Annotated in this window: 56 protein-coding genes, 2 tRNA genes and 3 pseudogenes (2 of these 61 running past the window's edge); 32 read left to right on the forward strand and 29 right to left on the reverse strand. The window is 53.0% G+C overall.

What is annotated here, in order from left to right:
* The 4 genes and pseudogenes from MIH19_RS11140 to MIH19_RS11150 form a co-directional block, all read right to left on the reverse strand.
* A protein-coding gene (locus tag MIH19_RS11140; RefSeq protein WP_249008916.1) for an AraC family transcriptional regulator crosses the window boundary here: on the reverse strand, window positions 1-791 show its 5' portion. 13 nt of this gene lie to the left of the window's left edge; the window shows 791 of its 804 coding nt (coding positions 1-791); it begins with the start codon at window positions 789-791; the stop codon falls past the left edge of the window.
* 64 nt (window positions 792-855) lie between these two features.
* A pseudogene (locus MIH19_RS11145) lies at window positions 856-1,485 on the reverse strand (transposase); the annotation flags it as partial.
* 240 nt (window positions 1,486-1,725) lie between these two features.
* Window positions 1,726-2,079 (reverse strand): glutathione S-transferase C-terminal domain-containing protein, encoded by a 354-nt coding sequence (locus MIH19_RS22540; protein WP_349292900.1) that lies wholly within the window; start codon window positions 2,077-2,079, stop codon window positions 1,726-1,728.
* Window positions 2,037-2,375 (reverse strand): glutathione S-transferase N-terminal domain-containing protein, encoded by a 339-nt coding sequence (locus tag MIH19_RS11150; RefSeq protein ID WP_349292901.1) that lies wholly within the window; start codon window positions 2,373-2,375, stop codon window positions 2,037-2,039. Before MIH19_RS11150 ends, MIH19_RS22540 begins: the two co-directional genes overlap by 43 nt.
* Window positions 2,376-2,570: 195 nt before the next feature.
* Here MIH19_RS11150 and MIH19_RS11155 point away from each other — a divergent pair, with 195 nt between their 5' ends.
* Window positions 2,571-2,810, forward strand: coding sequence for a Txe/YoeB family addiction module toxin (locus MIH19_RS11155; protein ID WP_249008989.1), 240 nt, complete (start codon window positions 2,571-2,573; stop codon window positions 2,808-2,810).
* A 1,081-nt stretch (window positions 2,811-3,891) separates the two neighbouring features.
* On the opposite strand, the gene MIH19_RS11160 is transcribed toward MIH19_RS11155, so the two are convergent.
* On the reverse strand, window positions 3,892-5,070 hold the full coding sequence (locus MIH19_RS11160) for an MFS transporter (RefSeq protein ID WP_249008918.1): 1,179 nt from the start codon (window positions 5,068-5,070) through the stop codon (window positions 3,892-3,894).
* Between the two features lie 282 nt (window positions 5,071-5,352).
* On the opposite strand from MIH19_RS11160, the gene MIH19_RS11165 reads away from it, so the two are divergent.
* A complete protein-coding gene (locus MIH19_RS11165; protein ID WP_249008919.1) occupies window positions 5,353-5,622 on the forward strand; it encodes a transcriptional regulator in 270 nt (89 codons plus the stop codon).
* 197 nt (window positions 5,623-5,819) lie between these two features.
* On the opposite strand, the gene MIH19_RS11170 is transcribed toward MIH19_RS11165, so the two are convergent.
* Window positions 5,820-6,227, reverse strand: a complete 408-nt coding sequence (locus tag MIH19_RS11170; RefSeq protein ID WP_249008920.1) for an MAPEG family protein — start codon at window positions 6,225-6,227, stop codon at window positions 5,820-5,822.
* A 252-nt stretch (window positions 6,228-6,479) separates the two neighbouring features.
* Entirely contained in the window at window positions 6,480-6,617 is a 138-nt protein-coding gene (locus MIH19_RS11175; protein WP_249009085.1) for a hypothetical protein, read from the reverse strand.
* A gap of 101 nt (window positions 6,618-6,718) precedes the next feature.
* Between MIH19_RS11175 and MIH19_RS11180 the strand changes: the two genes are divergently transcribed.
* Complete coding sequence (locus MIH19_RS11180; protein ID WP_249008921.1) at window positions 6,719-7,135, forward strand: hypothetical protein; 417 nt, start codon at window positions 6,719-6,721, stop codon at window positions 7,133-7,135.
* 77 nt (window positions 7,136-7,212) lie between these two features.
* Here MIH19_RS11180 and MIH19_RS11185 read toward each other — a convergent pair whose 3' ends face one another.
* Both MIH19_RS11185 and MIH19_RS11190 read right to left on the reverse strand, forming a co-directional pair.
* Window positions 7,213-8,244 carry a low specificity L-threonine aldolase gene (locus tag MIH19_RS11185; RefSeq protein WP_249008922.1) on the reverse strand — a complete coding sequence of 344 codons (1,032 nt, stop codon included), beginning with the start codon at window positions 8,242-8,244 and terminating at the stop codon, window positions 7,213-7,215.
* Between the two features lie 154 nt (window positions 8,245-8,398).
* Window positions 8,399-8,623, reverse strand: a pseudogene (locus MIH19_RS11190) (transposase domain-containing protein); the annotation flags it as partial.
* Between the two features lie 180 nt (window positions 8,624-8,803).
* Between MIH19_RS11190 and MIH19_RS11195 the strand changes: the two are divergent.
* The 3 genes from MIH19_RS11195 to MIH19_RS11205 are packed head-to-tail and all read left to right on the forward strand — an operon-like array spanning window position 8,804 to window position 12,011.
* Complete coding sequence (locus MIH19_RS11195) at window positions 8,804-10,066, forward strand: site-specific integrase (RefSeq protein WP_249005994.1); 1,263 nt, start codon at window positions 8,804-8,806, stop codon at window positions 10,064-10,066.
* Window positions 10,063-11,007 (forward strand): tyrosine-type recombinase/integrase, encoded by a 945-nt coding sequence (locus MIH19_RS11200; protein WP_249005995.1) that lies wholly within the window; start codon window positions 10,063-10,065, stop codon window positions 11,005-11,007. Before MIH19_RS11195 ends, MIH19_RS11200 begins: the two co-directional genes overlap by 4 nt.
* A complete protein-coding gene (locus tag MIH19_RS11205) occupies window positions 11,004-12,011 on the forward strand; it encodes a tyrosine-type recombinase/integrase (protein ID WP_249005996.1) in 1,008 nt (335 codons plus the stop codon). The genes MIH19_RS11200 and MIH19_RS11205 overlap by 4 nt, the downstream gene beginning before the upstream one ends.
* A gap of 150 nt (window positions 12,012-12,161) precedes the next feature.
* On the opposite strand, the pseudogene MIH19_RS11210 reads toward MIH19_RS11205, so the two are convergent.
* The 6 genes and pseudogenes from MIH19_RS11210 to MIH19_RS11235 all read right to left on the reverse strand — a co-directional run.
* A pseudogene (locus MIH19_RS11210) lies at window positions 12,162-13,226 on the reverse strand (IS66 family transposase); the annotation flags it as partial.
* A 126-nt stretch (window positions 13,227-13,352) separates the two neighbouring features.
* Window positions 13,353-14,225, reverse strand: coding sequence for an RES family NAD+ phosphorylase (locus tag MIH19_RS11215; RefSeq protein ID WP_249004965.1), 873 nt, complete (start codon window positions 14,223-14,225; stop codon window positions 13,353-13,355).
* Between the two features lie 149 nt (window positions 14,226-14,374).
* Window positions 14,375-15,319, reverse strand: coding sequence for a sce7725 family protein (locus MIH19_RS11220; RefSeq protein ID WP_249004966.1), 945 nt, complete (start codon window positions 15,317-15,319; stop codon window positions 14,375-14,377).
* A gap of 2 nt (window positions 15,320-15,321) precedes the next feature.
* Entirely contained in the window at window positions 15,322-16,221 is a 900-nt protein-coding gene (locus tag MIH19_RS11225; RefSeq protein ID WP_249004967.1) for a sce7726 family protein, read from the reverse strand.
* Between the two features lie 189 nt (window positions 16,222-16,410).
* A tRNA-Leu gene (locus tag MIH19_RS11230) sits at window positions 16,411-16,497 on the reverse strand.
* A 75-nt stretch (window positions 16,498-16,572) separates the two neighbouring features.
* Entirely contained in the window at window positions 16,573-17,205 is a 633-nt protein-coding gene (locus MIH19_RS11235) for a class I SAM-dependent methyltransferase (RefSeq protein ID WP_249004968.1), read from the reverse strand.
* Window positions 17,206-17,438: 233 nt separating this feature from the next.
* On the opposite strand from MIH19_RS11235, the gene MIH19_RS11240 reads away from it, so the two are divergent.
* From MIH19_RS11240 to MIH19_RS11260, 5 genes are read left to right on the forward strand one after another with little or no spacing between them, the layout of a single operon-like run.
* Complete coding sequence (locus tag MIH19_RS11240) at window positions 17,439-18,866, forward strand: cytochrome ubiquinol oxidase subunit I (RefSeq protein ID WP_249004969.1); 1,428 nt, start codon at window positions 17,439-17,441, stop codon at window positions 18,864-18,866.
* Window positions 18,867-18,868: 2 nt separating this feature from the next.
* Complete coding sequence (cydB, locus tag MIH19_RS11245) at window positions 18,869-19,870, forward strand: cytochrome d ubiquinol oxidase subunit II (RefSeq protein WP_249004970.1); 1,002 nt, start codon at window positions 18,869-18,871, stop codon at window positions 19,868-19,870.
* Window positions 19,871-21,625 carry a thiol reductant ABC exporter subunit CydD gene (gene cydD / locus MIH19_RS11250; protein WP_249004971.1) on the forward strand — a complete coding sequence of 585 codons (1,755 nt, stop codon included), beginning with the start codon at window positions 19,871-19,873 and terminating at the stop codon, window positions 21,623-21,625.
* The gene (cydC, locus tag MIH19_RS11255) at window positions 21,618-23,255 is read left to right on the forward strand and encodes a thiol reductant ABC exporter subunit CydC (protein WP_249004972.1); all 1,638 of its coding nucleotides are present in this window, start codon (window positions 21,618-21,620) and stop codon (window positions 23,253-23,255) included. The genes cydD and cydC overlap by 8 nt, the downstream gene beginning before the upstream one ends.
* A 28-nt stretch (window positions 23,256-23,283) precedes the next feature.
* Window positions 23,284-24,441: an iron-containing alcohol dehydrogenase gene (locus MIH19_RS11260; protein ID WP_249004973.1), complete on the forward strand. Its 1,158-nt coding sequence runs from the start codon at window positions 23,284-23,286 to the stop codon at window positions 24,439-24,441.
* Between the two features lie 32 nt (window positions 24,442-24,473).
* Here MIH19_RS11260 and MIH19_RS11265 read toward each other — a convergent pair whose 3' ends face one another.
* The 3 genes from MIH19_RS11265 to MIH19_RS11275 all read right to left on the reverse strand — a co-directional run bounded on the left by MIH19_RS11265 (window position 24,474) and on the right by MIH19_RS11275 (window position 27,489).
* The gene (locus MIH19_RS11265) at window positions 24,474-25,715 is read right to left on the reverse strand and encodes a saccharopine dehydrogenase NADP-binding domain-containing protein (protein WP_249004974.1); all 1,242 of its coding nucleotides are present in this window, start codon (window positions 25,713-25,715) and stop codon (window positions 24,474-24,476) included.
* Between the two features lie 86 nt (window positions 25,716-25,801).
* Complete coding sequence (locus MIH19_RS11270; RefSeq protein ID WP_249004975.1) at window positions 25,802-26,740, reverse strand: FAD-binding protein; 939 nt, start codon at window positions 26,738-26,740, stop codon at window positions 25,802-25,804.
* A complete protein-coding gene (locus MIH19_RS11275; RefSeq protein ID WP_249004976.1) occupies window positions 26,740-27,489 on the reverse strand; it encodes an electron transfer flavoprotein subunit beta/FixA family protein in 750 nt (249 codons plus the stop codon). The genes MIH19_RS11270 and MIH19_RS11275 overlap by 1 nt, the downstream gene beginning before the upstream one ends.
* A 373-nt stretch (window positions 27,490-27,862) precedes the next feature.
* Between MIH19_RS11275 and MIH19_RS11280 the strand changes: the two genes are divergently transcribed.
* Window positions 27,863-29,515, forward strand: a complete 1,653-nt coding sequence (locus tag MIH19_RS11280) for an electron transfer flavoprotein-ubiquinone oxidoreductase (RefSeq protein WP_249004977.1) — start codon at window positions 27,863-27,865, stop codon at window positions 29,513-29,515.
* 60 nt (window positions 29,516-29,575) lie between these two features.
* On the opposite strand, the gene MIH19_RS11285 is transcribed toward MIH19_RS11280, so the two are convergent.
* The 6 genes from MIH19_RS11285 to MIH19_RS11310 form a co-directional block, all read right to left on the reverse strand.
* Entirely contained in the window at window positions 29,576-30,037 is a 462-nt protein-coding gene (locus MIH19_RS11285) for a peptidylprolyl isomerase (RefSeq protein ID WP_249004978.1), read from the reverse strand.
* 106 nt (window positions 30,038-30,143) lie between these two features.
* Window positions 30,144-30,707, reverse strand: coding sequence for a DUF1285 domain-containing protein (locus tag MIH19_RS11290; RefSeq protein ID WP_249004979.1), 564 nt, complete (start codon window positions 30,705-30,707; stop codon window positions 30,144-30,146).
* Between the two features lie 34 nt (window positions 30,708-30,741).
* Window positions 30,742-31,191 carry a phosphohistidine phosphatase SixA gene (gene sixA, locus MIH19_RS11295; RefSeq protein WP_249004980.1) on the reverse strand — a complete coding sequence of 150 codons (450 nt, stop codon included), beginning with the start codon at window positions 31,189-31,191 and terminating at the stop codon, window positions 30,742-30,744.
* A 74-nt stretch (window positions 31,192-31,265) separates the two neighbouring features.
* Complete coding sequence (locus MIH19_RS11300) at window positions 31,266-32,342, reverse strand: NAD(P)H-dependent glycerol-3-phosphate dehydrogenase (RefSeq protein WP_249004981.1); 1,077 nt, start codon at window positions 32,340-32,342, stop codon at window positions 31,266-31,268.
* A 40-nt stretch (window positions 32,343-32,382) separates the two neighbouring features.
* Window positions 32,383-32,874 carry an STAS domain-containing protein gene (locus MIH19_RS11305; protein ID WP_249004982.1) on the reverse strand — a complete coding sequence of 164 codons (492 nt, stop codon included), beginning with the start codon at window positions 32,872-32,874 and terminating at the stop codon, window positions 32,383-32,385.
* 18 nt (window positions 32,875-32,892) lie between these two features.
* The gene (locus MIH19_RS11310; RefSeq protein WP_249004983.1) at window positions 32,893-34,098 is read right to left on the reverse strand and encodes a SpoIIE family protein phosphatase; all 1,206 of its coding nucleotides are present in this window, start codon (window positions 34,096-34,098) and stop codon (window positions 32,893-32,895) included.
* A gap of 170 nt (window positions 34,099-34,268) precedes the next feature.
* Here MIH19_RS11310 and MIH19_RS11315 point away from each other — a divergent pair, with 170 nt between their 5' ends.
* A complete protein-coding gene (locus MIH19_RS11315; protein ID WP_249004984.1) occupies window positions 34,269-35,741 on the forward strand; it encodes a phosphohydrolase in 1,473 nt (490 codons plus the stop codon).
* On the opposite strand, the gene MIH19_RS11320 is transcribed toward MIH19_RS11315, so the two are convergent.
* Window positions 35,716-36,792, reverse strand: coding sequence for an FAD-dependent oxidoreductase (locus MIH19_RS11320; protein WP_249004985.1), 1,077 nt, complete (start codon window positions 36,790-36,792; stop codon window positions 35,716-35,718). The genes MIH19_RS11315 and MIH19_RS11320 overlap by 26 nt on opposite strands.
* A gap of 40 nt (window positions 36,793-36,832) precedes the next feature.
* Between MIH19_RS11320 and MIH19_RS11325 the strand changes: the two genes are divergently transcribed.
* The 10 genes from MIH19_RS11325 (at window position 36,833) to MIH19_RS11370 (ending at window position 45,415) form a co-directional block, all read left to right on the forward strand.
* A complete protein-coding gene (locus MIH19_RS11325; RefSeq protein ID WP_249004986.1) occupies window positions 36,833-37,789 on the forward strand; it encodes an acyl-CoA desaturase in 957 nt (318 codons plus the stop codon).
* On the forward strand, window positions 37,786-38,253 hold the full coding sequence (locus MIH19_RS11330) for a nuclear transport factor 2 family protein (protein WP_249004987.1): 468 nt from the start codon (window positions 37,786-37,788) through the stop codon (window positions 38,251-38,253). The genes MIH19_RS11325 and MIH19_RS11330 overlap by 4 nt, the downstream gene beginning before the upstream one ends.
* Window positions 38,250-39,044, forward strand: a complete 795-nt coding sequence (locus MIH19_RS11335) for an SDR family NAD(P)-dependent oxidoreductase (protein WP_249004988.1) — start codon at window positions 38,250-38,252, stop codon at window positions 39,042-39,044. Before MIH19_RS11330 ends, MIH19_RS11335 begins: the two co-directional genes overlap by 4 nt.
* Before the next feature lie 33 nt (window positions 39,045-39,077).
* On the forward strand, window positions 39,078-40,343 hold the full coding sequence (locus tag MIH19_RS11340; protein ID WP_249004989.1) for an FAD-dependent oxidoreductase: 1,266 nt from the start codon (window positions 39,078-39,080) through the stop codon (window positions 40,341-40,343).
* A 15-nt stretch (window positions 40,344-40,358) separates the two neighbouring features.
* Entirely contained in the window at window positions 40,359-41,252 is an 894-nt protein-coding gene (locus MIH19_RS11345; RefSeq protein WP_249004990.1) for a DUF1365 domain-containing protein, read from the forward strand.
* Entirely contained in the window at window positions 41,240-42,523 is a 1,284-nt protein-coding gene (locus MIH19_RS11350) for a cyclopropane-fatty-acyl-phospholipid synthase family protein (protein WP_249004991.1), read from the forward strand. Before MIH19_RS11345 ends, MIH19_RS11350 begins: the two co-directional genes overlap by 13 nt.
* Complete coding sequence (locus MIH19_RS11355) at window positions 42,520-43,041, forward strand: DUF2878 domain-containing protein (RefSeq protein WP_249004992.1); 522 nt, start codon at window positions 42,520-42,522, stop codon at window positions 43,039-43,041. Before MIH19_RS11350 ends, MIH19_RS11355 begins: the two co-directional genes overlap by 4 nt.
* Window positions 43,038-43,847 carry a hypothetical protein gene (locus MIH19_RS11360; protein WP_249004993.1) on the forward strand — a complete coding sequence of 270 codons (810 nt, stop codon included), beginning with the start codon at window positions 43,038-43,040 and terminating at the stop codon, window positions 43,845-43,847. Before MIH19_RS11355 ends, MIH19_RS11360 begins: the two co-directional genes overlap by 4 nt.
* An 89-nt stretch (window positions 43,848-43,936) precedes the next feature.
* Window positions 43,937-44,749, forward strand: a complete 813-nt coding sequence (xthA, locus tag MIH19_RS11365; RefSeq protein WP_249004994.1) for an exodeoxyribonuclease III — start codon at window positions 43,937-43,939, stop codon at window positions 44,747-44,749.
* Window positions 44,750-44,785: 36 nt separating this feature from the next.
* Window positions 44,786-45,415: a TetR/AcrR family transcriptional regulator gene (locus tag MIH19_RS11370; protein WP_249004995.1), complete on the forward strand. Its 630-nt coding sequence runs from the start codon at window positions 44,786-44,788 to the stop codon at window positions 45,413-45,415.
* Between the two features lie 44 nt (window positions 45,416-45,459).
* On the opposite strand, the gene MIH19_RS11375 is transcribed toward MIH19_RS11370, so the two are convergent.
* On the reverse strand, window positions 45,460-45,912 hold the full coding sequence (locus MIH19_RS11375; RefSeq protein WP_249004996.1) for a phasin family protein: 453 nt from the start codon (window positions 45,910-45,912) through the stop codon (window positions 45,460-45,462).
* 158 nt (window positions 45,913-46,070) lie between these two features.
* Between MIH19_RS11375 and MIH19_RS11380 the strand changes: the two genes are divergently transcribed.
* The 3 genes from MIH19_RS11380 to MIH19_RS11390 all read left to right on the forward strand — a co-directional run bounded on the left by MIH19_RS11380 (window position 46,071) and on the right by MIH19_RS11390 (window position 48,994).
* Window positions 46,071-46,502 carry a TIGR01244 family sulfur transferase gene (locus MIH19_RS11380; RefSeq protein WP_249004997.1) on the forward strand — a complete coding sequence of 144 codons (432 nt, stop codon included), beginning with the start codon at window positions 46,071-46,073 and terminating at the stop codon, window positions 46,500-46,502.
* A 46-nt stretch (window positions 46,503-46,548) separates the two neighbouring features.
* Window positions 46,549-47,664, forward strand: a complete 1,116-nt coding sequence (hemH, locus tag MIH19_RS11385; protein WP_249004998.1) for a ferrochelatase — start codon at window positions 46,549-46,551, stop codon at window positions 47,662-47,664.
* 127 nt (window positions 47,665-47,791) lie between these two features.
* On the forward strand, window positions 47,792-48,994 hold the full coding sequence (locus tag MIH19_RS11390) for an alpha/beta fold hydrolase (RefSeq protein ID WP_249004999.1): 1,203 nt from the start codon (window positions 47,792-47,794) through the stop codon (window positions 48,992-48,994).
* A 123-nt stretch (window positions 48,995-49,117) separates the two neighbouring features.
* On the opposite strand, the gene MIH19_RS11395 is transcribed toward MIH19_RS11390, so the two are convergent.
* A complete protein-coding gene (locus MIH19_RS11395) occupies window positions 49,118-49,879 on the reverse strand; it encodes an SDR family oxidoreductase (protein ID WP_249005000.1) in 762 nt (253 codons plus the stop codon).
* A 207-nt stretch (window positions 49,880-50,086) separates the two neighbouring features.
* Window positions 50,087-50,177: transfer RNA gene (locus tag MIH19_RS11400), tRNA-Ser, on the reverse strand.
* Window positions 50,178-50,552: 375 nt separating this feature from the next.
* On the opposite strand from MIH19_RS11400, the gene MIH19_RS11405 reads away from it, so the two are divergent.
* The 5 genes from MIH19_RS11405 (at window position 50,553) to MIH19_RS11425 (ending at window position 52,848) form a co-directional block, all read left to right on the forward strand.
* A complete protein-coding gene (locus tag MIH19_RS11405) occupies window positions 50,553-51,272 on the forward strand; it encodes a Bax inhibitor-1/YccA family protein (RefSeq protein ID WP_249005001.1) in 720 nt (239 codons plus the stop codon).
* 73 nt (window positions 51,273-51,345) lie between these two features.
* Window positions 51,346-51,759 carry a sulfurtransferase complex subunit TusD gene (gene tusD / locus MIH19_RS11410; protein WP_249005002.1) on the forward strand — a complete coding sequence of 138 codons (414 nt, stop codon included), beginning with the start codon at window positions 51,346-51,348 and terminating at the stop codon, window positions 51,757-51,759.
* Between the two features lie 2 nt (window positions 51,760-51,761).
* Window positions 51,762-52,112: a DsrE family protein gene (locus MIH19_RS11415; protein ID WP_249005003.1), complete on the forward strand. Its 351-nt coding sequence runs from the start codon at window positions 51,762-51,764 to the stop codon at window positions 52,110-52,112.
* A gap of 75 nt (window positions 52,113-52,187) precedes the next feature.
* A complete protein-coding gene (locus MIH19_RS11420; protein ID WP_249005004.1) occupies window positions 52,188-52,514 on the forward strand; it encodes a DsrH/TusB family sulfur metabolism protein in 327 nt (108 codons plus the stop codon).
* Between the two features lie 13 nt (window positions 52,515-52,527).
* Window positions 52,528-52,848 carry a TusE/DsrC/DsvC family sulfur relay protein gene (locus MIH19_RS11425; protein ID WP_249008990.1) on the forward strand — a complete coding sequence of 107 codons (321 nt, stop codon included), beginning with the start codon at window positions 52,528-52,530 and terminating at the stop codon, window positions 52,846-52,848.
* Window positions 52,849-52,940: 92 nt separating this feature from the next.
* Here MIH19_RS11425 and nfuA read toward each other — a convergent pair whose 3' ends face one another.
* Window positions 52,941-53,528: a Fe-S biogenesis protein NfuA gene (gene nfuA / locus MIH19_RS11430; protein ID WP_249005005.1), complete on the reverse strand. Its 588-nt coding sequence runs from the start codon at window positions 53,526-53,528 to the stop codon at window positions 52,941-52,943.
* A 270-nt stretch (window positions 53,529-53,798) separates the two neighbouring features.
* Here nfuA and metH point away from each other — a divergent pair, with 270 nt between their 5' ends.
* Window positions 53,799-56,717, forward strand: partial view of a methionine synthase gene (gene metH, locus MIH19_RS11435; RefSeq protein WP_249005006.1) — the 5' portion only. The gene runs 780 nt beyond the window's last position; only the first 2,919 of its 3,699 coding nucleotides appear in the window; the start codon lies at window positions 53,799-53,801; the stop codon falls past the right edge of the window.

The raw sequence follows: 56,717 nt of genomic DNA on the forward strand, positions 1-56,717 counted from the left end.
ATGAGATCAGCCCACCGGCCGGGAGGCAATCCGTAAGCTTTCGAAAAATGGTGCGTCATGTGACTTTGATCTGTGAAGCCACAGGCTGCAGCGACGTCAACCAAAGCCATCCCAGTGCTAATCATGCTCTTGGCCTTATCAAGGCGCCGCATGCTCAGATACCGATAGGGGCTTGTTCCAAACAAAGCACGGAAATCCCTCGAGAGACACCATCGATCAGTATCGGAGACTTGTTCAAGGCGATCCATGGTGACCGCTTCGTTGGTGGCGTCGAGTATGAACTGTCTGGCCGACTCGGCGGCTTTGTAATTTAATTTTTTGCGCTGCTCCTTTTTCCCGGATGCGTCATTAAGAGCCTGCGCGATATCATAGATCCCATCATCCTCTTCCAGGCTATCTAACTGAAAGTCAAGATTGGTGAGCATGTTGGAGATGGCGGATACGATTCGTTGATCTGATGAAATGCCTCCCGGAATAAAAGGCAGCGGCTTACCCCCGAGTACTTGCTGAATTACCTCTGGCGGAATGTAGAGGATTTTATAGTGAAAACCCTCTACAGTTCCCGCTTCTCCATCGTGCAACTCATCTGGATGTATAACGACCGCATTTCCCGGCATACTATGTCGCATGGACTTCTGGTAGCTAAAACTATGCACACCGTTGAGGGTAATTCCTAAGGCATATGTATCGTGTCTGTGAGGCGAAAATCCATGACTGGAAAAGAAAGCCTCCATCCTTTCTATTTTTGCAGTTGGGTAAGAAACCTTTGTCCAGTCCTTTGTATACTTCATTTAATCATCCCGATTTTAAATATGGCCCATAGCATTCTTCGTTAGCAGATCAATCTTTAATAGCTTCCTTCATCGACTCATCCAGAGAGAGCACGGTTTTCGCGCGTCGAATATCTCGATCCAATTCCGCTTCTGTTTCAGCCTCATCCCGTTCGTGATGCCCATGCAAATGGTGGCGAATCAACCGTTTCACCTTGTCCCGTTTTTCGTCCAGCTCTTTAAAGGTGCCAGACCATTCCTTCGCGGCGTCCGACGACATTCTGCAGCCGTCGATAGCAAACAGCTCGTTACCCAGAAGGCCCTGTTCATGGCACACCAGCAGTATTTGTTCGAACAGTTCTTCAATCTCATCGGCGTGCTGACCGACAAACTTGGCCAAGGTGGTGAAGTGCGGGACGGTATCGCAGGATAAAGCTTTAAAAATGATGTTGGTCTCGCAGCACCACTGGATCTCGCGGCTGGAGGTGATGCCTTTGGAGTAAGCAAACAGAATGATCTTCAACAGAATGACCGGATCGTAGGCCAGGCGGCCGGTGTCGTCGTTGCGATATTTCGGGTGAAAAACCGTCAGGTCCAGCTTGTGCTCAATCAGGTAGTGAACCGCGTGCTCGAAGGTGCCGGGCTGGAGCTGCTCTCGGTAGTTGATGACCACCATCGTATCCTGATCGTAGTTGTAGTGCTTAAAACGAGGCATTCCGACGGCTCCCTGTCTGTTTTCTCAATACTACCAAAAACCGTTCGGTTTGGGGTTTTTCTACAGCCTCAACGCCGCAATCACGCGCTTGTCGCGTGCATTGCCTTGTTATCTGACTTACTCAATGATGCATGGTGAATATCCGCGATGTGTACCAGAGCACTGTCGATGTATCTGCACGCACGGCTGTGGAACGAAGCCGCAATGCAGTAGCCGTCGCCGTCGCCGTGCCTGTGATTTTTATATTCCTACCTCGGCCACGTCTATGGTTTCAGGCTCAGCGTGAGCTTGCCTAATCCACGCCCCCATTTGTTCATGGTCGAGAATGAAGTGCATGTATTCTGCAGACGCAGTCGAAACATTGATCCCGTAGGTTTTAAATCGCGACGCAACCGGAGCGAACATGCAATCCGCAATAGAGAACTCACCGAACAACCACGGACCAACACTCGAATAGGTTTCTCGGTACTGTGACCAGATTTGATCTATCCGAGCCACCTCCCGTTCAAGAGTTGCATTGAGAGGGACTTTGCGCCCGACCGCGCGGCAATTCATTGGCAATTGGCCTCGAATCTCCGGGAAGCCCGAGTGCATTTCAGCACTGCAGGATCTTGCGTCTGCTCGTGCACGAACAGAGCTCGGCCATCCACCGCCATCCAGATACTGCTCTGAAATGTATTCGCAAATTGCAGCGAATCACATACGGTCAGATCACCGTCCTTAAGCACAGGGACTTTCCCTGCATCAGTGTGCTGGGCAATAGCGGTGTAAGTATCGTCCTGGTCCAGTGGAATCCGCACTTCCTTAAAAGCTAGACCGTGAACCGACAAAAACAGCCATGGCCTTAACGACCATGACGAGTAATTTTTATTCCCTATTACGAGCTCCAAAGTTCACTCGTTGAAATATAACGCCCGGCTCACACGCCGGTCTGAAGCCGCGGAACGGCGTAAAATCGGTCGTTGTGCAGCTGATTGTTAAATCTTTATGTGTACGGTATCCCGTACAATAACAGTATTCCGTACAGGAGCTATCTTATGGATGCAATTAGCTACACAGCTGCAAGAACCAATTTAGCAAAAACCATGGATAAGGTCTGTGAAGACTATCTGTACTGGCAAAAAACCGACAAAAAGGCGCTTAACCGAATCAGCAAGTTGATTAAGGAAACCAAGCGCGAACCGTTCGAAGGTATTGGTAAACCAGAGCCCCTAAAGCATAGTCTGACTGGCTACTGGTCTCGCCGAATCAATAAAGAAGATCACATGGTCTACAAGGTCACGGATGACGCTCTACTTACCGTTCAGTTCCGGTATCATTACTGATTTAACGCCTGCAATAAACGGCGCGAGAAACGAGCGCCCGGCGACCGTAAAGAGTGTACTTAAAAAACTTTTTAGCGTTTTATTTACTCAACTCTACGCTGTTTGAGAATTTTTTATATTTCATTTACTGCATTTTGCTCTTCAATTTGAAGTGCATTCGGCTCAACGGTTGCCTCAAATGATTGGCATGCTAGAAAAGCTGAAACATCGCCCGTTAATATGGTTATCAGATCTGCTTTCCATTGTACATCGCCCAAATCGCAGCAGCGAATGCCAATAAAACAGTTAATGCGTAAAAAGGTTTTAGTCTTTGGCTTTTATTTTTTGTTCGATTTTATAATTTTCAGCCCTAAAGCGACGGCTCCTTTGATTTCTATTGGAGTTCGCTTGAATATTTTATTTTTATCTAAGGCATCTTCTTCAGTGATGCCTTCTTGAATCAAGTAACAAACCACATTTAGCTTAATGGAAACGGCTCCCTGTCGGCTGCCTAACACCTAAGCATTTAATGGCCGTCGCAGCATGACTTTTGAATGTCTGTTGGACTAAGCCCCAGGAACAGAGCCATCGGGCTGCGTATAAGGATAAAGTAATTTTCGGGCAGGAGCCGGAACGGTAGGTCTGGTGCCAGATGCGAATCAATACCGGCCGGTTTTGGTCTCAGTAAATCCGTCACGAGGCGGTTCCTTGTTGTGATTTTCCTCAGACTACCTCTCAGATACTACTTTTTCCAGCCTTCGACCGCAGAGAAGCCCGGTTCACAACGAACTGTCAGTTTTCACCCACCGGATCAAGACGAACGGAATCTCTAGCCCGTCGGCACCGCTGCGCATTTGAACCGTGGGATCTGACGAATCATGCGTACAAGACCATCCTCACAGCGCGGGCATGGCCAGCAACGTTGAGACTCCAGGCCCATCTTGACGTCTTGTGGCTGGGGTGGCTGCGATAGGCAGTGCCGAATGACAGCCCGTTTTGTTGGTCATGTGTGCCTGTCTATTGTCGGTCAAGGTTTCAGGGCGCCGTTGGAAGTCTTTATGGATCTGCTCGAGCGAACCCAGAGCGCCCCGACCGGGGTTCATTAACCGAGTGTTGCACTTGGAGTTGGAGGCTGCCCTCGTTGAAGATTCTTAAAAACAAACACACCTCCCAGCGTCGCGGCGATGGCGAGAGCAGTGGTAAATACAGTGCTGCCCGTTTCAAGGCCAGCGGCATCGATAAAATATCCCGTAGCAACTGGTAGCAAGCCTGCTGGGACATAGCCGCCGATATTGAGTACTGAATTGGCTTCAGCCCGATGGTTATCAGGCACATGGATTGCAATCAGCATCAACCCGCCGAGCTGTCCTAGGCCTTGTCCCGCTCCAGCCAGCAACGCCGCCACGATGAGCAGCACTACTAGCGAGGCGTGAATAGCGATCGTAAGGCTAACCATCGCCAGAATTGTCGAGATCGATCCTAGCAGTAAGATCGTGCGAATGTGCAAACGGCTAACACTGAATTGCACACCCGTTGCAGCCAGGAACATCGCGCAAGCCATACCTCCGGCGATCAACGGGCTACGAACTTCCAACAACTCTGTTAACACTGATGGCCCAAGCGAAAGCACGAACGATGTAGCCGTAATACCCGGGGCAAAAACCACGATGCCCAATATAAGGTGGCGACGGTTTGGCTTTGGCACCGTAGGCAGGTGAAGTTTTGTATGAGGATGACTGCCCCCCCTGACACGTCTAAATCCCTCATGGCCTGGAAGCGTGGTGGCAACTATTAAGGCGCTGACCAGTATAATCAATTCAATGGAGAAGATGGGAATTACGGGCTGCGGAAGAATCTGTGCCATAGCTCCACCCAGCAACGGCCCAAGACCTGCACCGAACACCATGGCGACTGATGCCGCCAGGGTCGCACGCCGCTTGCGCTCAGATCCGCCCGTGTCGACGACTGCCGCCATGCCAGCTGAGACGATGACGCCAACGGCAATACCAGTTAGCAGTCGTGCAATACCCAACATGACGATGGATGAGGCGGTCGCGAAGAGAACGCACGCCACGATGGCTGCAAGCAGGCCAGGAATGAGTATAGGTTTACGGCCCAGCCGGTCGGAAAGTTGCCCTGCGACCAGCAGAGTAACCAACAAACCGGCGATGTAGGCGGCGAAAATCACTGTCAAAGTCCCGGCAGAAAAACCAAGCTGCTGTTGCCAATGCACATACAGCGGGGTGGGAGAATTCGAGAGCATAAAAACGGCTGTCACCATCCAGGCAGCCGCCCACATCCGCCAGGGCGATGGTTGTGATAGCTGGGTATCGCTGCAGGCAGAAGGCGGTAGGACGGTAGCAGGCGACGTGTCGAGGGTAGGCATGGCATTTCCTTATACGAGTTTTATCGTACAGTAGCACAAGTTCGACAAAACTCGTACATGTGCTATTATCCGCCTGTGAATATTCCCCGTACCCCAGCTTGCGACCCCGAGTTGCCATCCGACTTACCGAAGCCGCTACCTGAACCGGCAATCAGTTTACTTCGTCTTGAGAAGGTCATGGGAGCACTCGCAGATCCGTTGCGGTTGACCATCGTCCACAAGCTCATGCTCGAATCGGTGGCCTATGATCATCCCTGCGGGTGGTTCGGTTTAGATCGTCCTAAGTCTTCGCTGACCCATCACTTCAAGGCTTTACGTGAAGCTGGCTTGATCCGCCAGCGACAGTACGGGCTGGAGCGCCGCAGCCGGCTGAGGACAGAAGACCTCAATGCACGCTTCCCCGGCTTACTGGAATTAGTGGCGCATTGGAAATCGTCGCACTTATAAAGAATTTCTATAAATAACTGCTGCTTAAAATGGGAGGATTACCTTGTGTTCGGGGGAAAACTCCCAGGCCCATTCGCTACCGCGAAGCGGTTTAGTTCAATGCCCAATTAACGGGCAAAATAATGTTGGCTGAAATGTTGAACGAAGTGAAAACAGCCAACTTTATTTTGTCCCTGTTTAATTTATTGTTATTTTTTTTAGCTGATAATTATCACCAACTGCACCCACATGACTAGTACAATGCTACTTGATAATAAAAATGCTAAAAACCTATGAATTGGATTGTTATATGTAACATGAATAACTGAGTGAATTATACGAAAGGCAACAAAAGCCCAAGCAAAACCTAGCATTAGTTGGTTGTTAATATCTAAAGTTAGCAGGATAATACCAACCGCATAAAACAAAATTGGAACTTCAAGTAAATTGGAAAAATTACGACCTAGTTTAACTATGTTATCGGGTGGAGTATATCCAGCGAATAACTTAAAATACCTGCGATCCACTAATCCTTTTTTCGCACTAATTAAGCGAGATATTCCCGTACTAAATCCAATAACAAATGTAAGAACTACAAGTGCAAACATTGGGTAAATAATTTCCATTTATTGATAAACTCCTTTAGTTGAATAAAAACATAACGCCAAAATCAACCGGCGCCCCACTTGGGCGTCCGCCAGATCGTTAACGAATTTGGATGGCTGATTACAAAGCAATTGCACCCGTTTACCGCCAACATTCTACCGAAACTGATGCTTGATGACCTCAAAGTGCCGTACATAACGTCCGCCATCATTGATGACAAAGCCGCAGTGACGCGCAGATTTTGTCATCAATGATGGCCTGGTTATGTGAGTTTAGTCGACAACGAACAGCTTGGCTCCCTGCTCCGTCGATGAACGGTGAAGCTCTGCATTGTCTGCGACCTGATAGCTCGAACCAGGGCTGAGTACAAAGCGGCGACCGGGAGCTATAACGCGATGCTGGGCAAGCATTTAGACGACACTTGACGCCATCAGGCGGGGTCTATAAGTTTAGAACTTATCCGCCGGGTGCAACCCAACTCCGCTGGCCTCTATAGAAAAAGGAATACGAAATGGCTACACGCCTCTCTGGCTTATTCGCCGCAGGATGCCTCGGTGGCCTCGCCACCGTACTCACGCTCTGGCTGTTCGGAATGCTGGGAATTTCCGCGGCGTTGGGTGTTGCACTCGCGCCCCCGCTCACACCGTCTATGATCTATTCATTTATGATATGGGGCGGCATCTGGGGGTTTGCGTTCCTGTTGCCCCTCGGTAGCATGAACATGTTCGCGCGCGGGTTGCTGTTGAGTCTTGGGCCCACCATCGTGCAATGTCTGATAGTGTTCCCGATGAAATTGGGCGTCGGTGTTCTGGGTCAGGACCTAGGCACCCTGACACCGTTACTGGTACTGATCTTCAACGCAGTTTGGGGACTCGTGGCGGCCTGGTGGCTGATACGGCAGGAAGCCGGAGTGATGAACACCGTCTAAGGCCTTTCGGGACAGGAGCGTCCCGCGCTTCACATGGAAGGGTGAAAGCACCCTTGCCGGTGAGGAGCGGGGCGGATTTATAACACCAGTGCGCGCAAGTCCGCCAGGAACTTGTCCACCTGGGCCTCGGTGGTGGACCAGGAACACACCAGACGGGAGCAGCCACCAATAAAATTATAGAACCGCCAACCCTTTGCACGGAGCGCAGCCTGGACCAATTCCGGCAACTCCACGAACACACCGTTCACCTGGCGCGGGTAGCGCAACTCAATACCCGGCAACCCCGCGAGCCCATCGGCTAATCTTTTTGCACAGGCATTGGCATGGCGGGCGTTGTCCAGCCAGACATTGCCCTCCAGCAAACCGCACCAGGGCGCAGAGATAAAGCGCATTTTCGACGCCAGCTGTCCGGCTTGCTTGCACCGCCACTCGAAATCTTCCGCCAGTTTCCGATTGAAGAACACAACCGCTTCACCCAGCGCCAGGCCGTTCTTGGTGCCGGAGAAACACAGCACATCGACGCCCACCTTCCAAGTAATCTCCGAAGGATGTATGTCCAGCGCCGCCACCGCGTTGGCAAAGCGGGCGCCATCCATATGAATACTGAGCTTATGGCGGTCGGCCACTGCCCGGATGGCACGCAGTTCTTCGGGCGTGTAAACGGTACCCAGCTCCGTCGCCTGGGTGAGGCTCAGGGCTTTGGGTTTGGGAAAGTGGATGTCGCTGCGCTTGGTCACCAGCTGCTCGATGCTTGCTGGCGTCAGCTTGCCGTCGGGCCCATGCCCTAGCAACAGCTTGGCACCATTGGACGCATACTCCGGCCCACCGCACTCGTCGGTCTCGATGTGCGCCATCTCATGGCAGATCACACTGTGGAACGACTGGCCGATAGAGGCCAGCGCCAGCGAATTGGCGGCGGTGCCGTTGAAGACGAAGAAGACATCGCAGTCGGTATCGAAAAGCTCGCGCAGGCCATCAGAAGCCCGCTGGGTCCAGACGTCCTCACCATAGGCTGGCTCGTCCGACCGGTTGGCCTCGGCCATGGCGGCCCAGGCCTGCGGGCAAATACCACTGTAATTGTCGCTGGCAAACTGCTCAGACTGAGACACAAATGCGCTCCTGGAATCGTGGTCCGGTTAGCGGACAGCCCTTTACGTTACACGATTCTGGCCATTACGCCAGTAACGCCAACGCCTGAAGCGCTAACCAAGCAATCTAATGATGTGCTACACAGTAAGCGCCAATAAATCGACCCACTTGCCTTCAGTCGATCTGCGGCACTTTTTTTGAAGTCCGCTCCAGATCTACACCCCACGGCAGCAATGCTTCCAGCTTTTCCAGCGTGTCTGCTTCGGCAATGCGGTCCAGCACATATTGGATATACGCCGAGGGCTCCAGACGGTTTGCCTTAGCGGTCTCGACCAGGGAATAGCAGGTTGCACTGGCACGGGCGCCCCGTGAAGTATCTGCGAACAGCCAAGCCTTTCGGTTATGGTCACGTTTCCATAATCGCAATTATCCGTGGTTCTCGATTATGGAAGGTTGCCTAAGACAAATCCCACCAAGTCGCTATTTTTCAGCGCTATAAACGGCTCACTGCGCTGACTTGCCATACATAATTCTCGGTGCTTTCTTTGTAGCTCTCTACCATCACGAAGGAGAGTTGCCATGCTTGATTCTGCATATTCGAAGCATGTACAGAGAACGAGTGAGTGGTTCGCCGGTACAGTACTTGGTTCCAGTGAGGATCCTTACGTTAAATACCTTGCCGAGCGCGGTTATGCTTCTGGCACCATCGAGGGATATTCCAGAAGTGTCGCGCATTTTGCTCACTGGTCCAGAGGACAAGATGTCCATCTCTCAGACATGGGCGAAGCGTTAGTTAAACGCTTCATTGACGAACACCTGCTGGTGTGTCGATGCGCAACTCGGTGCCGACGTGCGCGTAAGGAAGTCCGCGCCGCACTCGGGCATTTACTTAAGATGCTCAGAAGCAATGGTCAATGCAGACCAAAAATATCTGTAGTTCCTGCTCCTATCGCAGCGCAACTAGAGGATTTCGAACAGCATCTTGCCGATGTGAGAGGTCTGGCTCCGACCACCCGTTTGGCCCGGGCACGCCATCTGCGCGATTTTCTCATCGATAGTTTTGGCGCTGGGCCAGTGCAACTGAGCTTACTTGGGCCGGCGGATGTGATCCGCTTCTTCGCCCACTACACAGCAGCATGGGCACCCGCGTCGATTAGTACAGCCACTTCGTCGCTAAAAACTTACTTTGCCTTCAGAGCAAGTCAAGGAGAGCAGACGGCAGCGTTGATTGCCAGCCTTCCTCAAGTCGCACAATGGCGTCTTTCTGGATTACCGCAGGTACTCTCCACCAAGGAGGTGGAGCAATTTCTCAATGCCTTTGATCGCCGCCATGCAACGGGCAAGCGCGATTATGCGATAGCCCGTTGCCTTCTCGATCTGGGCTTGCGTCGAACGGAAGTGGCTCGCCTGCAGCTTGACGATGTGGATTGGCGAGCAGGAACGCTTTATATCCACGGTAAAGGTAGGCGCATCGATATCCTCCCGCTACCAGACGCAACCGGCCGAGCGATCGCACAATATTTGCAGGATGGTCGGCCACAAACGACTCGCCGTGAGCTGTTTGTTCGACATCGCCCACCACTCAACGCCCCGGCCGATCCGGATATCATACGCAATGCCATACGTAATGCAGCGCAACGCTGCGGTCTTGGACACCGCATTCGAGGCACGCACATCTTGCGGCACACACTGGCCGGTCGACTGGTGCACAGCGGCGCCAGATTCAAAGAAATCGCCGACCTGTTGCGCCATCGCAGCCTCGACACCACGACAATCTACGCCAAAGTCGATATTCAGGCGCTAGCACAGGTGGCCCTGCCGTGGCCTGGGAGGAAGTCATGAACACGCCAGAAACATTTGCCCCCACGGTAGAGGCATACCTGAATTACCGGCGGCAGGCAGGGTTTTTACTGAAGATTGAGGGTGAGCAGCTAGAGCGTTTCGCGCGCTTTTCCGAACGCATCGGCCATCAGGGTCCACTGACAATTAAGCTGTCTGAGCAGTGGGCCTGCGCTTCACGCCAGCACAAACGGATCACTGCCGCCCGGCGTATCGAAGTGTTGCGTCCCTTTGCTCGATACTGCCTACAGTTTAATCCTGCGACCGAGATTCCACCCCGTGGGCTCTTCGGGCGTGCTCATCGTCGGCTGACACCGCATATTTATACGGACGCCGAAATCTGCGCGTTGTTGGAAGCCTGCGCCTCTCTGCCCCCGTCGGGTGGTTTACGGGGTGCCAGTTGCGCCACGATCTTCGGACTTATCGCCTCAACAGGTTTGCGGATCTCTGAAGCTACCGGGTTACAGCGCCCGGATGTAGATCTCGAGCACGGATTGCTGCATATCCGGAATGCCAAGTTCGGTAAGTCACGCTGGGTGCCATTGCATTCCACCACGACAAACGCGTTGCAAGATTACGAACGTCTGCGCGATAACCATCCTCTCGCCGCCAATACCAAGGCGTTCTTTGTATTTGATTATGGCCGGTCCGCGTCGATCTCTAGTGTGGAATATGCCTTCAAGTTATTACGACAACAATTGAAGTGGCGTTCTCGTGGTGATCATCCTGCGCCACGCATCCATGACCTTCGGCACTCGTTTGTCTGCCATAACCTTGAGCGCTGGTATGCGCAAAACATCGATATCGAACACCACATTCTAGCGTTATCTACCTACCTCGGACACGCTAAGATCACCGATACCTACTGGTACCTGACGGCGACACCCGAGTTGCTGGCCAAGGCGGCCTTGCGTCCCGAACTTTACCAGGGAGAGCTATTATGAGCGCGCCAGCACCGTTAAGTTTTCCATGTCTATTACAGCGGTTTTTCGTACAGCGGCTGATGCAGCAACAGCAGGCAAGCCCGTGTACCGTTGCGGCCTATCGTGACAGCTTCCGATTACTACTTGAATTCGCCCATCGGCGGCTAGGGAAACAACCCAGCGACCTGGTGCTTGATGATTTGAACGCGGGTCTTATTTTGGATTTTCTCCAGTACCTCGAGGTGGAGCGCCATAACTGTGTTCGTAGCCGTAACGCACGCTTCGCCGCGATCCGGTCCTTCATGGCGTACGTTGCTTACCAAGAACCTTCAGCTCTTGCCATTGCGCAATCAGTGCTGGCAATCCCGATGAAGCGCTTCGAGCACCCGTTGGTCGGATTCCTCTCACGCGAGCATATGCAAGCCATTATCGCGGCACCGGATCAAAACACCTGGACGGGACAACGTGATCGAGTAATGTTCGCCACGCTCTACAATACCGGAGCCCGTGTATCCGAGCTGACTGGGATGCTGGTGGGTGATCTGGTTCTTGACCCCAGTGCTTCCTCCATTCACATCCGCGGCAAGGGACGCAAAGAGCGCGCGGTGCCATTGTGGCCAAATACGGCCGCACAGCTCAAACGCTGGCTGCGAGAATCCCCACGCTCCTTCGAGCAACCGCTTTTTCCGAATAGATCCGGCGGCCATTTGACACGCATTGGCTTGACCGAGCGATTGAAACTAGCGGTTAAATGCGCCGCCAGACAATATCCTGAACTAGCAAAGCGACGGGTATTTCCGCACCTGATTCGGCATTCCATCGCCATGCATATGTTGCAGGCTGGGGTTGATATAACCGTCATTGCGCTGTGGCTCGGTCATGAAAATCTATCCACCACTCATCAGTACATCGAAGCTGATCTTGCGATGAAAGAACGAGCGTTAAAGAGCCTGCAAGCGCTTCCCCTCGCCCCATTACGATACCGGCCATCGGATAGCGTCCTGCGGTTCTTACAGAGCTTGTGATTATGCATGGTTAACAGGGACATTAAACCGTAAGGAGATATAGGATAGATGTTGTTTTGTTTGGTTATTATCGAACAAAACAGCATCCATTCTGGCATATCGTCCATGTCTCTAGGCGCAACCTTCCATAATCGAGAACCACGGATAATTTCGACCTAGAGCGAACGGACGGATAGCGTTTTCGGCCAGCACGTTGCTGATCTGTAGGTCGCCTCGTTCGCAGTAACCGATCAGGGTAGGCCATTGGTTCAGCGTATAATCCATGGCCTTGCGAGTCATAGTGCCTTTTGCGACCTTGCCAGCATTAGCCTCCAGCCAGATCTTAAGGGCTTCCAGCCTGGGAACGCTCAGCTCCTGACGAATGCGGTAACGCTCATTGTCACTCAGCTCTTTGATCTGGCGCTCGATGGCGTAGAGTTTGTTGATGTGGCTTAGAGCCACGTCGGCCTTGGAGACCTTTGTGGGTTTGCCTTTACCTTGAGGTTTGGACCCTTTGATAGCTTCCACGAACTTACGTCTCGCGTGGTCCCAGCAACCAATTCGAGTGATGTTGTTGTCTCGGCACACTTTGCCATAGCCAGAGTAACCGTCGGCTTGCAGAATACCCTTAAAGTCGTCGAGCAGACGCACCGGCACTTTGCCCGCCCGTGATGGGTCGTATTCAAACAGAACCGACGGTTGCCCTGGCGGGCCACCGCGGGTGACCCACATCCACTTATCAGACTGCGCCGTTTTGCCGTCTTCTTTCAGAACGTACATTCGGGATTCATCGGCTTGCAGGTAGTCACTGCTGTTTTGCACTTCGCGCATCAGATTGATGAGCGGTTTGAACACGTCATCCAGGCGGATAACCCAGTGTGCCATGCTGGTGCGGCTGATCTCATGGCCCAGGCGTTTGAGCATGTGCTCCAGACGATACAGAGGCAGGCCATCGGCGTATTTTGAGGTAATGATGTAAGCCAGCAAAGACGTGGTGGCCGTGCACTTGCCCAGCGGATGAACCGGACGGGTGGCTGCCAGGATACGCTCTTCACCATCTTGCTCGAACACGGCTTTTTCCTGCCAGTATTCCAGAACTTTGAGTTGGGCCGGGATGAACTGAAGCTCTTCTTTAACCTTGGTGAAGAAGGTCTTGCTGGCGCCGACCTTCTCTTCGTCGCTGAGGGTCAGTTCGATGCGCTCACGCAGCAGTGTATCCGAGAAGCCACGCTGGCGACGTTTACGGGAGGCCGGTGGTGCACTTATTCTATGAAACCAGGGTAAAAAACGTTTATCGAAGCGGCGGAAAAAGCCGACCGCCTTGAAGTTCTGTCAATAACTGTTCGGACAGCTAATTGGAGCTCACTGAGGCTCCGCCTCCACAGAAACTTTCGAAACGTTGTATTCGCAAACCTGTCGACACGACGTCATCATGGGGTTGAAAAGAGCTATATTCATACCATCACTAACAGAGCTGCGATAAACAACGCCGTCAAAACCACATTTCTTAGCGAATTCACAGAGAAATTGGCTAGGGATGTAATCGATTGCCGCTGCCTTAGGGAGTACAGGGCGGGTCAACTCCTCACCGAGACGCTCAAGGAACATTACATCACCTCTTAAGGTCGCCACATCACTTTCGTCGTCAAGAATGAATGGCGAGACTGTCTTTTTGGGCTCTCTCAGATCTACAAGCTTCAATCCCTCAGGGATAAGAAACTCACCTACTGAAATTTTTTCCCCTGTGTGTGGCCTAATCTCAGATATCGCAGTTAGGACTGTTGAAGCAAGGTACAGATAAGGTATGCCCGCGGGATTAGCGCGGCCATGAGTGGACGAAATCTCTGGAGGGGCACCCATCTCGCTTTTCTCATAAGGTCTAGCTGACTGAATTCTAGCTCTGTAAAACAGCTTGTCAGATGTGAGTTCATCGAATATTAAGTGGGGGAAAAGCTCTCTGAGGCGCTCAAGATCCAAACCCATTTCAGGAAAAAATCGATTTCTGTGTTTGAGCTCTTCTCTCAAACCATCCCACTCCTCTAGGCTATTGGTATGGCAACTCCTTAGAGGCGAGAATGGTTTTCTAACAATGTCGCCATCATCCAATATTTCGGAAAGTAAATCCTTAGCGTGTGCTTTTTCCATTTGAGGTAGGTCAAAAATTGCCCAGTCCTCTTTAAGCCACTCAACAAGGAGCTTTCCCTCCGGATCTGGTGAATAAATACTGAGAAGCAACTCAAAGCGCTCCCGCAGAGCGACCGGTTTAACGAGCTGAACATGATGTGCCTTGCAAAATGAGCAAGTACCTTCGTTTTCTGATATCGAGGGTATTACTTCACGCTTGATATACCGATCACCTATGCAGTTCCCACAACAGAAACGCATTATTGCTCCCGTTTTGCGAAGATTGCCATCGTTTCAAGATGATGTTTCATGGAGAGTTTTTTTGCAGTGCCTAGACCAGGAAAATGTTTTTTTTCATGTAAGCGGATAAACTCTTTAACCGCATCAGTCTTCCAGATTTTTGTATTTGGCTCGTTTACTGCATCAATTAACTTATTGAGAGCTTCTAAGAATTTTCCAGCAGGGTCTGTCGGCGAATCTTGCCTTATTGACTTAAAATGATGGACGTACATGATACTGTCTTCATCTTCATCAATATACGTTAAGTGTATGGCGACCGCATAGGCTGGGCCACCGCCCTCCGAATAGTCATCCCCAACTATAAGAAAATCGCCAAAACCATCCACTCCCTCTTCCGTATAGGTAAGGTGTAGGTCTGAGAACTCTTCCACTTCGGGGTGCTTGCTGTTTGTGCGTTTTTTAAAGCCATCTCGAATCAGTACACGATCATATTTTTTGAAATTTCGACGATAGATCTTTCCGCAATTATTTTCGATGAAAATCTGCCGAGCATCCAACTCATTTTCTGACAACCACGCTGAGAGGTCCTTTGGTCTTTTAAAACCGCTATGTATAAAGGAAATCCTCTTTGCCGAGAAAAGCTTGTAAAGGCGGGCAACTTCTTCAATTGAGGTGGTCTCAAGCAAAAGAATCCCAATCGTAATGTAAGGGGAGTCATTAACATCTTCTGCAATAAAATCCTGCAAATTATCATGCTGATGGGCATGATCACCGTACCGGGGGTTCGCTATCAGAATGCACTCGGCTTTTGCCTCATCTAATGAAGCCAAGCACCTATTCAAACTGCTGAGCGATTCTTTAACAGGTTCGATAATGGGAATAAAGCCAGACCCCACCAGCACATCAGTGGTTTCTCTGATAGTGAGCAGGTCATACTGTTTGCCTCGGAAAAAAGGAAAATACATGCTTAAATCCATTTTTTAGCAGTTTCAATTGGCAGGCCTAAAGTCTCCAGCACCCTTGACCTATCCTTTATTCTCAGGGGCGTAGTAAGCGCATTAACCTTCAAAGAGCTGGGAAGCCCTGAAATAAAATCCTTCAAGTAGCTTTGTGAACGTGAGATTTTCAGTACCTTAACAGATGCCTCATGTACAATTTTACCAGGCAAACTATCAAAAATTTTCGCCAGTTCTGTATATAGCTGGGTATTGGGAACACTTGGAGTTCTGATGCCAAGCTCAATTAAAACTTCAGATGCTTCTCTCAGTGAAAGCGAATTAAAGAGAGCAGATGACAGTATGTTATTTGAGTTATCTTGCCCTTCGCGTACTACGGAAATTTGATTACGCTTGGTTAAACAATGAATGCCAACTATTTCAGGTAAAAGGTTCTCGGCGTCTGCAATGTGCTTTGCAGCAAGAACAACATTCACTCTACCGAAAACTTGTAAATAATCAGAAATTTGACCCGATAACCTACAAAGTTTATCCCGCTCAGACTTAACCTCATATACCGTCGTAGTACCATTAACTACTACGATATCAGCTTTTGAAGATCCTGCTCTATACTCGGAAAGTAGAGCTGCAGTATTCAGATTGTGAATACCAAGAATCGTCTTTTTCGCCAAAGCAGCCTTGTATACATACTCGGATCTGTTTCCCTGCTTCAGCCTTAAAAAGGCATATTCAAACAAATCGCCGATACTGCCGCACCCAACCTGATCAAATAAAGTGCACTGACGAGCCAGTCTAGAAAGGGCTGGCGACCTTCCCTTGGCTGCCAGCTCTTTATAGATTGACGGAGAGAAGATTCTCGCTAATGCGACATCTCTAACCGCTTGGCGTTGTGTCGTTTTTACTTGGTTCATAAAGGCTCAAGTTAATTTGTTCTTGGACCGAGTATAGTTAAAAATCAATGAAAACCAATAGCTACTTAAGACGAGAGAAATTACCAAGTCATGTAGATGGTCGATGCCAGGCGCTTGAAGTCAACTGTCTACATGAAGAAAAAGAACTTGCTTTGCTAACAGGAATATACAGTAACCTATTGAAAAATATGGTGCTCCGAGCCGGAATCGAACCGGCACGACCGTGAGGTCGAGAGATTTTAAGTCTCTTGTGTCTACCTATTCCACCATCGGAGCATTTCGAGGGGATGTTTTTGAGCGAGGAATTGTATAAGGCCACGTTCGCTAACGCAATTCGGATTGGCTTCTAATTTAAAAGATCTGTTTTGAGTGCACCGCAACACCCCGATAAATGTAGCCGGCAATGCGCGGCGCATTTGCTAGATAGAAGGTGTCTAGCTCAACGATTTCAAAGTCTGCGCTGCGGATCAGGTCGGCAATGGGTCGGTTCAGGTGGCAGCCGCCGCCAATGCGCTTCCAGGCCGGCGTTATTCGGTGTTGCCAGCGCTGAACCTTGGCATCCGGTGATTCGCCGTGCTCAAGAAACAGCAGCTTGCCATCGGCTCGCAGTACTCTTTTCATCTGGATCAGTGCTTTTTCCCAGCCGGCGATGCTGCACAGAGTAAACGTCAGCACCACTGTGTCTATGCTGGCGTCTGCAAGCGGAATTTCCTCGCCCGGCAAATCCAGCCACTCTAGGGGCACTGGTGACCGGTTGGCATTTTCGATGGCTTTGTGACGCATACCCGCCGACGGCTCCAGCCCGTATACTTGTGTAACGTCGCCGGGCTTATAAAGCGCCAGGTTGATGCCCGAACCCATTCCCACTTCCAGCACAACACCTTTGGCCCTGGGCACCAGGCTCTGGCGCAACGCCATCAGGTCGTTACTGGCGCACACTTTGGCAACCAGGTGCGGCAGTATTTTTTCTTGGTAAAATCCCATTCGTAACACGCTCGTAAGTTGTTAATTTATCTCGCTAAGCTATAGTTTTTGTAAGTCGCAACCTCAGGCTCTTAATGTATGTCAAGAGTGCGACAATCTGTCCGAGGCGCGCGGCTGTATAAGATAGTAGGATGCAATCTTCTGCTGGTAATAACAACACGAAAGATACCAAAGGCAGCCGCCGCCAAGAGCATAAGCTTCTTGGTTCTGTGTGAGAAGTTACCGGAGGTTCTATGGAACTCGATCCCGTCTTGTTGTCGCGAATACAGTTCGCGTTCGTGGTGTCATTCCACGCTATTTTCCCAGTATTCACTGTGGGTCTTGCTTCTTATATTGCTGTGCTGGAAGGCCTGGCCTTTAAAACTGGCAATCAATCATGGGTTCGCCTGTCCTCGTTCTGGACCAAAGTTTTTGCCGTGGTTTTTGGCATGGGCGTGGTCTCCGGGATCGTTATGTCGTTTCAGTTTGGTACAAACTGGAGCAACTTTTCCCAAGCGACTGCCAATTTTCTAGGACCAATGCTGAGTTATGAAGTCATAACAGCGTTCTTCCTGGAAGCTGCATTTTTGGGCATTTTGCTGTTTGGCCGTAACAAGGTCCCGCGCGGTGTGCATTTGTTTGCGGCCATTATGGTGGCAACCGGAACGTTCATATCGACCTTCTGGATTCTGTCGGCCAACAGCTGGATGCACACACCGGCAGGCGCGGAACTTCGTGACGGCGTTTTTTACGTCACGTCGTGGAGCGAAGCGATTTTCAACCCGTCTTTCCCCTATCGCTTTGCCCACATGGTGTTGGCATCGTTCCTGACCGGCGGATTTGTTGTGGCCGGCGTGAGCGCCTGGTATCTGCTTAACGGCCGCGAAGTGGAAGCCAACCGGAAAGCACTGTCTATGTGCCTTTGGCTGCTGTTGATAGTGGCGCCGACTCAGGCGGTGGTTGGTGATTTTCACGGTTTGAATACGCTTGAACACCAGCCCATGAAAGTGGCCGCTATGGAAGGCCACTGGGAAACCGGGACCAACGTTCCTCTGTTGCTGTTTGCTATGCCAGATCAGGAAAACCAGACCAACCATTTTGAAATTGGTATCCCTGGCCTGGCGTCCTTAGTGCTCACTCACGACTGGAATGGCGAAATCCTGGGCTTGAACGAAGTTGCTGTCGAAGAACAGCCACCGGTTGCGATTGTGTTCTGGTCTTTCCGCGTTATGGTGGCCCTTGGTTTGCTGATGATTCTGTTTGCCCTGACAGGTTTAGTCCTGCGCCGTGGCGACAAATTTTGGCGCACCAAGTGGTTCCTGCAGGGTCTGCGCGTCATGAGTATTACGCCGTTTATTGCGGTATTGGCAGGTTGGTTTGTGACCGAAATTGGGCGTTCACCGTGGCTGGTCTATGGCATGCTCGATTACTCGGCGGCCATTACACCGTCACTCACCGGCGGCATGGCGCTGTTCACCCTGATTGGTTATGTGGTGGTGTATTCGATGGTGTTCTCGGCCGGTGTTTACTATCTGATGAGGGTTTTGTTTGAGGGTCTTGAGGCGGACTATGAAGAGCCTGAGTCACAAACCGAACGGCCGAAGCGTCCCTTGTCTGCGGCACACACTAAATTTGAAATTGGTAAAACCAATGGGCAACCAGCTGGCCAGGGAGGACATTAATTATGGGAATGATTGATCTAGCATTAGTCTGGGCGTTCATTATTGGTTTCGGCATAATTATGTATGTGATGATGGACGGCTTCGATCTGGGCGTGGGGATTCTGTTCCCCTTCGCGCCCTCGGAGCAAGATCGCGACACCATGATGAATTCGGTGGCTCCGGTTTGGGACGGTAATGAAACCTGGCTAGTGCTTGGCGGCGCCGGGCTGCTTGCCGCATTCCCTCTGGTTTACTCCATATTGCTGCCCGCTCTGTACATCGGGGTGTTCCTGATGCTGGCGGGGCTTATTTTTCGCGGCATTGCGTTCGAGTTCCGTTTTAAGGCGCGCACCTCGCGCTATTTGTGGAACTGGGCGTTCGCCGGCGGCTCAACCGTGGCAGCGTTTGCACAGGGTGTGGTGGTTGGCAGTTACATTCAGGGCTATGAAACCGCCAATCGGGTTTACGTTGGTGGCGCGCTGGATTGGTTAACTCCGTTTACCGTAATGACGGGCCTTGGCTTAATTGCCGGCTATGCGCTTTTGGGCTCCACCTGGCTAATCATGAAAACCGAAGGCCGGCTGCAGGAATGGGCGTATAAGATCAGCCTGCCTCTGCTTACAGCGGTTTTAGTGGTGTTCGGCATTATTGGTGTGTGGACGCCCTTCGTTGACGACATGGTACGTGACCGCTGGTTCGACAACCTGAGCATAATCTGGGTGTTGCCGGTTCTGACCTTGCTGTTTGCCTTTCAGATTTTCCGTTCCGTGCGCAACCGGCTCGAGGGCATGCCGTTCGTCGCGACCATCGGACTTTTCATCACGACGTATTTTGGGCTGATTGTTAGCCGCTGGCCCTACGTGATACCGCCCAACTACACCCTGTGGGACGCAGCATCGGCGTACAATTCACAACTGTTCCTGTTAATAGGTCTGCTGATTGTGATTCCCTTTGTACTGGTGTACACCGCTTGGACCTACTGGGTATTCCGCGGCAAAGTGCGCGCCGGCGAGGGATACCACTAGGTGGCTGAGCCCGAAGCGCGAAACGCCAAGGCCATGAATAACGGTGGTACCGGCGATTTATCGGCGGTACCACCGGGTTCAGAGGTAAAGCAATGGTTAAAAGGCTTAGCCAAAGCACACAACAAAGGCGTTAACGGCACGGCGGTGGCAGGTTTGCTTGCAGGCCTTGCCACCATCGTACAGATGACCTTGTTGGCCACGATTATTCACCAGGGTTTGGTGGAAAAAGTCGACTTGGCTGCACTAACACCCTATTTTTTGGGCTTGTTGGCCACGTTAGGGATTCGGGCGCTGGCCCAAGGTTGGCAAACCACTCTGGCGTCACGTTGCAGCCAACAGGTGCGCCATCAGGTGCGTCAGCAACTTAACGATTGCTGGGAAGCTTCCGGTCCGGTGAACCTGAACCAGTCCTCTGCTGGCACGCACAGCCGCGAATGGCTTGACCACGTGGATGCCCTGCACGGCTACTTCGCACGTTTTCTTCCGCAAATGCTGATTGCCACCCTGCTACCGCTAATGATTCTGGCGTTTGTCTTCTGGCTAGATTGGCTGGCGGGACTTTTCTTACTGTTTGCAGCGCCACTGATTCCGTTGTTCATGGCTTTGGTGGGTATGGGCGCTGAATCATTGAACCAACAGCACTTTCAAACCGTCAGTCGCCTGTCTGGCCAGTTTCTGGATAAGGTACGCGGGCTGACCACTTTGCAACTGTTTCAGCAAACCGGCCCTGCGGCCGAGGTTCTGCAACAGCGCTCGGACCAATACCGGTTTATTACCATGAAAACCCTGCGGTTGGCGTTTTTGTCGTCAGCCGTGCTGGAGTTCTTTTCGTCTGTGGCCATCGCCGTTGTGGCCATGTATGTGGGCTTCGGCCTGCTGGGCTCCATCGCCTTTGGCCCGGCACCGGATTTAACGCTGTTTTCCGGTTTGCTGGTGTTACTGCTGGCTCCAGAGTTTTTTCAACCCTTACGCACGCTGTCACAGCACTATCACGATCGTGCATCCGCCCTGGGTGCCGGCGCTGAAATCCTTAGTCGGCTTAACTCGTCCGGCACGATTGGCTCGCGGGTTCGCCCTACCCCCTCGCAGGACAGCATCGGGATAATGGTTCACGATGTCAGCTTTGGCTTTGGCAAAAACAAGCTGTTGTTTGACCGGGTGTCGTTCAGCGTCGGCCGCGGGCAAGCACTTGCGCTAACGGGGCCCTCTGGAGGGGGTAAAAGCACCTTACTGAATATGATAGCGGGATTTATTGCCCCACAAAGCGGTGCCATTACCATTTTTGACAAGGCCCCCGGCCAGCAAGCGTTTGGCTGGTTAGGGCAAAAAGGCTTTTTGGTTGACGGCACCTGGGCCGACAACCTGCGTTTAACCGCACCACAGGCCAGCGATAGCGATGTAGCAGCAGCGCTGGAACAGGTTGGCCTGGGGCCCTTGCTTGCCCTGCGTTCGGATGGCATTCACAGCAAAGTAATGGAGGATGGCCAGGGCCTGTCGGGTGGGCAGTCACGGCGCCTGAGCCTGGCGCGCATTCTGGTGGCAGATTATGACCTAATCTTACTGGATGAGCCCACCGCAGCGCTGGATGCCGACAGCGAACAACACATTGTGCAAACGCTGTCCAAATTGAAGCAGCAAGGCAAAACTCTGGTATTTTCCAGCCATCACACGGCGTTGCTCACACTGGCTGATCGGGTGCTGCAGGTGGTGGATGGCAGGTTACAGGCCGCGCCTGAAGGAGGTCACGATGATTAATGCCCTGCGCCCTTGGTTGCGGCTGATTTTTCACCGTCGTAACCGCTTGCTGATCGGTGCTTTGCTGATTTTGCTAACGCTGCTTGCAGGTATTGCTTTGTTGGCGGTGTCTGGCTGGTTTATTACCAAAACCGCTTTGGTTGGCCTGTTGATCGCCATGGGAGTTCAGGCCACGATTGAGCTGTATATGCCCGGCTCGGCCATTCGCCTGTTTGCGGTTTCGCGTACGGTATTCCGCTACCTGGAACGAATTTACAATCACGAAACCGTGCTACGACTGTTGGCCGACATTCGGGTAACCCTGTTTAAACGCCTGGCACTCGTGCCCCGCAGCCAGCGCTCCCCAATGACAGGCGCACAATGGCTGTCACGCTTGCTCACCGATGTGGACGCGCTGGATACTCTTTATCTGCGCCTACTTGCCCCTGCGGCCCTAGCGGCCCTGGTAAGTGTTGGGGTTATTATCTTGTCCGCCGCGATTTTTAGTGTGCAAACCGGCGCGTTGGTAGCTGCCTGCCTGGGCCTTTCCTTTGTGCTGGCAACGGGCGCTGTCTACATGCGCACCCATAGCTTGGCTCAGGCCCAAAGTGAGCGCCAGGACACGCTACGAAGCCAGCTGGTTCAGCACATTGAAGGTTACGCAGAGCTTACCGCCGCTGGCCGTGCCCGTAACCACAGCGCCTTGCTGATGCAGCAGGCCGAGCAGTTAACCAGCGAGCAATGCATTATCGAAACTCGGGCTGGCTGGCACCTTGCCGGCTCAAGCCTGTTGATAAACCTGGCAGTAGTGGTGGCTCTGTGGATGGGTTTTAGCCTGTACCAGCAGCAAATGCTGTCTGGCCCGGTGCTGGTCTTACTGCCCATCGCTTTATTAGGATTGGGCGAGGTGTATGGTATGTTGCCCGACGCATTTTCCCGCCTTGGCGGCACTGTGGCATCTGCCCGGCGCCTGAACCGCGATACAGCAGAAAGCGCCGAGCACCGCAATGTCACCTTGGCGAAGACGACTGGCTTGGAAGCGCTTGAAAACGGCGATTTTGCGGTCGCGGTTTATGATCTGCAGCTGCGCCACGGCAACAGTCAGCCTTTGCTGGCCAGCTCTCTCAGCTTCAAACTCAAGCCCGGGGAGTGGCTAGGCTTTACCGGCCGGTCAGGTAGCGGAAAATCGTCCCTGGCAGACGCTCTGAGCGGGCTGATAAAGCCATCAGGCGGCAGCGTTAGCAGCCTTCCGGTTGCTTACCTGACTCAGCAAACCTATCTGTTTGACGACACCTTGAGAATGAACCTGCAAATGGCCAACCCGCAGGCCAGCGATGCCGATCTATGGCAAGTGCTGGATCTCGTCGAGATGGGAGACCGCTTTGCCGATGAGCCAGCCCAGCTGGATACTTGGCTGGGCAGTGGCGGCAATGTGCTGTCTGGCGGCGAAGCCCGTCGCATCGCATTAGCGCGAGTGCTGCTAAGTCCTGCGACCGTGTTCGTGTTGGACGAACCATTCACCGGTGTCGACAACGCCCTGCGTGACCGCATACGCTGTCGCTTAGCACAACGATTGGTGGGCCGTACGGTGATCAGCCTGGCTCACAGTACGGATGCACTGGCCGGTGGCGCTGCTACAATTGCGCTTTAATATAAATACAAAAATTTCGGGAATTACTATGTCCTCGCAAATAATACTTCCACGCATCCTGCAGGTTGGCGCCGGCGCTAGCGAAGAATTACCCAATGTACTTGCCAGCCTGAATTGCAGCCGACCGCTGATTATTACCGATAAGATGATGGTCGAACTGGGCTATGCAGACTCGCTCAAGGCGCGCCTTCTGAAGCATTCGATCGGTGCTGACGTGTTCAGCGATACCGTCCCGGAACCCACAGTGGGCTCTATTCAGGCAGGCGTTGAGCAGGTTCGCAACGGCGATTACGATTGTATTGTCGCTCTTGGCGGTGGCAGCCCGATTGACAGTGCCAAAGCGATTTCGATATTGGCCCGCTTCGGTGGGGTGATGAGCGATTACAAATTTCCGCGCATCGTCAATGAAAGCGGAATTCCGGTGATTGCGGTGCCAACCACCGCCGGTACAGGTTCGGAAGCCACCCGCTTTACCATCATCACGGATGAAACCAGTGATGAAAAAATGCTCTGTGTGGGCATTGGCTTTATGCCGGTCGCGGCGCTGGTGGACTACAACCTGACCCTCACCGTACCTGCCCGAACCACCGCAGATACCGGCATAGACGCCCTGACTCACGCGATGGAGGCTTACGTCAGTCAGAAAGCGAATCCGTACAGCGACTCCCAGGCGCTGGCCGCCATGCGCTTGCTGGGGCCAAACTTGCGTACCAGCTATAAAGACGGAGCCAACAAGCCAGCCCGTGAGGCCATGATGCTGGGTTCAACCCTGGCGGGTATCGCATTTTCCGCTGCGTCCGTGGCGTTGGTGCATGGCATGAGCCGCCCTATTGGCGCTGCGTTTCATGTGCCGCACGGTTTGTCGAACGCCATGCTGTTGCCGGCCGTTACCGAGTTCTCCATCCCCTCAGCGCCCGAACGCTACGCGGACTGCGCTCGGGCAATGGGCGTTGCTGACGAGGCCGACAACACCAACAGCGCCAATCAGAAACTGCTGAAAGAACTCTATGCGCTGAATGAAGAGCTTCAGGTACCCACCCCTGGCGGCTTTGGTATTGATCGCGCCAAATTCTTTGAGTTAATACCAACAATGGCTCAACAGGCTCTTGCGTCAGGGTCCCCCGGCAACAATCCGCGAGTGCCAACGGCACAGCAGATTGCCGAGCTTTACGAGAAACTCTGGTAAGCCGGCAACATGCCGTTGACTGGAGCCCCGTTTTAGCGGGTTTCCAGCACGTCAAAGCTCAAACCGGCACGGCTGGTCAAGCGCTCCAGCAACGGCTGGCCTAGCAACGATGCAGGGGTCCAGAAACCACCGTCCCGGTTTTTCGGAATATCGAATGCCAGGCAGCTTGCTGCTTCGCCAAGCATGCGACTAGTAGCACCGTAACCCGGGTCGCGATCACCTTTAACCCGGGCAATGATCGTGCGCCCGTCAGCCGTTTTTCCGACAAATCGGATGTCAAAAAAACCCGCTTTCTGGGCATCCGGGCTGGGACCCTCGCCTGGCTGCGGCACGAATTTTTCAATAGCCCAGCGCGTGGGTTTCACCGCAGAACCCATAAAAAACCCTGCCAATGCTGCAGTGATACCGTAGGCAACCAACCGGCCCTTCACACCGCGGCCGGTCATAACCGCTTCGTCGTAAGTAAATTCCTGGCCGTAGCGGGTATCTTGCAGAGCGTTGGAACGGTGAATGACACGGGTGTTGATAGCGCCCATCACAAACGGTGCCAGCCAGCTGTTCAGGGTTTTATCAAACTGCGGGCCTTTCAGCGAAGGCTGGCGGGTTTTTGAACGGTGGCCCGCTGGGCTGATGGAGAACGGATTCGCCATAGAGCGACGCAGCTCAGGATCGGCGGCCATTTCTTTGGCGATATTAATCATTGATGCGACTGTGCCGCCGGAGAGTGTTCCCTTGGCCGCTTTCACTCGCATACGGACATCCTGGCACACGCTGCCAAAAGCGCTCTGTGCCTGTTGCTGAAGGAACCAGACACCCATATCTGAAGGTATAGAGTCGAAACCGCAGCAATGAACGATGCGTGCGCCGGATTCTTTCGCTCCCGCTTCATAGCGCGACACCATTTTACCAATCCATTGTACCTCGCCGGTAAGGTCACAGTAGTCTGTACCGGTTTCAACGCAGGCTTTGATCAATGCTTCGCCGTAAAGTGCGTAAGGGCCAACCGTAGAAATAATAACCCGGGTGCGCATGCACAGTGCCTGCAGTGCCGGCTCGTCGGTGGCATCGGCGACCAATAGAGGCAAATCGGCAGCGCCTGACCCTAGCTTGCTTCTGAGTGCTTCAAGCTTTGACTGGGAGCGGCCGGCTATGGCCCAGGAAACATCGCCGCCCACGCCATGGGTGTCGTACAAATACTGGGTCAGAATCTGACCGACAAAACTGGTGGCGCCGAACACCAACAGATCGTAAGGGGGCTTTTTGCTTGCACTCATCACTTTTCCTGCCTGCGTTTTCAATGGTATTTTTCATAAAAAAAGGCACCAGAGAAGGTGCCTTTTTCAATAGAACCAGAAGCTTATTACGCCTTCTTAAGTTCTTCTTCAAGTTGCGGTATCGCTTCAAACAGATCCGCAACCAAGCCGTAGTCGGCTACCTGGAAGATAGGCGCTTCTTCGTCCTTGTTGATCGCGACGATCACTTTGGAGTCAGACATACCCGCCAGATGCTGAATAGCACCGGAGATACCAACGGCAATGTACAACTGGGGTGCAACGATTTTGCCGGTTTGACCGACCTGCATGTCGTTGGGCACGAAGCCGGCGTCAACAGCGGCTCGGGATGCACCAACAGCGGCACCCATCAAGTCGGCGATCTGCTCCAGCATTTTGAAGTTTTCGCCGTTCTGCATGCCGCGGCCACCAGAGACGACAATCCCGGCGCTGGCAAGATCAGGGCGGTCCGATTTCGCTTTTTGCTCACTGACAAACGTGGACAAACCTGCATCTTTTACCACGTCCAGCTGTTCCACCGATGCGGAGCCACCTTCTGCTGCTACCGGGTCGAAGCCGGTTGGGCGCACGGTGATTACCTTAACGCTATCGCTGGATTTTATAGTGGCGATGGCGTTACCCGCATAAATCGGGCGAACAAAGGTGTCTGGGGCTTCAACTCGAATGATGTCAGAAATCTGGGCCACATCCAGCAATGCCGCTACGCGGGGCATGGTGTCTTTGCCCGTGCTGCCGGCCGCTGCCAGGATGTGGGTGTAACCCTCGGCCAGCTCAACAATCAACTGGCTCAGGTTTTCACCCAAAAAATGGCCATAAACCGCGTTATCAGCAACCATCACCTTATTAACGCCGTCAGCTTTTGCTGCGGCTTCCGCAATGGCGCCCACGTTTTCACCAGCGACCAACACATCGATGTTGCCACCGATAACCTTGGCGGCTGCAATAACACTCAGGGTCGCCTGCTTCAGGCTGCTGTTGTCATGTTCAGCAATTACAAGGATGCTCATCAGATCACCTTCGCTTCATTCTTCAATTTGTTAACCAGCTCTGCCACGTCTGCCACTTTGATACCTGCCTGGCGTGAAGCCGGGGCTTCCACGTTGACAGTTGTCAGGCGCGGAGTGACATCAACACCCAGATCGGCCGGGCTGATGGACTCTAGAGGCTTTTTCTTCGCTTTCATAATGTTAGGCAACGACGCGTAACGCGGTTCGTTCAAACGCAAGTCCGTGGTAACAACCGCGGGCAACGTCAGTGAAACGGTCATCATGCCGCCATCTACTTCACGAGTTACGTTTACTTTGTCACCGTCGATCACAACTTCAGACGCGAATGTGCCTAGGCTCATACCTGCCAGCGCGGCCAACATCTGGCCAGTTTGGTTGTTGTCTGAGTCGATAGCCTGCTTGCCCAGAATAACCAGATTGGGTTGCTCTTTATCGACCACAGCTTTCAACAGCTTGGCAACCTGCAAAGACTGAATCTCTGCGTCTGTTTCAATGTGAATGCCACGGTCTGCGCCCAATGCCAGAGCGGTGCGAATCTGTTCCTGACAGGCCTTGGGGCCAATAGAAACCACCACAATTTCGCTCACAACGCCCTTTTCTTTCAGCCGAACCGCTTCTTCAACAGCGATTTCGCAGAATGGGTTCATTGCCATTTTTACGTTAGCGAGATCAACGCCGGAGTTGTCCGGCTTTACGCGCACTTTTACGTTGTAGTCAACTACTCGTTTTACAGCGACCAGAACCTTCATAGATTCCTCGTTCTTCTACGATGTGTTTAAAGACGTATCAGCAAATTCAATCGGAGTATCTGCTGCGGGAGTGCACCAATACTGCCGATAAAGCGAAAGCGGGTCAATACAAATGGCGCCGTTTAGGTCATGCCGGTACAGCCGTAGCGGCTTGAGAACAGGGAGAAAATCCCCACACATCAATTAAAACAAACGTTTGTTTGGCATGTCAGGAAGAAGCAAGAAGAGTTACTATGGTTACAAAGCTAGCTTAACTTTAGCCGTAGACAGTCGTCTGCAGCGTTTTTTACACGTATAATTGCGCACAGATTTTGACGGGTCCGGTTCAGCCGTGGCTGTCCAACATTTAAAAAATATGGTTGAGGAGACTAACGTGGAACGCGAATCGATGGAGTTTGATGTTCTGATCGTCGGTGGTGGTCCTGCCGGCCTTTCAGCAGCCTGTCGCATGATGCAGCTTGCCCGGGATGCAAGCCAGGAACTAACGGTTTGTGTGGTGGAAAAAGGCTCCGAAATTGGCGCCCATATCTTGGCCGGTACCGTTTTTGAGCCAACCGCTTTGAACGAGCTGTTTCCAAATTGGAAAGAGCTGGGCGCACCGTTGAATACTCCGGTCACCCGTGATGATATTTTCCTGCTGAAAGATCAGGAAAAGGCGACCAAAATACCCAATGCTTTTGTGCCAAAGAACATGCACAACCACGGCAACTACATTATCAGCCTGGGTAATTTCTGCCGCTGGCTGGGTGAGCGTGCCGAAGAGCTCGGTGTCGAGGTCTATCCCGGTTTCGCAGCGTCGGAAACGATTGTGGAAGACGGCCAGGTCAAAGGCATTATTACCGGCGATATGGGCGTAGCCCGTGATGGCAGCCATAAAGATAGCTACATGCCCGGCATGGAACTGCGCGCCAAATACACTCTGTTCACAGAAGGTAGCCGCGGCCACCTGGGCAAGCGCCTGATCAACGAATTCAAGCTGGACGCGGGTAAAGACCCTCAGCATTACGGCCTGGGTATTAAAGAGTTGTGGGACGTTGACCCAGCCAAACACGAACCGGGTCTGGTTGTGCACACCACGGGCTGGCCGCTGAGCGAAAGTAACTCGACCGGTGGCTCGTTCCTGTATCACCTTGAAGGTGGACAGGTATATGTAGGCCTGATTACCGATTTGAGCTATAGCAATCCACACCTAAGCCCGTTTGATGAAATGCAACGGCTCAAGCACCATCCGGAAATCAAAAAACATCTGGAAGGCGGCAAACGCGTGTCTTACGGCGCCCGTGCCATTACCAAGGGTGGCTTTAACTGCTTGCCGAAAATGAGTTTCCCGGGCGGACTGCTGCTGGGCTGTAACGCCGGCACTCTGACCTTCTCCAAGATTAAGGGCACCCACACTGCCATGAAATCTGGAATGATGGGTGCAGAAGCAGTATTTGAAGCGCTGAATGCGGGTAAAACTGGCGAAGAGATCACCAGCTTTGAAGACCGTTTCAAAGACAGCTGGTTATACAGAGAACTGTACAAAGACCGCAACTTTGGGCCCAGCATTCACAAGTTTGGCCCAATCATTGGTGGTGGTCTGGCTTATTTGGAACAGAATATTCTGGGCCGCAGCCTGCCTTTCACGTTGCACGACACTGTGGCCGATCACAATACGATGAAACCGGCTGCTGACTGCAAGTCGATCAGCTATCCGAAACCGGACAATCGACTAACCTTCGACAAACTGACGTCGGTGTTTATCTCTAACACCAACCATGAAGAAGACCAGCCGGTTCACCTGCAGCTGAAAGATCCAAGCATTCCGATAGAGCACAACCTGCCGATGTACAACGAAGCGGCTCAGCGGTACTGCCCCGCCGGTGTATATGAGGTGGTTGAAGCGGAAGATGGCAGCGGCAAACGCTTCCAGATTAACGCGCAGAACTGCGTGCACTGCAAAACTTGCGACATTAAAGACCCTTCCCAGAATATTACCTGGGTAACGCCAGAAGGCGGCGGCGGTCCAAACTACCCCAACATGTAATAGTAACAGGCAAAAAAAAGGCTCCCGAGGGAGCCTTTTTTACGAGCAGTCCACAGTCATTTAATGAGCGTGCCCGTGTTCCTGTTCTTCGTCTGTTGCGTCGCGAACTTCAACAACTTCAACATCAAAGTGCAGGGTCTCGCCAGCCAGAGGATGGTTCGCGTCAATAGTAACGGTCTCGTCACCTACTTCAATAACGCGCACCACTTGGGGGCCGTTCGGCGTCTCCGCCTGGAACTGCATACCCGGTTCGATGGACTCTACGCCTTCGAACGCGCTGAGAGGAACCGGCTGAACCAGCTCGTCGTTCTTTTCGCCATACGCTTCAGCAGGAGCCACTGAAACTTTCATGGCTTCACCGGCGACTTTTTCATTCAGTGCGCTTTCCAGCCCAACGACGATGTTCTGTGCGCCTTCCAGGTAAGACAGCGGCTCCCGACCTTCTACGCGGGAGGAATCCAGTTCTTCTCCCTGGTCATTGGTGAGCGTGTAATGGATGGATACAACGCGGGGTTGTGCCATGTGATCTCCTTGCGTGTCTAAAATGACTGTATTGAATTCGTGTATACCCAGCTTAACAACGACTAAACCGCGATATTCATTATTTTTTGGGGCGCAGACAGAGTTTTCAACCGTTGCCGGTCAATTTATAGAAATTTCCTTCGCTGAGCACGCCAACCACGGTTTCGCCGCCTATTAAACGCTCAACGGCCAAATCCGCCAATTCGTAGTAAGCTGCCGTTACCAATCGTGCCTGCACACCATGGCGTACCGTTATTAGTGGCCGGGGTTCACCAGTACCAGGGTAAGTGTCCATCTGCAGCGGGTGGTCGGCGCCAATATTGAGATTTTCTCCCACATTGGTGGTTAGCGTTATCACCTGTTGTTCGCCCTGCCCGCTTACCGTTAGTGAGTGCGCCAGTAGCGGTGTGTCTTCCACTTGAATTCGCCATTTCTCAACCGGTGAAACCAGGTAGTACTCGCCGTCATCTTCTAGCCGCAATATGGTGGAAAACAGCTTCACCAGCGCCTCGCGCCCAATAATATTGCCTTTAAACCACCAATCGCCGGCGCGATCTATGCGCATCTCCATATCGCCAGAGAGCGGCGGATGCCAGTCTTGCAGTGGCGGTAAACCTTTGGCAGGAACAGACTTTGCAAGCTGCTCCAGGTCTGTCGACTGTTTGCTCATAGACGCCTCCCTTAATGGATAGCTACGGTGAAGGTCAGGGAAAAAACTGGTTTTTCAAGTCAGCGCAGCCGGGGCCGACGATGGGCATGCTCAGCAGCACGGCTTGGGCCGTCATGAACGCCGCGCCGCGCCGGTGGCCGTCTGTCAGCAGGCTGGTAAGCACGCCGACCAGTGGCATGTGCGATACCAGCAACAAAGGTGAGGCCGTACTGGCCAATAACGCGTCCAGACAGCGGGCCGGATCGTCGTCTGGCGTAATGAACAGTTTTTCTTTAACCGGACAGTTCAATCTTTCGGCCACTATCGCAGCGGTTTGACGGGCACGAACCAGGGGGCTGCACCAGATAAGCTCAGGGCGGCTATCACTTTCCGCCAGCTGGGCGGCCACTCGGGCAACCTGTTGCCGACCCACGTCGGTAAGCTCGCGCTGATCATCTTGTGCGTGCCGGCCTGCTTCGCCGTGGCGCATTATAAAAAGCTTCATCAATAACCTCTAAGCGTATGATTAACTTGAAAAACAAGTCGCGATAGAATCGCTATGCAACCGCTATGAAATCGTTATTGAACAATGGTACGCGGCAGAATGAACTCCACGTCGGAGTTCTGCGCGGCTGTCATCAAACCGTTGATAACCGCTTTTACAGACGCATTGCCGTATAAAATGTCGTGTAAGCCCCGCACCAGCGGCATTTGAATACCCATGGCCTCGGATTTGTCGCGCACCAGTTTCAAGGTGTAAATACCCTCTGCAACCTGCCCCAGCTCTGCCGCAGCTTCATCAAGCAGCTTACCTTTGCCAATCGCGTAACCAATACGGAAATTCCGGCTTTTGGCCGATGTACAAGTAACAATCAAATCACCAACGCCGGCCAACCCCAAGAAGGTCATAGGATTCGCCCCCAAACTGACCGCAAAGCGGCTCATTTCCGCCATGCCCCGTGTAATCAGCATGGCTTTGGCATTTTCGCCCATCCCCAGAGCCGAGCCCAACCCTGCAACGATGGCATAAATGTTTTTCAATGCACCCGCCAGTTCCACGCCGTACATATCCACGTTGGCGTAAACCCGAAAATACTCACAGCCCAGCAAGTTTTGAACGCTGGTGCGCACCTCCGGGTCTTCTGACGCAATGACGGTGGCGGTCAGATCGCGATTTACAATCTCCGCTGCCAAATTGGGGCCGCTGAGCACACCAATACGGCATTGAGGAATTTCCTCCTGCAGTATCTCGCTCATTAGCTTGAAACCTTGCGTTTCAATACCTTTGGTCAGGCTAACGACTATCTGGCCGTCGCGAAAACAGTTTGCGTGCTGGTGAATTACGTCACGGAAGGCTTTTGATGGAATGGCAACAAAGACAATTTCAGCGTTGGCAACGGCGCCAGGCAAATCTGTGGTGGGCTCTATATCACCGGCCAGCATAATGCCGGGCATGTAGCGCTCATTCTGACCGGTTTCACGGATGCTGTCGGCTTGAGCTTGGCCACGCATCCAAAAGTGCACGCGATGACCATTTTCAGCCAGCACCTTGACCATAGCCGTGCCAAAACTGCCGCCGCCGAGCACGGCCACATCATGGCGGGCGGGTACATTGGAAGCGTTACCTTGCGCGGGCGCTGCTGTATTTTCGGGCATAGTGTCTTCACTTTTCAGGAATAGTCATTCCGTTTTTCGCTCAGCCGGTTTCTTCGCATTCCAGGGCGTGAACCAGATTTTTGAATTCTTCCCGATTCCGGCTGTTCATACCCATCAGTATTTTGTGGGCTTCCAGCACTTTGTCGCGAACCTGTTGCTCACTGGCTTTCAGCTCCGGAATTTCTTCCAGGCGCTCCATGCTGGAGACCGGCTCGCTGACAATAATAAAAATACTGTCGAAACCCATCGAACCGATGATGCGTGTGATATCCGGGTGGGTAGAAATCAGGCTGGGCGTGCAGCCGCTCTGTTTTTTGGCCGCCAGTGCTATTTTTGCCAAGAGCCCCAGGGTGGTGCTATCAATGACTTCAGTTTCAGACAGGTCGATAACCACGGTTCTGAAATTGGGATCCTGAGTGATGGATTCAACCAGGTTGTCCAGCGTCGAGCACAGATTCAGGCGTATTTCACCAACAAACTTTAAGACATAAATGCCTTTTTCTTCCGCTTGCAGAATTTTATAACCAACCATTTTCCATACTGCCACTGTTTAGGACGACGGGCTTTCTGAATCGTGTAAGGCGTCAGTGACCGACACCATAGCGATATCGTCGGGCAATTCCGTCATCTCATCGAGATTCAAGGCCTCGCTCAAAGAGGCGATAGTGTGACTACCTCCTGATACGAGTTCAAGTAGTGTTCGCTCCTTTTCATCCAGCTTTTTAGCCGGTATGACCTCCAGAATGCCGTCTGAAAACATCAGCAACCGGAACGGCGCCGTCAACGGCAACTGAAACACTTGCCATTCCGGCTCTTCAAACAACCCGACTGGTGGCCCGCTGCCTTTCAAAAACTCTGCAGGCTGATCGTCAAACGCGATAATAGGCATTGGCAAATGAGCGCCTACCGTGTAGCTCAAGATTCGTTTTTTCACGTCAATGATGCCCATGAAAATAGTAACGTGCTTGCCCAAACCGGTGTCTAGGAGTTCTGAATTTATACGTTGTAAAAAGAGTTCAGGATGCATGATTTCATCATTAAACCCCCGCCTTAAGTCACGCCGCAGCCTGCTGGTCAGATTTTTCAGTAATACCGTAACAAACGCAGAGCTGGCGCCGTGGCCAGACACATCCGCGATGTACACCATGACTTTGTCATCGTTTAACTTGAAATAGTCCAGAAAATCGCCGCTCAGAAACAATGATGGCTTGATCAGGTGATCAATAACCACGCCGTTCACCTTCATGTTGTGCTCTGGCAGCATTTTCATCTGCACTTTACGGCCGGCCCGGTGATCCGCGCTAAGCTCAGACATGCCCGATCGCAGTTCCCGGTTGGCGTCTTCCAGTTCTTGACGGTATAGCTGATTCAAGCGGTTGATCCGCGCTCGCTCAAGCAGCTTTGAAATCACATCGTCCAGAGCATTACGGTCTAAAATGCAGGGTTTTAGCAGAAAATCTGAGGCACCGGCTCGCATGAGCGCTACAACGTCAGCACCTGTGGCCTGTTCTGCACAAGCCACAATCGGTATAAAATGTTCGCTGTCGTCAAGCCGGTTTGCCACTTTCTGAATGGCGTCTGGCGGCAAATCCGCAAATATAATGTCTGGTGCTTGCCCCTCGTAAAGCGCACTGGCCGCTGACGGGTCTGCATACCCCAGCGCGTAAAAGCCGCGAACTTCCAGGTAACGGGACAGTTCAGCACGCGCATTTGCGTCGGAATCAATGATCAGAATGCGCTGAGTACGCGAAATCATAGCAGCTGCCCTAAACGACTGACGAGAAGCGGAAAACAGAGAGGACAAGGCTTATTCTGGCACTCCTCTGTGATATAACAACCAGTATAAAACCGGTACGAGATCATTACAAAACCATTACGAAACTATTACGTAACCAAGAGTATCATCAATTTTAGGGAAAGCCGATCATGAGGCGCGCCGTAAACGACTTGCTCGGAGCCTACGACAAACTGATTATGGACCCGGTTCACGGGGCCATCCCCCTGTACCGCCATGAAATACAGGTTATAGACCACCCGCTGTTCCAGCGCCTGCGCAATATCTGCCAGAACGACATTCTCAGCTTGGTGTTTCCCGGCGCCACCCACTCGCGATTTTTGCACAGCATCGGCGTGATGCACGTGGGCACACGCATGTTTCGTGCGATGATCGACGCCTATCTGCGCGAGCGCCAACTCAGTGAACAAAACGACCTGACCCTAAGCCAACTTGACGCTATCGACTTCCTGGCCAAGACCATTCGCTTGGGCTGCCTACTTCACGACAGCGGCCACTCCAGTTTTTCTCACCAGTTCACCCAGGCCCGGCACATTCGCGAACTGATGTCGCGGCCCGGAAGATTTGAGGATTTGTGGGCCGATGTGGACTTTACCCAGTACCACCCGCAGCCACCGGAGGAACTGGAGCACGAGCATTATTCTGTGCGCGTGGCCCACGATGTGCTGTGGGCTACAGATCTGGCCGCCGCCGGGCTGAACGCGGCCGACGTTATCGGCATTATGGAAACCACAGAGGTAAAGCCAAGCCCCACTTTCTGCAAGCACGCAGTGACTTTCTGGGAATTTATCGCCGGGGCCGATGCTCACGGCGGCGCGATTGTGGAAGACGATATTCCGGGGATGGTCATGAACCTGCTGTCGTCTATCGTATCCGGCGAAATCGATGCTGACAGGGCCGATTACATGCTGCGAGACGGTTTTCACTCGTCTGTCACCATCGGCGGCTTCAATCTGGACCATCTGTTGAGCAACCTGCGCTTTGGCTGGAACCCTCACGAGCCCTGGCTGGGACTGGCCATCACCCAGAAAGGCCTGGGCGCGCTGGAGGATTTCGTTTACAGCCGTTATCAGATGTACCGCAAGGTGTATGCCCACAAAACAGCGCTGGGTTTTGACTGGCTGCTGCGCGAGGCCATCAACGAAGTATTGGATGACGAAGAAAGTTTCCACTGGATTGATACGTGCCTGAGCAATATGCAGTGGTTTGCAGAGCTAACGGACAACTTCTTTTGGGAAGCGTTTCGTAAAGTGGCGCGGCGCCAGCCGGAAAGCTTTTCATTCTGCATCGTGAACCGGGTAAAGCTGCAACATCTGGATACCCGGGAAGATTTGAACCCAGACGCCATCGCCCAGCACAGTCACTGGCTGGCCGGGCAGTTGGCGCTAAACCCGGCCAATGTGGTGACCTGTTCGATGTATGCACGTTTTTCCAACATTCAGGACAATTTCAACGGCATAAAAGTGCTTATGCGCAACCCCGTCAACCGACGCCGGTCACTGCAGAAAATCACCGACGTAAGCGCTTTTTTCAGTAAGTTTGGCGATGGCATCATCACCCATTTTTACACACGGCCGTTTACGCCTGCTCCGATCCACCAATAGCGTTCACAAGGCCTACGGCGCTGTTATAGGCGCCTTCAATACGCCCCCCTGACAGCCAATCGCCGGCCAACCCCAATTGCTCGCTGGCGAACCAGAGGTGGCCTGGCTGAGGTTCACCACCGGCATCCGAACGGGCATACAGCCAGCGGTGGGTTAAGGTTTCAAGCGCCGGCTCAGCGTTGCCACTCAGCTCGGTAAAGGCCGCCATTAACGCGTCTACCACTTGTTGGGGGGCGTCATCCACGTGGGCATTTGTCCATTCAGGCGTTGCGTGCAGCACCCACCAATGGCCCGCAGCAGGTTCATCAGATACGTTCTCGCGACCCGGCTTGCTGGTGTTATCCGCTACCCAGAACAGGGGTGAATTAGCGACCCGGGCACCCTGGAAGCGCGGCCAGGGATTAGTGCTGAACTTCACGGCTACCGCCCAACACGGCAAAACCTGTGATACCGCCGTGTTCAGTTCCGGGGCAAGTTGCGCCGCGCTGCTGTCCGCCAGCAGCTCACGGGCCTGGGCCGGCGGAGCGGTGATGATAACTTGGTCAAATGCACCGAGATTCTGGCCATCAACGTCCTGCAAATGCCATTTCTTAACCCGTGAGTCACGGTTTAGCCGTGCTACCCGGGTGTGCGCCTTAACATTCAAGCCTTTGGATAAACCCCGGCTAATGGCGGTCATTCTGGGCGCCCCAACGTAACGCGGCTCGGCGGGAAATTCTGACCAGTCACCGTTATCCTGCTGATAGCCAAGCTGCCCTTGCCAGGGAACAACGGTTTGCTCGCCGGCATGCTGGCGTAGAAACGGCAGAAAATTCGGATTCCGCACTGTAAAATACTGGCCGCCCATGTCCACAGATGTTCCGGCAACCCGTTTTGCAGATAGTCGGCCACCGGGGCCTCGGCTTTTCTCGAACAGGGTCACATTGTGACCTTGAGCCTGTAGCAAAACGCCTGCGGTCAACCCCGCCACGCCTGAACCAACAATGGCAACAGAGCGTATAGTGTCGTTAACAGCGCTTACGGTTCCGTCAGAAGAGTTGTTCTGGTACATAGTGTTGCAGCTTCCATCAGTAATTAAAGGCTTAAAGGGTATGACCCCAGTTCGACATTGGTTCTTAAATATCGTTCGATGGTTTGATTCCGACGCAGGCGCGGACAACCTCGACAGTGATTCACGGGCGTTCAACCTGATTCGGGTTATACCATTTATTGCCCTGCATCTGGCATGCCTGCTGGTATATTTTACCGGCACCAGCACGTTTGCTGTGATGTTCGCGCTGGCATTTTTCTGGCTGCGAATGTTTGCGATTACCGGGTTTTATCACCGCTACTTCGCCCACAAAACGTTCAAAACAAGTAGAAAAGCCCAATTTGTTTTTGGGGTACTGGGTGCCAGTTCGGCACAGCGTGGGCCCCTTTGGTGGGCGGCACATCACCGCCATCATCACCAGCATTCAGACCAGGAGAAAGACTTGCACTCGCCCCACCAAGGCGGTTTTTGGTGGGCCCATGCGGGGTGGTTTACGTGTGACGCCGGTTTTGCGATGAACGAACGCAAAGTACGGGATTGGTTGAAATTCCCCGAGTTGCTTTTTATCAATCGGTTTGACGCTCTGGTGCCGGCTATCGCAGCGCTGATTATTTACGGCATTGGTGAAGGTTTGGCAGCTTGGGCGCCCGGGCTGGGAACGAATGGCCTTCAGTTGTTGGTTTGGGGCTTCTTCATTTCTACGATGGTGTTGTTTCACGCCACGGTATCTATCAACTCACTCTCTCATGTGTGGGGCAAGCGGCGTTTTGAAACCGGCGACGACAGCCGCAACAACTTTTGGCTGGCCTTGCTTACTTTAGGTGAGGGTTGGCACAACAACCACCATCGCTGGCCGCAGTCTGTACGCCAGGGTTTTCGCTGGTACGAAATTGACATTACCTGGTATGGCCTGTGGTTAATGGCCCGATTGGGCATTATCTGGGATTTGAACCCAATTCCGAAAAACGTTCAGGAAGAAACCCGCAAGTTAGATTCCATCAAGAGGATGCAGTCATGACCATCGCGTCAACAGTCGAGGTCGGCTCACAACATGCGGCCACGCCTCACGTTATTAATCGCTTTCGAGAGCTGTTTAACACATTAGACAAAGGCAACCTGAATAAGCTCGCCGGAGTTTATGGTGAACATATCCACTTCAAAGATCCTCTGGGCGAAGTCAATGGCCTGGATGAGCTGACTCGCTATTTTGCGGGCTCGTACCAGAACGTCATCGCCTGTCACTTTGCATTTGACCAAGAAGCCGTTGACGAAGGCACCGTTACCCTGCCCTGGACTATGTACCTGCGCCACAAGCGCATCAATGGGGGCAAAGAAATTCAAGTAGAAGGCATTAGCCACTTGCACATTGAGGGTGGCAAAGTGAATTATCATCGCGATTACTTTGATGCCGGCCAGATGCTCTATGAAAATTTGCCACTGCTGGGCGGTATTATTCGCAAAATCAAGGAGCACGCCGGATGAAAAACGTGCTTCAAAAAAGCAGTAATATCTGGCTGACAGGCGCAAGCTCCGGCATTGGTGAGGCGCTCACCCGTGCGCTTGTGGCTGACGGCCACAAGCTGGTGCTTACCGGCCGCCGCCCGGAGCCACTGCAAAGCCTGCAACAATTGGCTTCAGACCGCATCAGCGTTGCCGCCGCCGACACCACCAGTAGCGATGATCTGGTTACAATTGCGCCGATTTTAGAAAGCCACGGTCCGCTAAACATGGCTATTTTGAACGCAGGTACCTGTGACTACGTCGACATTGCCAACTACAGCAGCGACGTTATTGGTAACAACATCATAACGAACGTGATGGGAACCGCCCGCAGCCTGGACATCGCATTGCCTGCGCTGCGCCGGGCTCGAGCCAAAGGCGAGTCGGCAACTCTGGTCATCGTGAGTTCGTCAGCCTGGTGGCTGCCGTTCACGCGGGCAGAAGGCTATGGTGCTTCTAAGGCGGCCCTCAGCTATTTGGGCCATTGCCTGCGAGCCGATTTGGCACCAGAAGGCATTGATGTCGTCGTCGTATCGCCCGGCTTTGTGAAAACGCCCCTGACCGACCTCAACGATTTCCCCATGCCCTTTATTGTGACCGCCGAACAAGCCGCAGAGCGCATTGTCAGCGGTTTGAAGAAAGGCCATCGCGATATTGCCTTCCCCAAACGGTTCACTTGGGCAATGAAGGTTTTGGGCGCAATGCCACAACCGGTTATTGACCGAATGGCGGCCGCCATGGCGCGGCAATCAGCCGCTAAAGCGTCCAAATAATCTGACATAATCTTGGCATAAGGCGAATATTTAATGAGTTTTCAGCGTCAGCGAATTGCTGTCATTGGTGCCGGTGTGTCCGGCCTCACAGCAGCCTGGCTGCTGGCAGAACACCACGACATCGAAGTTTTCGAGGCAGCGGATTACGCCGGAGGTCACACCAATACCGAGCGAGTCTCCTTGGGAGGTCGTTTCTGGCCGGTAAACACCGGATTTATTGTATACAACGACTGGACCTACCCGAACTTCATCAAACTGATGGATCGGTTAGGCGTTGCGTCAGAAGTTAGCAACATGAGTTTCAGTGTCGACAGCCGCCGCACGGGCCTGCAATACAACGGCACGAACCTCAACACCCTGTTTGCCCAGCGCCGCAACCTGCTAAACCCTCGATTCCTCAAAATGATTCGCGAAATCTTGCGCTTCAACAAGGAAACCCAGCAGCAGTTGGCCGATCAAAGCATCGACGACAGCGAAACCCTGGGTAGCTACCTGGACCGTAACGGCTACTCGGCATACTTCCGACATTTCTACATCGTGCCTATGGGGTCCGCCATTTGGTCGGCGCCCGAAGTGGTACTTGAGCAGTTCCCGATACGTTTCTTTCTGCAATTTTTCAGTAATCACGGCATGTTGTCGGTTGATGACAGGCCAACCTGGCGAGTGATAACCGGCGGTTCTGCGCAATACGTGGGCAAAATGATGGAACGCCTGGACGGCCGCCTGCGATTGAGTACCCCGGTGCAACGAGTGGAACGTGACGCAGACGGGGTTACCGTGGTGTGTACGGGCGACGAGCAACGTTTTGACCAGGTTGTATTTGCTTGCCACAGCGACCAGGCGTTGGCCATGCTGGCACAGCCCACCGAATCTGAACAACAGATCCTTGGCGCCATCGCGTACCAGAATAACGATGTGGTGTTGCACACTGACGCCAGTGTGCTGCCGTCAAATCGCCGGGCGTGGGCGGCGTGGAATTACCTGATTCCTGCAAGCAGTCACGAGCCGGTTTCGGTAACCTACAACATGAATGTTCTACAGAATTTCCACAGCGCGGAAGAGACTTTTTGCGTCACCTTGAACCGTAGCCACGACATAGCGCCCGACAAGGTTATCAAAAAGTTCGAATACGCCCACCCGGTGTTCACTCTGGAGGCTGTTGCGGCGCAAAAACGCTACAATGATATTGGCAATCAAAACCGTAGCCACTTTTGCGGCGCCTACTGGTTTAATGGCTTCCACGAAGACGGCGTAAACAGCGCGTTGCGGGTAACCCGTGCCTTTGGTGTGGAGCTCTGACCATGAGTAATCGCCATGAGCAGTGATTGGCTGGAAGGCAGCATACGCCACCGGCGCCAACGCCCAGTGCAACACGAATTCAGCTACCACACCGGTATGCTGGCTCTGGATGTTGACAACTGGCAGTTGGCCACCACGGTTAGCCCGTTGTTTTCGGTGGAACGGTTTAACTGGCTGTCGTTGTATCGGAAAGACTACTTCAAGCCAGACCACGGCCGTTTAGGCCAGGCACTGCGGGACTATGTTTGTGAGGCGACAGGCTGGACCCCCGATGGCAAAATCGAGCTAATCACCCACCCGCGCTACTTTGGTTACGTGTTCAATCCGGTCAGCTTCTATTTCTGTTACACCAAGGGTGATAACCCCGCCACCGGTGCAGTGCCAAGGGTAATCATCGCGCAGATTACCAACACCCCCTGGCATGACCGCCACGCATACTGCCTGGAAACCGTTGGACACGCGGCCAACAAAGCCGGCTGGCGCAGCGAGCAATTCGAGTTCGAAAAACGCTTCCACGTGTCACCGTTCAACGGTATGCATCAGAGTTACCGCTGGACCTTCAGCTTTCGTGGGCCGCAATTGCGCGTTCACATGAGCGTGATGGAAGAGAATACCCGTCAATTTGATGCCACCCTAGTGGTCCAACGGAAGCCGCTCAGTCGTAAGATACTGCATACCAGCTTGCGCCAGTTTCCGCTGGAAGCATTAAAAGTCAGCGCCAGAATATATTGGCATGCGCTGAAACTGAAACTGAAAGGTGCACCGTTTTACAGTCATCCGGACAAGTTGGAACCCAACGACCCGGCGTTCAGGCTGGGGCAAGAGGATTGCGGTTTGGATCTTGTACTAGAGCAATCCAATGATCAATCTCAAGGAACAAGTGGAAAGGTAAGCTCATGGAGAATATGAATACGTCCTCAGCGGTTTCGGCGAAAATAACAGCCGCGCGGCAGCCTTCTTCAATGGCGAGCCGGGTGGCGCGTTCACTGGTAATGCAGCAGCTGACCCGCCTGCAACAAGGCACACTGGTTATTCGTGAAGCCGGCGCCAGCGATGTCACCGTAGGAGACGGCAACAGCGCTTACCCTGTTGCCGAGTTGGTCATCCACAATCACAGCACCTGGCGCGATCTACTCACCGGCGGCAGCATAGGGGCAGCTGAAGCCTATGTAGCCGGCGACTGGAACTCCCCGAACCTGGTGTACCTGCTGCGTTTTTTCAGCCGCAACATTGATTTGATGAATCGATTTGAAGACCGTTTCAGCTGGGTAACGAAGCCCACCCTGAAAGGCCTGCATTGGCTTAATCGCAATACGCCAGAAGGGTCGCGTAAAAATATCAGTGCCCATTACGATCTCGGCAATGACCTGTTCGAGCTGTTTCTAGACCCTTCCCTGATGTATTCGTCGGCCATCTATCAGGCGCCGGAAAGTACTCTGGACGAAGCGTCAGCCTATAAACTCAATGTTATCTGCCGCAAGCTGGAACTCAAACCTAGCGACCAAGTCCTTGAAATCGGTACTGGTTGGGGCGGTTTCGCTATCCACGCTGCCAAGCATTACGGCTGCCACGTGACCACCACCACCATTTCGGCTGAACAACTGGCGCTGGCAAAACAAAGGGTTGAAGCAGAAGGCCTGCAAGACCGCATTACATTGCTATTTGATGACTACCGCGACCTAAGCGGCCAGTACGACAAACTGGTGTCTATTGAAATGATTGAAGCCGTTGGCCCACAGTTTCTGCCTAGTTACTTCGGCCAAATCAGCCAGTTGTTAAAACCTGAAGGCCTTGCGCTTATACAAGCCATCAACATGCCTGAACAGCGTTATCAGCGAGCCTTAAAAAACGTTGATTTCATCCAGCGCTACATCTTCCCCGGCAGCTTTATTCCATCGTTCGGAGCCATGGTGGGCGCCGTGCGCGAGCAAACGGACCTGGTGCTTGCCCACGTTGAAGACTTAGGGTTTCACTACGCCCGCACTCTTAATGACTGGTGTCAGCGCTTCCAGGCTCACAGCCAAAATCTTCACCAACGGGGCTATGACGACGCATTTCAGCGCCTTTGGCACTTCTATTTTGCGTATTGCGAAGCCGGGTTCAGTGAACGGGCCATTGGCGTAGCACAAATTGTGATGGCGAAACCCGGCCACAAACATGCACCCATTCATAGCGTATGATTGCCTCACAAACCTATCGTAACATTCTGAATTTCATCATGTTCGAGCTTGGTTGGCTGGCTTGCGTTATGCTGTCGCAAGCCTGGGCGCTAGCCATTGTGGCGATATTCTTGATGCTGCATTTTGTTCTGGTCAGCCAGTATAAAATGGACGAACTGAAATTTATTGTTATAGGTACTCTGGCAGGTTCTTTACTGGATGGCCTGTGGCTGCGCACCGGCATTCTTGCCGACACCAGTGGCGCTGTTGTCATAACGCCGCCCTGGCTGATTGCGCTTTGGGCAATTTTTATGACCTCGCTTAATCATTCCCTGAAGTGGCTAGGCCGCAACCGGCTACTGATGTTCCTGATAGTGCCCATTGCCGGGCCTTTTGCTTACTGGTCCGCCAGCGCACTAGGAGCCGTGACCCTACCCAATTTGCTGCCGTCTTTACTGGCGCTGGCCGTGGGATGGCTGGTGCTGTTTCCGGCGCTGCTGGCTCTGCGCGACTTTCTATACCCAAGGCTTGCGCCATGAACGCCCGCCAAGCTAAGTCAAAACTTGGGTTGTGTGCGACGGCTGCCCTTGCTGCAACGTTGGTCTGGGCGCCTGCTATGGCCGACGCCAGCGCTGAGTTCCGCTTCACCGGCAGCGCTCGCCCCCTGGGCAGCACAAACGCTGGCAGCGAGCTTTACCGCGAACAACATACAATACAGGGCGTCTGCCTCGGTAATCAGTTCAAACCGCAGAGCCACAGCGTTGAATATTTTGACGCCAGCTCTGATACCCCGTTCGCTTCCAAGCAGCTTCGCTATGACCGCGGCGACCCGCCCAGTCTGTTGCGCCCTGAAATGGAGTTCGTTCAACCCCGATTCAACGAGCGCCTGACAGTCCGCTATGATTCAGGGAGTGTTGCTATCGAATGGCAAGCACCCGCCCAAGAAATTGAACAGTTTCGCCTAGACAGTAGTAACAGCCTGGTGGTGGATGCTGGCTTTGACAATCTGGTCCGACAAAACTGGCAGACCGTGGTTGAGGGCGGCTCTGTAAACTTCGAGTTTCTGGCGCCAACCCGCGGCAGTTACTATGGTTTTGTAATGGAGCCGACCAATAATAAGAGCGATAGCGACCGCATTCGCGCCGATCATCTGATTCAGATTCGCCCGACCAGCCTGTTTCTACGATTGTTAGTGGAACCCATTTTGCTTGGCTATAACCAGCAAGGTGCCCTAACCCACTATTCCGGCCTGACCAATATCCGTCGCAACCAGCAAGAAAATATTCAAGCGGATATCGTCTACAGCGTAACGGAATACCCCCCCTGTCCGCTGCTGGCATCGTAGGCCATTCCCCAAGCGAAAACCAAGCGCCATTCCCTCGCGGTTTCAATGTGTTAAACTTCCATTAAACTTGTGCCGGAGAACTGTCCCCCATGATGTTTGTGTCATTCAACGTCAACAGCATTCGTACACGCCTGCATCAACTTGCCGCGGTTATTGAGCAGCTGGAGCCGGATTTTATTGGCTTGCAGGAAACAAAAGTCAGCGATGAAGATTTTCCGCTGGCAGACATTGAAGCGCTGGGTTACCACGTGCATTTTCACGGCCAAAAAACCCATTACGGCGTGGCGCTTATGTCAAAAATGGAGCCCGACGCGGTATACAAAGGCTTTCCTGACGACCTGGACAACGCCCAGCGCCGACTGATTACCGCAGACTTCACTGTGAATGGTGAAACCTTGACCATTATCAACGGCTACTTTCCCCAAGGCGAAAGTCGCGATCACCCGGTGAAGTTTCCAGCAAAGCAGAAGTTCTATGCAGATCTGATGAGCTACCTGGATGAATTGAAGCTGCGCAACACCAAAGTGGTGGTGATGGGCGATGTGAACATCTCCCCGACTGACAAAGATATCGGCATCGGCGCAGATAACGCCAAGCGCTGGCTGCGTAGCGGTAAGTGCAGTTTTCTGCCAGAGGAACGCCAGTGGCTGGGTGAAGTTGAAAGCCGTGGCTATACCGATGTGTTCCGCCACCTTCACCCCCACGAAGCGGATACGTTCAGCTGGTTTGACTACCGCAGCAAAGGTTTCGATCGCGAGCCGAAACGCGGGCTGCGCATTGATTTGATCATGGCCAGTGACAACTTGTTGCCCCAGGCGAAAAGCGCCGGCGTCAGCTATGATGTTCGGGCGATGGATCGCCCTTCTGATCACGCTCCGGTATGGGCTAGATTCACGCTCTGATTCTTTCTTCGCCAACCAGGGAGGTGGTCGCGCGTTATGGCAAAGATCAAAACTCGCGATCGCATTCTCGATACCAGCCTGGCGTTATTCAACGCGTTGGGTGAGCCGAATGTAACCACGCTGCTGATATCCGATGAACTGGACATCAGCCCGGGCAACCTTTACTACCACTTCAACAACAAAAGCGACATTGTCAGTGAACTGTTTGAAGGCTTCGAGCTTCAGATGCACGACCTGCTGGCCGTGCCTGTAGACGTCAGCATAAGCCTGGACCAGCAAAATTTCTTTTTGCACCTGTTGTTCGAAGCGGTCGCCCGCTACCGTTTTCTGTATCAGGATCTTGTCAATGTGCTGTCGCGCCATCCCCGGTTACAGCCAAAATTTCGCAAAATATTGAAGCTGAAAAACACCGCGTTCCACACCATTTGCACCAGTTTCAGCGCCCAGGGGTTTATGATCATCGGCACCGAAGAGTTAGCGACTTTATGTGACCAGTTAACGCTAACTACTTGTTATTGGAGCAGTTTTGATACGCTTTCACATCTTGATGATCGTAATGCGGTGGACCCCGGTCGCGGCGTATACCAGACCATGTGCCTGATGTTGCCTTACCTGGCCGAAGAAGAAAAAGAGCAGGCTTTGCTGATCAGCAGAAGCTATCTATAAAACAGTGGGGCTCTCTATAAAACAGTGGCGCTCTGGTGAGAGTGTCACTCTTCCTCATTATAGCCCGGCGTTAATTTCTTCAGGCGATCGAGTTCTGCTTCCAGACGCTCAACCCGCTTTTCCAACGTCATGACGTCTTCCTGCCGATACATCCCCAGGCGACGCAGAGCGCCAGATACCCGCTGATCGAACAAATGCTCGAGCTTATCCCAGGTGCCTGTGGCGCGCTCACGTACGCCCTCTACCCGGTCTTCCACCGACTTCAATTGTTTCTCGACCACACCGCGGGTGCGGTTTTCCATCTGTTCGCCTTCCTGCACCAGGCGTTCGAAAAAACGACCTGTATCTTCTTCGGCCTTGTTGAAGGCGCCTAACCCTGCCAACCAGATCTGTCGTGCCGAATCCTTTATTCTGCCCGGCAGTTGGGCATCGGAATCCTTTATTTTGTCCGGCAGTTGGGCGTCCGCGTCCGTATCTTTGTCGTGTTCATCGGTCATGGCAAAACCTCCAGGCAGGCGCCGAAGCGCGAGTTACAGCAAGGCTCCCATTGTATTACAGCCGGCGCCCGATTGCAGTGGAGGCTTTCTTTTGCATGTTCGCCGCGGTATGCGATTATGTGGGCTTGTTTCCAAACTCGATTCCGGGAGATAAAGCGATGGACCTCAGAAAAATTAATGACCGTATTTCGGTAGCACCTCAGATTCAGATAGCCGACTTACCCGCCATAGCTGGCCTGGGTTTCAAAACCCTGGTCGCCAATCGCCCGGATGGCGAAGAACCTGGCCAGCCGCTTATGGCGGACATCGAAAAAGCCGCGAGTGAACATGGCCTAAAGTGGGTATACATGCCGGTAGCCTCTGGCGACATCAGCGATGATGACGTGGAACGCTTTGGCGAAATGATCCACACAGCCGACGCCCCCGTACTGGCTTTCTGCCGTTCCGGAACTCGCTGTACTGTTCTGTGGGCGCTCAGTTCGGCTGGTGAGACCCCGGCAAAGGAAATATTCGAAAAGGCCCGAAGCGCTGGTTACGACATCAGCGGAATTGCGCCGCGGCTGGCTCAGCAGGCTCAGAAAAAGAGCTAATAAGCCGACACCCCCAATCGCACAGGCAATCAGTCAGGATTCATTCATGCAATTTAAAGGTTCCGAAAACTTCCGCCACAACCAGCCGGAACGACTGGGCGTGCTGGTTACCAATTTGGGAACACCCGATGCCCCAACCCCCTCGGCGCTGCGGCGCTATCTGGGGGAATTTCTGTGGGACCCTCGCGTAGTGGAAGTGCCCCGTCCTTTATGGTGGCTGATTTTGCACGGCGTTATCCTGCGCATTCGCCCGTCACGCAGTGCCAAAGCCTACGCCGGCGTGTGGCAGCCAGAAGGCTCGCCGTTAATGATACACACGGCCAACCAGGCCAGCGCCATTAGCGAAGAGCTCAAGGCCCGTTATGGCGACAATGTGGTGGTGGAGTTTGCCATGCGCTATGGCAACCCATCCGTGGCCAGCGCACTGGACGAAATGCAACGGCAAGGCGTGCGCAAAATGCTGGTACTGCCCCTGTACCCGCAATACTCCGCGTCGACGTCAGCCTCCACCTTTGACGCCATCGCCCAAGATTTTGCCAAGCGCCGCTGGCTGCCAGATTTTCGTTTTATCTCTCACTACCACGATTTTCCGCCGTACATTGAAGCCATGGCCGAGCTTATCGAAGCCCATTGGGCAGAGCACGGGCGCAAACAGAAGCTGATGCTGTCTTACCACGGCGTGCCGAAGAAATACCTGACCAAAGGCGACCCTTACCACTGCGAATGCCACAAAACATCGCGCCTGCTGGCCGAGCGTCTGGGCCTGGCAAAAGAGGAATACATGACCACATTCCAGTCAAGATTTGGCCGTGAAGAATGGTTGAAGCCCTACACCGACGAAACTCTGAAGTCGCTTCCCGGCCAAGGCGTCAAATCCGTGGATGTATTCTGCCCGGGCTTTTCTTCAGATTGTCTGGAAACGGTAGAAGAAATCGACGAAGAAAACCGCGAATACTTTATGGAATCCGGCGGAGAAGCGTTTAATTACGTTACGGCATTGAACGCAACGCAGGGACACATTGATGCGTTGGTCGCCCTGATCGAGCAGAATATTCAAGGCTGGCAAATACCGCAGAACAACCCGGAACAGCTGGCTCAGCGCCAGGCCCTGGCCGATGCGCAGCAGGCAGCTGTGTACCCCCACGAAACGACAAAACTGTAGAGTTTGTAGCGCTAGGCTTCCGTTATACCCGGGGACAGATTTCAAATCTGTCCCCTTATTCCTATTCAACTGTTCCCGTCATTTTACCTGTGGCAGAATCTTCAGCATATGCTAAGAGAACTACACCATGGTATCCGTCAAATCGCTACACGGTTCAGCCCAACTGCTTCTGGATGTGGCTGGTGGCGTTACCCGCATAGCCGAGCGGACACATCGCACCATTGTCCGCGAGATAAACCCGTTAAACCGGTTGCGTGACGTTGCAGGCGTGCCCTCTAAGGAACGGGAGGGCCATACATATCAGTTTATCCAGTCAACCATGTCTTCATTGCAACAAGGCTTGCATCGATCCCTTGACGGGTTCTCAGCGGATGACGAACTCCCACACTCGGCACAAAGCGAGAAAGTCGCAGCTGCGTTGAATGGTGTCTGCGGTGATCACCTGGAAGCCAGTAACAATCCCCTGGCGATTACCATGCATTTCAGAGATAGCCAGGGCACAAAACTGAGGCCTGACTCAGACAGCGTGGGCGCCCTGCTTCCCGACGCCAGTCCGCGCATCTTGGTACTGGTTCACGGCTTATGCCTGTCACACGAGTACTGGAAGGGCCACGACAAAGTGGATTTGGGTATCGAACTGCAGCGAGCCCATGGCTTCACGCCGCTGTATCTCAACTACAACACGGGCCGGCATATTTCCAGTAACGGCAGGGAATTAAGCGAACATCTTCAGGTATTAATAGATGCCTGGCCGGTCGAAGTTGAAGAGCTGGTTCTGATTGGCCACAGCATGGGCGGGCTGGTTATCCGCAGCGCCTGCTGGTATGGCAGCGAGCTGACATTACCCTGGACCAATCTGGTCAAAAAAGCGCTTTACCTCGGCTCACCCCATCACGGCGCCGCTCTGGCCAAAGCCGGGCATTTACTCACCTTCATCATGCATAAGTTCCGCTACGCCAGCCCCTTTGCGCTTGCGCAACATACCAGCGCCGGCATCAAAGACCTGCGCTATGGAAATTTGCTTGACGATGACTGGGAAGGTATCGATCAGGATGAGTTTCACCCAGACATCCGCAAGCCAGTTCCGCTTCTAAAGGGCGCCCGGCACTATTTCCTGGCCGCCACCATTGGCGATCACCCAACAGACTTTTCCAGCATCATGGTGGGAGACCTTCTGGTGCGGCTGGATAGCGCAAAGGGGCATCATTCTGATGATTTGAAGAAGTTGCGAATACACCCCGAAGACTGCCGGGTGTTTGAAAAATTGAATCATCTGGCGTTGCTCGACAACAAAGTCGTGCATGACCAGATATTGGAATGGCTGGCCTGATGAAACGGGGATAGATTCAGGAAAACATCGACACCGGGGACGGATTTCAAATCCGTCCTCTTTCTTTAAATTTGGGGACAGATTTTAAATCTGTCCCCTTTCTTTAAATCTGTCCCCTCACCCCTACTCTTCGTAAATCATCTTGCGCACCATGCCGCCATCCACCACGATATTTTGCCCAGTGATGAACCCGGCTTGAGGGGAAATCAGATAATGCACCATCGCCGCGATATCGTCGGGTTTACCGACTCTGCCTGCGGGATGCTGGGCGTGGTCCCGTGCGCTTAGGGGCTCGGGTTCCTTGCCTGCCTCTGGCTCGCGGGTATCTATCCACCCCGGGCTGATGCAGTTGACTCGTATTTCCGGCCCCAGGCTGACAGCAAGAGCGTGGGTAAGGGCCACCAATCCGCCCTTGGTGGCAGCGTAAGCTTCGGTATTGGCTTCAGACTGCACAGCCCTAGTAGAGGCAATGTTGATGATAGCTCCCCGGGTAAGGCGCAGGTGCGGCACTGAGTGTTTCGCCATTAGAAAGGGACCGGTCAGGTTTACATCCAGTCGTTTCTGCCATTCCGCCAACGACAGATCTTCCACCGCGCCGGTCACAGGGTCGGCCAGGCCGGCGTTATTCACCAGCGCATCCAGCCGACTTCCCCAGCTTATAAGCTGACGCAACGCCAACTTGACGTCGCCCTCATCTGCCACATTGCAGCGCACGTAAAGCAGATTAGTGGGATCCCCAAACGCTGCGGAAATATCATTCGCGGCAGTGTCATCCAGATCGAAAAAAGCGACGCGCCAATTCTGTTTCAGCAGATACGCCACTATGCCCCGGCCAATGCCATGAGCTCCACCGGTCACCAAGGCAACATTTCGATTATCGGACATCGGCCAGACTCCTTCGGAAACATAAGCGGAATACCCTGGCAGGGGCTAATAGATCTGTCCAGTTCACGTCCAGTGTATAACCGCATCGCTGTAAGACAGCCGAAAAAATAAGAAAACCAGGGCAGAAATTCAAACGTATTTACAGGATAGGTCGCAATTATAGACCAAAGGAATCTTTTTTCGGGGAATATAGGCTTGGGAAGAAAGTGGCGGTGGGTCAGGGATTCGAACCCCGGGAAGGCTATTAACCTTCGGCGGTTTTCAAGACCGCTGCATTAAACCACTCTGCCAACCCACCATATTCTTCCACTGCTGCCTAACGACAGCCGGGGGAATGATACCGGAATTCTTATCTCTGTCAACGCTCTGCACAAAATTCAGCGCTAGAAACTGAAAAAATCAGCTCCAAAGTTAGACCAAAGCTACGACAGACTTAAACCAGATTTACGAAATTAGTTAAACAAGCGTTACGTCAACTTAATGAAATTTTTCAAGCTTGCGATTGTCACAGTAGTTACCGAAAAACCCGACAAAATTAACCGCTTAATGATTGAAAGTTGTGAAATCGACATTATTATAGACTACAGTATGCAATCTTTTGACATAGCACTTAACCATTTTGAATAACACAGTTGGTTTGGAAAGCACCCAGTCGCTTTAAACGGAGATGACAATGGAAAACAGACAGTACAACGTTAAGCAGAGCACTGGCGACAAGATTGCCCGTGGGTCCGCGACCGCACCTATCAGTGCTTCAGCGACCAAGGTTCTGCGCAACACTTACACGCTGCTGGCAATGACGCTGGCGTTCAGTGCGGTGATGGCAGCCGTTGCAATGTCGATCGGTCTGGGTCGGGGCGCAAGCCTTATGTGTAGCCTTGGCGCGCTGGGGCTGATTTGGTTTGTGTTACCACGCACCGCTAACAGCTCTGCGGGTATTGCGGTCGTATTCGCTTTCACCGGGTTGCTTGGCCTCTCACTCGGCCCAACTTTGCTGTACTACCTCCAGTTCTCTAATGGCGGGCAGATTGTTACCCAGGCTCTTGGCGGAACCGCGCTGGTGTTCTTCGCTCTTTCTGGCTACGTTCTGACCACCAAAAAAGATTTCAGCTTCATGCGTGGCATGTTGGTCGCGGGCTTGGTTGTGGTACTTATCGCGATGGTAGGTGGCATAGTAGCCAGCATGTTTGGCGTTGAGATAACGGCCTTCAGCCTCGCTCTTAGCGCTGCTATCGTGCTGCTGATGTCAGGCTTCATTCTGTACGACACAAGCCGTATCGTTAACGGTGGCGAAACCAACTACATCATGGCAACTACCGGGCTGTACCTGAACATCTACAACCTGTTTTTGGCCTTGCTGCACCTGCTGGGCGCATTCGGTGGTAACGACTGATTTAATCTGGTTTTAACGTAACCCGAAGCCCCGGCACTTGCCGGGGTTTTTGTTTTCAGACAAGATTCCCAACATGACTGACATTTCTCTGCAAACCTACACACTGGTTATAACTGGAGCCCCCTACTCATCCCAGGCCCCTCAAACTGCGCTGGACTTTGCCCGTGCGGCCGTCGCCGCAGGCCACCAGATTGATCGAGTCTTTCTCTACGGCGATGGCGTTCACCTTGCCTCGGCCCTGATATGCCCGCCCTCTGACGAGCCCCACTGGCCTCGCCTGTGGTCCGAGTTCCTGGCGGAGCACCGGATCCCCGCCCTAGCCTGTGTCGCCTCGGCGCTACGCCGTGGCCTCATCGACAGCGGCGAGCAACAGCGTTACGAGTTATCCGCACACAACATAAGGGCACCGTTTGAAATCACCGGGCTGGGCGAATGGGTGGAAGCCGGCACTTGCAGTAAAGTTATCTACTTTCACAGTGGGACCTGACCATGACGGTGTTGATTGTGATTGACCAGGCGCCTTACGGCAGCTGGAGCGGACGCGAAGGCCTGGATATGGCGTTCTCACTTGCGGCTTTTGACCAAAGCTGCGCTCTGTTGTTCAGCGGTGCCGGTGTAAACTGGCTTCGCACGGGGCAGCAACCCGACGGCCTTGGCCAAAAGTCCGTCGCACAAAATCTGGGCGCGGCGGCCACTTTTGGCGTTGAGGCTCTGTATGCCGATGCCCAGGCTTGCCAACGTTACGGTCTGGCAGATGACGTTATAATTGCTGGCGTAACCCTGATAGCACCTGACCAGGCGTTCATGAAGGGCTTCGAAAAAGTGACTTTCGCCGGCTGACGGGCGGCGACCAACACCTGCCCCATTCGCGAAGTGATCAACCGCCTGTTAGGGCGAAAACCATTGGACCACCTTATGAGCCAGTCTGTTGCAGACTTACCCACCCACATTCACACCCTGCACATACTGAATAAAACGGCGGAGCATCCCAGGGCTGCGCAGTGCCTTGCAACGTTGGACATCTCAGACACGGTACTGCTGATTGAAAACGCGGTGTTAAGCGCGCCTGAAGTTGCTGCTGTGGCGCCCTGCCCGGTGTTCATGCTGGCCGCCGACGCCCGCGCCCGCGGCCTGGTTCCCAAATCCGGGGCGGGCACCGAAGCGACGGGAGCTACACCACAGATAGGCTACGAGCAAATGGTGCAATTGAGCGCTTTGGCCACACGCATCATCAGCTGGTGAGATTATGACGAACATGGGAAACATGCCAACACGTAACAATGAAGGTTTTCTGGAAGATGCCCATAGCTGGACATCGCAGATAGCTGAGCAAATAGCCGCGGACAACGGTCTGGAACTGTCGCCAGCTCATTGGGAAATTGTGCAGTTTTTACGGAACTTTTATCAGCAGCACGCCATGTCACCGCCCTCAAACCGGCTATTTGTAAAGGCGGTAAAAGAAGCTCTGGGTGAAGACAAAGGCAACAGCATTTACCTGATGCAGCTGTTCCCCGGCACTCCGGCCAAAAGCGCTTGCCGCGTTGCGGGATTGCCAAGGCCTACTAATTGTTTGTAGCGGGGCAGACAAACTGAGGACGGATTTTTGAGGCCGCGAACATGAAGCCGGGGACAGATTTGAAATCTGTCCCCTATGTTGGGCGAACGCTGTTATTGATAGTACGCGTTTTCAGTCACGGTGTGATCAGTCACATCGCGCACGGCGGTTATTTCCGGCACTCGCTCTTTCAAGGTGGTTTCAACACCCTGCTTCAGCGTGAGGCTAACCGCAGAGCAGCCCTGACAGCCGCCGCCAAAACGCAGTACCACGATGGAGTCGTCGATTATTTCAACCAGCGACACTTCACCGCCGTGGGACGCCAGGCCGGGATTGATTTCCGACGCAAGAATGTAATTCACCCGATCTGGCAGGGGCGCGTTTTCATCGACATTGGAAACCTTGGCGTTCGGCGCCTTGATTGTCAGCTGACCGCCCATTTGATCCTTGGAATAATCCACGTAAGCTTCTTCCAAAAATGGCACAGAAGCATGATCCAGATACAAAGTGAACTTTTCCAGATCGAACTGCTCGTCCGTCGGCACAATTTCATTAGGCGGACAGTAAGCAAGACAGGTTTCGGCATTTTTGGTGCCGGGCTGGGTGACGAAAATGCGCACACCCATACCTTTAACGTCCTGTTTTGAAATCAGTTCCGCAAGATAATCCCGCGCGGGATCGGTCACAGTTACCACGGACATATTCTCAACTCGCTTTAGAATTTGAAACTATTTTACGGCAGATGGCCGCAACATGAAAGACCAACCAAATTGGTTGGTCTTTATACGGTATAATGACTTTCCGCTATTGCTCCAGTGTGGATTATCCAGCGTATGAACTACGCCAGAGGCGCTGAATTTGCTATTATTTGCCGCCGAATATTAACGACAACGCTTTAGCGCCACTTTTACAGCGCTCAGTAGCCAGTAATGCCCGTGCCTGTTTTAAAACAATCGACGAAAGAGAAACCCATGACTGACCGCACCACCCGCCTGAAACAACTGCATCAAGCCCTTAAAGAACGCATTGTAATTCTAGACGGCGGCATGGGCACCATGATCCAGCAACTGAAGTTGGACGAAGCAGCATTTCGGGGTGAACGATTTGCCAATTACGCAAGCGATCTGCAGGGCAACAACGACCTACTGAACCTGACCCAGCCCGCGCTTATGCGCAATATTCACGCAGATTACATGGATGCGGGCGCAGACATTATTGAGACCAACACATTCAACTCTTCACGTCTGTCACAAGCGGATTATGGCTTGGAAGACATCGCCAAAGAGCTGAACGTGGCTGGCGCGCGAATGGCGCGAGAAATCGCCGACGAGTTTACCGCCAAAAACCCCGCGAAACCGCGCTTTGTGGCCGGCGCTGTGGGCCCTACGTCGCGCACCGCCTCGCTTTCACCGCAGGTGAATAACCCGGGCTATCGCAACGTGGACTTCCAGGGCCTGGTGGACAACTACTATGAAGCGGTAGAAGGGTTGGTTGAAGGCGGCTGCGACCTGATTCTAATCGAGACTATTTTCGACACCCTGAACGCTAAAGCTGCCATTTACGCCACCCAGCAATATTTTGAAGACAGCGGTATTGAACTGCCAATCATGATTTCCGGCACTATTACCGATGCCTCCGGGCGCACTCTTTCCGGTCAGACCACCGAGGCTTTCTGGAACTCCATTGCCCATGCGAAGCCCATCTCGGTCGGCCTGAACTGCGCCCTGGGCGCCGACGCCCTGCGGCCGTACGTGGAAGAGTTGTCCGCGAAAGCGGATACCTATGTCAGCGCCCACCCCAACGCCGGTCTGCCCAACGAATTTGGTGAGTATGACCAGACCCCGGAGGAAATGGCAGACATCATCGAAGGTTTTGCCCGCGACGGTTTTCTTAACATCATCGGCGGTTGCTGCGGTTCGCGCCCGGACCATATTGAAGCCATCGCTAACGCGGTCGCTAAATATCCGCCGCGAAAAATCGCACAGCCCAAACCTGCGCTGCGCCTGTCGGGCCTTGAACCATTTACTGGTGATGAACACACCCTGTTCATCAATGTGGGTGAGCGTACCAACGTCACCGGTTCCAAGCGTTTTTTACGCCTGATCAAAGAAGAGCGCTACGAAGAGGCTCTACGCGTGGCCCGAGACCAGGTTGAGAATGGCGCGCAAATCATTGATATCAACATGGACGAAGGCATGTTGGAATCCAAAGAAGTGATGGTCACTTTTTTGAACCTGGTGGCTTCAGAACCCGACATCTGCCGCGTACCCATCATGATTGACTCCTCCAAGTGGGAAGTCATCGAAGCCGGTTTGCGCTGTATTCAGGGCAAGGCGGTGGTGAACTCCATCAGCCTGAAAGAGGGCGAGGAAGAATTCCTCAAGCGCGCCCGAGACTGCATGCGTTACGGCGCCGCCGTGGTGGTTATGGCGTTTGACGAACAAGGCCAGGCTGATACCTTCAAGCGTAAAACCGACATCTGCAAACGCTCTTACGACGCGCTCGTAAGCATCGGCTTTAAACCCGGCGACATCATTTTTGACCCGAATATTTTTGCCATTGCCACCGGCATTGAAGAGCACAACAACTACGCGGTAGATTTCATCAACGCCTGTCGCTGGATTCGCGCCAACCTGCCCCACGCCTCGATTTCCGGCGGCGTCAGTAACGTGTCTTTCTCATTCCGCGGCAACGACGTGGTGCGCGAAACCATCCATTCGGTGTTCTTATACCACGCTATTAAAGCCGGCCTGAATATGGGCATCGTCAACCCCGGACAGCTGGTGATTTACGACGACATTGAGGCGGAACTGAAAGAAGCCGTAGAAGATGTGGTGTTGAATCGCCGCGAAGATTCTACCGACCGCCTGCTGGAACTTGCCGAGCGCTTCAAAGGCCAGGGCGTAAAAACCCCGGAAGAAGATCTGGCTTGGCGTGATCTGCCGGTCAAAAAACGCCTTGAACACGCTTTGGTGAAAGGCATCACCAGCCACATCATTGAAGACACCGAAGCCTGCCGGCAAGAAGCAGATCGCCCCATCCACGTGATTGAAGGCCCGTTGATGGACGGCATGAACGTGGTCGGCGACCTGTTCAGCGACGGTAAAATGTTCTTGCCTCAGGTGGTCAAAAGCGCCCGTGTTATGAAGCAGGCCGTGGCCCACCTGATTCCATTTATTGAGGCGGAGAAATCCGAAGACCAACAGGCCAAAGGCAAAATCCTGATGGCCACGGTGAAGGGCGATGTGCACGACATCGGAAAAAACATTGTGGGCGTGGTGCTGCAATGCAACAACTACGAAGTGATCGACATGGGCGTTATGGTGCCCTGCGACAAGATTTTAGCCGCGGCGAAAGAGCACAATGTGGACATTATTGGCCTTAGCGGGCTGATCACGCCGTCATTGGATGAAATGGTGCACGTGGCGCGGGAGATGCAGCGCCTGGATTTTCATCTGCCACTGATGATTGGCGGCGCCACTACCTCTAAAGCCCACACCGCAGTGAAAATTGAACCGCACTATAAAAACGACATCGCTCTGTATGTGTCAGACGCCTCGCGCTGCGTTAACGTGGCTTCAAAACTGCTGAGTAAAACCGCCAAACCGGACCTGGTAAAAGCGGCCCGGGCGGAATACGACGAAATCCGCGAACGCCGAAAAAGTCGAAGCGAGCGCACCAAGCTGGTGTCTTTGAAGGAAGCTCGTGATCGAGCACCCGAGATCGATTTTGACAACTACGTGCCGCCCAAGCCGGCTTTTTTGGGCGCGCGTGTGTTTGAAGAATATGACCTGAATGAGCTGGTGCCTTACATTGATTGGACACCGTTCTTTATTTCCTGGGATATGTCGGGCAAATACCCGCAGATTTTTGACGACCCTAAGCGCGGT

This window comes from Marinobacter sp. M1C (genome assembly GCF_023314135.1).
Lineage (GTDB): Bacteria > Pseudomonadota > Gammaproteobacteria > Pseudomonadales > Oleiphilaceae > Marinobacter.

Coding starts and splice junctions, on each gene's coding strand:
- MIH19_RS22540 (WP_349292900.1), bottom strand. CDS start 2,079: ATGCACTCGGGCTTCCCGGAGATTCGAGGCCAATTGCCAATGAATTGC.
- MIH19_RS11155 (WP_249008989.1), top strand. CDS start 2,571: ATGGATAAGGTCTGTGAAGACTATCTGTACTGGCAAAAAACCGACAAA.
- MIH19_RS11160 (WP_249008918.1), bottom strand. CDS start 5,070: ATGGTGACAGCCGTTTTTATGCTCTCGAATTCTCCCACCCCGCTGTAT.
- MIH19_RS11165 (WP_249008919.1), top strand. CDS start 5,353: ATGGGAGCACTCGCAGATCCGTTGCGGTTGACCATCGTCCACAAGCTC.
- MIH19_RS11170 (WP_249008920.1), bottom strand. CDS start 6,227: ATGGAAATTATTTACCCAATGTTTGCACTTGTAGTTCTTACATTTGTT.
- MIH19_RS11175 (WP_249009085.1), bottom strand. CDS start 6,617: ATGCTTGCCCAGCATCGCGTTATAGCTCCCGGTCGCCGCTTTGTACTC.
- MIH19_RS11180 (WP_249008921.1), top strand. CDS start 6,719: ATGGCTACACGCCTCTCTGGCTTATTCGCCGCAGGATGCCTCGGTGGC.
- MIH19_RS11195 (WP_249005994.1), top strand. CDS start 8,804: ATGCTTGATTCTGCATATTCGAAGCATGTACAGAGAACGAGTGAGTGG.
- MIH19_RS11200 (WP_249005995.1), top strand. CDS start 10,063: ATGAACACGCCAGAAACATTTGCCCCCACGGTAGAGGCATACCTGAAT.
- MIH19_RS11205 (WP_249005996.1), top strand. CDS start 11,004: ATGAGCGCGCCAGCACCGTTAAGTTTTCCATGTCTATTACAGCGGTTT.
- MIH19_RS11220 (WP_249004966.1), bottom strand. CDS start 15,319: ATGTATTTTCCTTTTTTCCGAGGCAAACAGTATGACCTGCTCACTATC.
- MIH19_RS11225 (WP_249004967.1), bottom strand. CDS start 16,221: ATGAACCAAGTAAAAACGACACAACGCCAAGCGGTTAGAGATGTCGCA.
- MIH19_RS11235 (WP_249004968.1), bottom strand. CDS start 17,205: ATGGGATTTTACCAAGAAAAAATACTGCCGCACCTGGTTGCCAAAGTG.
- MIH19_RS11240 (WP_249004969.1), top strand. CDS start 17,439: ATGGAACTCGATCCCGTCTTGTTGTCGCGAATACAGTTCGCGTTCGTG.
- cydB (WP_249004970.1), top strand. CDS start 18,869: ATGGGAATGATTGATCTAGCATTAGTCTGGGCGTTCATTATTGGTTTC.
- cydC (WP_249004972.1), top strand. CDS start 21,618: ATGATTAATGCCCTGCGCCCTTGGTTGCGGCTGATTTTTCACCGTCGT.
- MIH19_RS11260 (WP_249004973.1), top strand. CDS start 23,284: ATGTCCTCGCAAATAATACTTCCACGCATCCTGCAGGTTGGCGCCGGC.
- MIH19_RS11265 (WP_249004974.1), bottom strand. CDS start 25,715: ATGAGTGCAAGCAAAAAGCCCCCTTACGATCTGTTGGTGTTCGGCGCC.
- MIH19_RS11270 (WP_249004975.1), bottom strand. CDS start 26,740: ATGAGCATCCTTGTAATTGCTGAACATGACAACAGCAGCCTGAAGCAG.
- MIH19_RS11275 (WP_249004976.1), bottom strand. CDS start 27,489: ATGAAGGTTCTGGTCGCTGTAAAACGAGTAGTTGACTACAACGTAAAA.
- MIH19_RS11285 (WP_249004978.1), bottom strand. CDS start 30,037: ATGGCACAACCCCGCGTTGTATCCATCCATTACACGCTCACCAATGAC.
- MIH19_RS11290 (WP_249004979.1), bottom strand. CDS start 30,707: ATGAGCAAACAGTCGACAGACCTGGAGCAGCTTGCAAAGTCTGTTCCT.
- sixA (WP_249004980.1), bottom strand. CDS start 31,191: ATGAAGCTTTTTATAATGCGCCACGGCGAAGCAGGCCGGCACGCACAA.
- MIH19_RS11300 (WP_249004981.1), bottom strand. CDS start 32,342: ATGCCCGAAAATACAGCAGCGCCCGCGCAAGGTAACGCTTCCAATGTA.
- MIH19_RS11305 (WP_249004982.1), bottom strand. CDS start 32,874: ATGGTTGGTTATAAAATTCTGCAAGCGGAAGAAAAAGGCATTTATGTC.
- MIH19_RS11310 (WP_249004983.1), bottom strand. CDS start 34,098: ATGATTTCGCGTACTCAGCGCATTCTGATCATTGATTCCGACGCAAAT.
- MIH19_RS11315 (WP_249004984.1), top strand. CDS start 34,269: ATGAGGCGCGCCGTAAACGACTTGCTCGGAGCCTACGACAAACTGATT.
- MIH19_RS11320 (WP_249004985.1), bottom strand. CDS start 36,792: ATGTACCAGAACAACTCTTCTGACGGAACCGTAAGCGCTGTTAACGAC.
- MIH19_RS11325 (WP_249004986.1), top strand. CDS start 36,833: ATGACCCCAGTTCGACATTGGTTCTTAAATATCGTTCGATGGTTTGAT.
- MIH19_RS11330 (WP_249004987.1), top strand. CDS start 37,786: ATGACCATCGCGTCAACAGTCGAGGTCGGCTCACAACATGCGGCCACG.
- MIH19_RS11335 (WP_249004988.1), top strand. CDS start 38,250: ATGAAAAACGTGCTTCAAAAAAGCAGTAATATCTGGCTGACAGGCGCA.
- MIH19_RS11340 (WP_249004989.1), top strand. CDS start 39,078: ATGAGTTTTCAGCGTCAGCGAATTGCTGTCATTGGTGCCGGTGTGTCC.
- MIH19_RS11345 (WP_249004990.1), top strand. CDS start 40,359: ATGAGCAGTGATTGGCTGGAAGGCAGCATACGCCACCGGCGCCAACGC.
- MIH19_RS11350 (WP_249004991.1), top strand. CDS start 41,240: ATGGAGAATATGAATACGTCCTCAGCGGTTTCGGCGAAAATAACAGCC.
- MIH19_RS11355 (WP_249004992.1), top strand. CDS start 42,520: ATGATTGCCTCACAAACCTATCGTAACATTCTGAATTTCATCATGTTC.
- MIH19_RS11360 (WP_249004993.1), top strand. CDS start 43,038: ATGAACGCCCGCCAAGCTAAGTCAAAACTTGGGTTGTGTGCGACGGCT.
- xthA (WP_249004994.1), top strand. CDS start 43,937: ATGATGTTTGTGTCATTCAACGTCAACAGCATTCGTACACGCCTGCAT.
- MIH19_RS11370 (WP_249004995.1), top strand. CDS start 44,786: ATGGCAAAGATCAAAACTCGCGATCGCATTCTCGATACCAGCCTGGCG.
- MIH19_RS11375 (WP_249004996.1), bottom strand. CDS start 45,912: ATGACCGATGAACACGACAAAGATACGGACGCGGACGCCCAACTGCCG.
- MIH19_RS11380 (WP_249004997.1), top strand. CDS start 46,071: ATGGACCTCAGAAAAATTAATGACCGTATTTCGGTAGCACCTCAGATT.
- hemH (WP_249004998.1), top strand. CDS start 46,549: ATGCAATTTAAAGGTTCCGAAAACTTCCGCCACAACCAGCCGGAACGA.
- MIH19_RS11390 (WP_249004999.1), top strand. CDS start 47,792: ATGGTATCCGTCAAATCGCTACACGGTTCAGCCCAACTGCTTCTGGAT.
- MIH19_RS11395 (WP_249005000.1), bottom strand. CDS start 49,879: ATGTCCGATAATCGAAATGTTGCCTTGGTGACCGGTGGAGCTCATGGC.
- MIH19_RS11405 (WP_249005001.1), top strand. CDS start 50,553: ATGGAAAACAGACAGTACAACGTTAAGCAGAGCACTGGCGACAAGATT.
- tusD (WP_249005002.1), top strand. CDS start 51,346: ATGACTGACATTTCTCTGCAAACCTACACACTGGTTATAACTGGAGCC.
- MIH19_RS11415 (WP_249005003.1), top strand. CDS start 51,762: ATGACGGTGTTGATTGTGATTGACCAGGCGCCTTACGGCAGCTGGAGC.
- MIH19_RS11420 (WP_249005004.1), top strand. CDS start 52,188: ATGAGCCAGTCTGTTGCAGACTTACCCACCCACATTCACACCCTGCAC.
- MIH19_RS11425 (WP_249008990.1), top strand. CDS start 52,528: ATGGGAAACATGCCAACACGTAACAATGAAGGTTTTCTGGAAGATGCC.
- nfuA (WP_249005005.1), bottom strand. CDS start 53,528: ATGTCCGTGGTAACTGTGACCGATCCCGCGCGGGATTATCTTGCGGAA.